Source organism: Streptomyces sp. NPDC033136 (assembly GCF_055578235.1).
This window is the reverse complement of sequence record NZ_JBVIPD010000007.1, coordinates 317,416-372,930: the sequence shown is the minus strand read 5'-3', so window position 1 is coordinate 372,930 and position 55,515 is coordinate 317,416. Positions and strand designations below refer to the sequence as shown.

The following is a 55,515-nucleotide window of genomic DNA, read 5'->3' as shown; positions in this document are numbered from 1 at the left end:
CATCCGACTGCCTCCTTGTGTCATGGTCACTGCGTGCCGCTCAGTCTTCACTACGCGGTCCGCTCGGCCTTGAGGTGGGAGTGGATCAGACGGCCAGGACGCCTGGACGGCGCGCGGCACGCCCACGTCGCGCAGGACGGCAGGAGACGGATGGGGACGTATGGCACAGGCCGCCGACGCGGCGCGGAGCGCCATCATGACCGTCGACGTCGATCCGGGGTCTCCGGGGCCGTGTCCCGGGACCTGAGGCGGCGCGGCTTTCCGACCCGGCGGCGGGCGGCGACGTGCGGCGCGGAGGTCCTCACCGCGTGCGAGGCGTCCCGCCGGGCGGGTGCCGGCGGACGGGGCCAAGGTGTTGCGGGCCTGCGAGCCCGGAGCTCAATGACGGTTCGGCGGCCGCGTGTTGTTGATGGGTGGAGCGCTCCCCCGCGGCGGAGCCGCGTAATGTCACAGCCCCACGTCCCTGAGAAAAGAAGGTTGGTCCTGTGCGGCAGGCTTCATCTGTCACGCCGGTAGTCGGCAGGGATGCCGAACTCACCCGGCTCTCCGGGGTGCTGGAACGTGCGCGCGGGGGTGAGGCCCGGGCCGTGCTCCTCGCGGGGGACGCCGGCGTCGGCAAGACGCGGTTGCTGGACGAGGCCGGGAAGCGGGCCGCCGACGCGGGCATGACCGTGGTCACCGGGCATTGTGTGGATCTCGGGGACGTCGGGCTGCCCTATCTGCCGTTCACCGGGATTCTGGGCGTGCTCGCCGCCGACGAGCGGTTCTCGGACGCCCTGGCGGCTCATCCCGTGGTCGAGCGGTTGCGGGGGGCCGGGACGGATTCCGTGCGGGACGTGGACGGGCGGCTGCGGCTGTTCGAGGGGATGGCGGGGCTGCTGGCCGACGTGGCCGATGCCGCCCCGCTGCTGCTCGTGCTCGAGGATCTGCACTGGGCCGACCAGTCGTCGCGGGATCTGCTGCGGTTCCTGCTCGGCCGGGGCGTGCTGAGGCGGCGGCTGGCGGTGTTCGCCTCGTACCGGGCGGACGACCTGCACCGCCGCCATCCCCTGCGGCCGCTGCTGGCGGAGCTGGTCCGGCTGCCCGCCGTCGAGCGGCTGGAGTTGCGGCCGCTGGCCGACCCCGACGTGGACCGGCTGGTGCGGGCCCTGGAGCGCCGGCCGCTGCCGGACGCCACCGTGCGGCGGATCGTGGAGCGGGCCGAGGGGAACGCCTTCTACGCGGAGGAGTTGCTGGCGGCCACCGACACCGAGTCCGGCGGGGTGCCCAGCGGACTCGCCGACGTGCTGCTGATCCGCTTCGAGCAGCTCTCCGACACCGGGCAGCAGGTGCTGCGGACCGCCGCCGTCGCCGGACGCCGCGTCGAGCACGATCTCCTGCGGGAGGCGGTCGGGCTGCCCGAGGCGGAACTGGAGTCGGCACTGCGGGAGGCGGTGGGGCGGCAACTGCTCGTCGCCGGGGACGACGACACGTACTCCTTCAGGCACGCCCTCGCCCGCGAGGCCGTCTACGCCGATCTGCTGCCCGGGGAACGGGCCCGGCTGCACGGCGCGTTCGCGCGGCTGCTCGCCGGGCGCGGGCACCTCGCCGAGAGCGCCGCCGAGCGCGCCCATCACTACCGCGAGAGCCACGACCTGGCCGAGGCGCTGGCCGCCTCGCTGGAGGCCGCCGACCACGCCCAGCGGGTCGGCGCGCCGGCCGAGGAGCAGCGGCACCTCGAAACGGTCCTCGATCTGTGGCCCGCGGTGGGGCCCGAGGCGCGGCCCTCGGGCGCGGGTGCCGACCGGGTGGCCCTCACCCTGCGGGCCTCGGCTGCGGCCGCGCACGCCGGGGAGCTGCACCGAGCGGTCTCGCTCACCCGGTCCGCGCTGACGGAACTCGGGCAGGACGCCGACTCCGAGCTCGCCGCCCGGGTCCGCTACACCCTCGCCGGGAACCTGCTGAGCGTGGACAGCCTGACGGCGGCGTTCGCCTACAGCAGCGAGGCCCTGGCGATGATCCCGGAGGATCCTCCGTCGCGGACGTGGGTGTGGGCGGCGGCCACGCATGCCATGGCCGCACGCTACGTCGGGGAGAACGACACCGCGCTGAAGGTCGCCCGCCGGGCACTGGACGTGGCCGAGCGGCTGCGGGTGACCGACGCGCAGGCGGACCTGCTGATCTCCCTGGCCGGCTTCGACGGCGGCGGGCGGCGCGGCCCGGAGGGCCGGGAGCGGCTGCTGAAGGCCAGGGAGCTGGCTACGCGTTCGGGCAACGCGGCCGTGGAACTGCGCGCGCTGTTCAACCTCGCGATGGGCTGCTACGAGAACGGGGAACCGGCGGAGTGCCTGCCCTGGCTGACGGAGGGCCTGGACCGGGCCCGGCGCGCCGGGCTGCTGTCCTCGCCGTATCCGCTGGAGATGCGGTATCTGCGGTTGCTGGTCCTGCACGCGCTGGGCCGCTGGGACGAGTGCGTCAGCGCGGCGGCGGCCGATGCCGAGGTGCTGCCGGCAGCCGGTGGGTACACGGTCGGTCCCGCCCTGTACGTGGCGCTGGCCCGCGGCGACCTCACGGCCGCCGACCGGGCGCGCGCCCTGCTGGAGGGACCCTTCGACTGGATGGCCACCATGGTCTCGGGCATCGTGCTCACCGACGCCGCGGCGCTGCGCGGTGACCCGGAGGACGCGGTGCGGTGGCTGCGGACGACGGTCACGGCCCTCACCGACGAGGCGGGCACCCCTCCGGACGTGACGGTGCGGCTCGCCGCGCTGGCGTTGTCGGCCGTCGCGGACGCGGCCGTCGGGCTGAGGCTGGCCGGCGACGAGGCGGGGGCCGGCCGCTGGACGGACACGGCGGCGGAACTGGTGGAACTGGCGCGGGCCATCGCCGGCCACAGCGAGGACGGGGTTCCGCAAGGCCCCGAGGGTCAGGCGTGGCTGGCCCGCGCCGAGGCCGAACGGGTCCGGGCCGGGTCGGACGCGGACGCGCCGGCGGCCTGGGCGGAGGCGGTGGCGGCGTTCGGCTACGGCGACGTCTACGAGCGGACACGGTGCCGGCTCCGGTACGCCGAGGCCCTGGTGGCCGCCGGGCGTCGCGAGGAGGCGGCGGCCGAGGCCCGCGCGGTCCGGGAGGCCGCCGGCCGGCTCGGCGCCGCGCCGCTGCGCGAGCAGGTGGACGCCCTGATCCGCCGCGGCCGGCTGTCGGACACCCCGGACGCCGGCGACCGCGTCGGCGGGCTCACCGCACGCGAGCAGGACGTGCTGCGGCTGCTCGCCCTCGGGCGCAGCAACCGGCAGATCGGCGAGGAACTGTTCATCAGCGGCAAGACGGCGAGCGTCCACGTCTCCAACATCCTCGCCAAGCTGGGCGCGTCGAGCCGCGGCGAGGCCGTGGCTGTGGCCTACCGGGAGGGCCTGATCACGCCGGAGCCGTCACGTCCGGCTGACGGGCTGACCGGCTGAGGTGCCACGGGGCCTACGGGCTCGGGGACTACCGCTCGTGGTCAATACACCCTAGCCCCTCCCGCAGTCGAGGCTCCCGATGTCGACGGCGTCGGCCATCGCCCGCATCCCCTCGTCGTTGGGGTGGAGATGGTCGCCGCCGTCGAAGGCGGGGAGGATCCGCTCGGGGTCGTGGGGGCTGCGCAGGATGCGGTCGAAGTCGGTGACCGCGTCGAACGCGCCGCTGCCGCGGATGAAGGCGTTGACCTTCCGGCGCACCGCTTCCCCGGCGGGGTCCCATTCCGGCCAGCCCTTGTAGGGGGCGATCGTGGCGCCGACGACGCATTTCCCCGCCTCGTGCGCCCGGTCGATCAGCGTGCGGTACCCGGCGATCAGCCCGGCGGCCGTGGCGCCGGGTTCGGCCTTGATGTCGTTGACGCCCTGGAAGAGGAACACCGTGCGCACGCCGGGCAGCGAGAGGGCGTCGCGGCTCAGGCGGTGCAGGGCGCTCTGCCCGGGGCCGTCGATGAGGACCTTGTTGCCGGCGATGCCCGCGTTGGCCACTCCTTCGACCCTGCTCGTGGGGGACTCGGCCAGCCGGCGGGCGAGGTGGTCGGGCCAGCGGCGGTTGAGGTCGGTCGTGGAATGCCAGCCGTCGGTGATGGAGTCGCCGAGGGCTGCCACCGCGCCCGTCCCCTTGCGGGGCCGTACGGTGACGGCGTCGAGGTAGAACCAGGAGCCGGTCCGCTGCTTCCAGTGGGTCGCGCTCTCCTCCGCGCTGTGGTCGCCGTTGGTGGTGTACGACGTCTGCATCGCCATCCAGTGGCCGGTGAGCGCGCCGCCCGCCCGGGCGACGTAGAGGCTGACGGCGAGGGTGCTCGCGGCTGGGACGTGGCCGGGCAGCGGGTCGCTGTAGACGATGCCGCCGGCGGGGACGGTGACGGTGCGCGCGCCGTCGAAGGTCAGCCGCCGGTTGCTGCCGGGGACCAGGGCGGCTCCGTCGCGGCGCAGGCCCGCGTGGACGTTGCCGAACGTCACCGGCTGGTCGCCGAAGGCGTTGGACAGCCGCACCCTGAGGCCGCTGCCGCCGACGCTGGTGTGCACCACCAGCCGGTAGCTGCGGCCGTCGACCGCCTCGCCGATCCGGTCGGCGGAGGAAGCCCAGGTGACCACGCCGTACCGGGACCCCGTCGGGGCACTGGACGGCGGGCTCGGCAGGTCCCCCTGCGGCACCGTGCCGGTCCCGCAGCCCAGCGCGACGCACGAGGTGAGGGCGGCCAGGGCGGCACGGCAACGGGGGCGGGCGGGGCGAGGCATCGTCGGCGCTCCTTCGGCCGGTCGGTCGCGTACGGGTGGTCTCACGGTGCGAGGTTCCGCAGGGTCACGGAGCCGCCGGGTGCGAGGCGGCTCCCGCGGTCGTCCCGGCGTAACGGTAGTGGTGTGGCCGCCGACCTGTGCGAGGCGGTCTCGCCTGGCCTGCCGTGCCGCCGGCGCACATCAAGGAAGCGGGATCACTGGCTGCGGTGGGCTCCTTGCCCTGACGCGCACCGGCACGGCTCCTTGGGGCGGGCCGACGGGGGAACCTCCGTGCCCGCAGGGCCGTTTCACGGAGGGGCGGCACGACGAGGGCGGGGCGGCGTGATGAGCGAGTTGGTCTCCGGGGGCAATCTGACGCTGCCGGGCGGCGCGGTGACCGTCCGGGTGCCCGGGCCGTTCGACGTGTCCGCGCTCGTCACGGACGACGACGGAAGGGTCCGGGGCGACGGCGACTTCGTCTTCTACAACCAGCCGGAGGCACCGGGAGCCCGGCTGCGGGGCGACACGCTCGTCGTGGACCCGGCGCGTCTGCGTACCGGCGCCACCCGGGTCACGGTCGCCGTCAGCCCCTCCGAGCCGGGGACCGCTCTCGGCCGACTCCCCTCCCCCACGCTCCACGTCATCGACGGCGGCGGCCGCCCGCTCGCCCGCTTCACGCCTGCGCACCCCTCGCAGGAGACGGTGCTGCTGCTCGCGGAGCTGTACCGGAAGGGCGACCGCTGGAAGCTGCGCGCCCTGGGCCAGGGGTACGCCGACGGACTGGCGGGGCTCGCACGGGACTTCGGCGTCGACGTCGTGGACGACCCGCCCGAGACCGCGCCCGAGCCGGACCGTGCCCGGGTGTCGGCGTCACGGAGCGGGCCGTCCGCCGCCCACTCCCCCGGGCCGCCGCCCTTCGCGCCCTCCGCGCCCGATCCCGAGGGCTTCCTCCCGCTGGTCAACTCCGCCCGGACCGCGGTCGGTTCATCACCGGTCTCCCTCGACGCCCGTCTCGTGTCGGCGGCTCGGGAGCACGCCGCCGCCATGGCCGCCTCCGGGCGCCTGGGCGTCGAGACCCGCGACGGCGTCTCCGTCTACCAGCGTGTCCTCGGCTCCGGGTACACGTATCTCACCATCGGCGAGCACCTGGTGTCCGGCCCGCGTACGGCGGGCGAGTTCGCCGCGTACTGCCTGCGCGCGGACGGGCCCCGCCGTACCGTGCGCGACCCGGCGGTCACCCACACCGGCCTGGCCCACGTCCACGACGCCCCCTCCGGGGAGACCTACTGGACGGCGCTGTGGGCCAGGCCCTTCACACCGGACGGGCTGGCCGGCACGGCGATGGCCGTCACCGACCTCACCAACCGGGAGCGGGCGCGGGCCGGGCTGCCTCCCCTGGCCGTCGACCGGCTGCTCACCGCCGCCGCGCAGGCGCACAGCGCGGACATGGTGGCCCGCGCCTTCTACGCGCACACCGCGCCCGACGGCAGCCGGCCCTGGGACCGGGCCGCCGCCGCGGGCTCGGCCCTGCGTTCCATCGGCGAGAACATAGCCTGCGGTCAGCGCTCACCGGCCGAGGTCGTGGAGGGGTGGATGAACAGCCCTGGCCACCGGGCCAACATCCTCAAACCCGGCTTCACCCACCTCGGCGTCGGGTTCGCCGGCGGCGGCCGGGCGGGCCTGTACTGGACGCAGCTCTTCGGCGGCTGACACCGCGTCACCCCGCTCCCTGCCCGGCGGCATCGGCGCTCGATCTTGGCGGAGGGAGGGACTCCGGGCGAGGATGCCGGTATGAAGGGTGACCTCTTTTCCAGTGAGCACATGGTCCAGCCGGCCGTCGCGCCCGGCATGACGGTCGAGAACGCCAAATGCATCCGGTACACGGTGAACGGCGAGATGCTCGCCCGGCAGGGCGCGATGATCTCCTACCGCGGCAACCTCCAGTTCGAGCGCAAGGGCCAGGGCGTGGGGGGCATGCTCAAGCGGGCGGTCACCGGCGAGGGACTGCCGCTGATGGCCGTGCGCGGGCAGGGCGAGGCGTGGTTCGCGCACGAGGCGCAGAACTGCTTCGTCGTCGATGTCGAACCCGGCGACGAGTTCACGGTCAACGGCCGTAACGTGCTGTGTTTTGACGCCACGCTGTCGTACCGCATCGCGACCGTGAGGGGCGCCGGCATCACCGGCGGCGGCCTGTTCAACAGCGTGTTCACCGGGCACGGCAGGCTGGGGTTGGTCTGCGAGGGCACTCCGCTGGTCATCCCGGTCTCCCCGCAGTACCCGGTGTACGTCGACACGGACGCGATCGTCGGCTGGACCGCGGGCCTGCAGACCTCCCTGCACCGCTCCCAGTCCATCGGTTCCATGCTGCGCGGCGGCTCCGGCGAGGCCGTGCAACTGCTGCTGCAGGGCGAGGGATACGTCGTCGTCCGGCCGAGCGAGGCGACACCGCACAAACCCGGGCAGCACTGAGCCCCCGTCAGGTGATCTGCGCCTCACAGGCAACCCGGTCCGTTCCGTCGGCGTCTTGACCGGCAGCAGGCGATGCCCTGGCCCTGGTGGCCAGGGCTGGCTTCCACCCCTCTATACACGCCATGTATACACAGAGTGTAGAGATGGCGGGCATACGGACCGAAAGGCATCGATGTACGGCAAGGCATTCGCCCCCGAGTACCAGGGCGCGCTCACCACCCTGTCCGTCAACTCCTCCCTGACCGACGTCCTGGCCGCCGGCACCGAGCGGTTGAGGGCGGCCGAGCGTGCCGGGGAGCTGGGGGAAGCGGCGCGTTCCGGGCTCGCGGTGGCCGAGGCGCACCGGCGCCTCGGCCGGGTCGAGGACGCGGACCGGGCCTGGAAGGCGAGTTACCGCGCGGCCCGCCGGGCCGGGGACGTGGCAGCGATGGCCTGGGCACTGTGGAGCGGCGGCACACTGGCCCGCCAGCGCGGCGCGTTCCCGCTGGCCCGCCGGCTCCTCCAGCTCGCGGCCGACCTCGGCGAACGCGGAGGGGACATCGTCGTACGCGGCTACTCCCTGGCGGGCCTGGCGGAGACGGGCCGGATCCAGGGCGACTACGCGGCGGTCGGCCGCCTGCACGAGCAGTTGCTCGCCGAGGCCCGGCGGCGCGGGGAGGCGCGCCACACGGTGTGGGCCTTGGAGGGCATCGCGCAGATGCACCGCAACACCGGGAGGTATGACGCGGCCTACGCCCTCTTCGAGGAGGCCGCCGAGATCGCCGCACGGGCCGAGGACCGGCGCGGCCACGCCTGGGCGCTGCGGGGTCTGGCCGATGTCGTGTCGGTGCGCGACGGGGACACCGAGCGGGCCCTTGAGCTGCTGAGCGAGGCGGAGGCGACGTGCCGCGCGATGCGGCTGTCCAGCGCGCTGGCGTACAACCACAAGATGCGCGGCAACGTCCTGTACCGGGCCGGGCGTTACGCCGAGGCGCGGGCGCTGTACGAGCAGGCGCTGGCGGAGTTCCGCGAGATGAGCGAGCCGCGCGGCCAGGCGCTGTCCCGTCTCGGCCTCGCCAAGTCCCTGGCCCGGCTGGGCCGCGACCCCGGCGAGACGGCGGCCGAACTGGCCGACCTCGCCGGCACACTGGAGCGCATCGGCCTCCAGCACGCCCGCAGGATGGTGGCCCGGGCCCACGAGGAACTCGGCATCCCGGCGGCCGCGCGGGTGACGGAGGCGGCACTGTGACGGCGTTGCCGACGGCCGCGGGAGCGGTGCGGCGGGACACGGCGGAGGCCGGCCCGGGTGTGCCCGCGGCAGGGCCGGTCACGGCGCCGCCCACCCCGGGGCCGGCAGGGGCGGCACAACAAGGTCCCGTGCCGCACGGCGAGCGGCACGCTCTCGCGGGCGGCGGCTCCGGCCGGCCCCGTGACGCTTCCCGGATCCTCGACCGCTGCCGTGCCCTGGTCCGGCCCGCCCTGGCCGAAGCCGTCGGTCAACTTCACCCCTGGGTCGCTGAGATGGCCGCCTACTCCTTCGGCTGGTGCGAGGCCGGTGGAGCCCCGGCCGCCGCCCCGGGCGGCAAGGGCGTACGGCAGGCGCTCGCGGTGCTGGGTGCCGAGGCGGCCGGGGCGCCCGGACGGGAGGGGGTGGCCGCGGGCGTCGCGGTGGAGCTGGTGCATACCTTCTCCCTGCTCCACGACGACATCATGGACGGCGACGCGGCCCGGCGCCGCCGCCCCACCGTGTGGAAGGCCTACGGCACGGGCCCCGCGGTCCTCGCCGGTGACGCCCTGTTCGCGCTGGCCGTCGGGACGCTCGCCGCGCGGCCGGGCGGTGCCGGGGCTGTGCGGACACTGTCCCTGGCACTGAACGACCTGGTCCGCGGCCAGGCGGACGACCTGCTGTTCGCCGAGCGCCCCTGGACGGGACCGCGACGGGTACGGCCGGACGAGTACCGGGCGATGGCCGAACACAAGACCGGTGCCCTGCTGGGCTGCGCGGCCGCGCTGGGTGCCGTGCTCGGCGGTGCCGCGCCGGGGACGGTCACCGCCCTCGACCGGGCCGGGCGGCACCTCGGGGTCGCCTTCCAGATCGTCGATGACGTGCTGGGCATCTGGGGCGACCCGGAGGTCACCGGCAAGCCGGTCCACGGCGATCTGCGGGAACGGAAGAAGACGTTCCCCGTACTGGTGGCGCTCCGCTCCCCGCAGGGCGAGCGGATCGCAGCGCTCCTGGAGACCGGCGGCGAGCCCGGCACGGCGGCCGCGCTGATCGAGGAGGCGGGCGGCCGCGCGGCGGCCATGGCGCAGGCGCGGCGGCACATCGCCGCCGTCGAGACGGCGCTCGGCGGCGTGCCGCTGGCGGCGGGGGCCGCCGGCGATCTGCGGTCACTGCTCGGCTACCTGGTGCGGCGCGACGCCTGAGGCGTCCTTTCCTTGTGCCCGCCCGGCCTCCGCCCGCCGCAGCGCGTTGACCCGGACCCCTTCCGCGGGTCAGGGTGCTCCACGGCGCGCTCCGCAACCCGCGCCAGGAGGATGGCTGCCGTGATCGGCATCTCGGACATCGAAGCCGCGGCGGAGCAGGTCGCCGGGCACGTCGCGCGCACCCCGACCGTGGACAGCCCGGGGCTGTCGGCGCTGCTCGGCGCCCCGGTCACCGCGAAGCTGGAACTGCTGCAGCGCACCGGCTCGTTCAAGGCGCGCGGTGCGACGGCGAAGCTGCTGTCGCTGAGCGAGGCCGAGCGGGCCGCCGGGGTCGTGGCGGTCAGCGGCGGCAACCACGGGATCGCCCTCGCGGTGATGGCCGCCGTCCTCGATGTGAAGGCCACCGTGGTGATGCCGCGCTCGGCGCCCGCCCGCGCCGCGGAGATCGCGGAGGCGTCCGGTGCGTCGGTGCGGCTGACCGACGACATGGACGGCGCCTTCGCACTGATGACGCGGCTCCAGCAGGAGGGGCTGACTCTGATCCACCCTTTCGACGACCCGGTGGTGATCGCCGGGCAGGGCACGGTCGGCCTGGAGTTCGCCGCCGACGCCGGTGAACTCACCGACGTACTGGTCAGCATCGGGGGCGGCGGGCTGATCGCCGGTGTTGCCGCGGCACTGCGGGCATGCCGTCCGGGGGTGCGGGTGTGGGGCGTGGAGACCGAGGGCGCGCAGGCCATGTCCGAGGCGCTGTCGGCGGGCGGCCCGCTGCCGGTCGCCCTGTCGTCGATCGTCTCCACGCTCAGCGCGCCGTCCGTGTCGCAACTGACGTACGACCACGTCTCCGCCCTGGTCACCGAGGTGCTCGTGGTGCCGGACCGGGAGGCCGTGCGGGGCTCGCTGGACCTCGCCGACCATGCCAAGGTGTGGGCCGAACCGGCCGCCGGCTGTCTGCTGCCGGCCGCGCGGCAGGTCCTGGAGCGGGTCGGTGACGGGGCCCGGCTCGGCCTGGTGGTGTGCGGGGGCAACGCGACCACGGGCGACATGATGGCGTGGTCGAAGCGCTTCCAGCTGCGCTGAGCGTCCGGCCGCCCTCGCGGAAACCGTCGCCGAATTCATCCAAGGGCCGTCGAGTTCAGCCGTCGGACACCTCTCTATTTACCTCCGGTTACCCGCAGGCCGACCGGGAATTCGCGAATCCGGACGCGACAGTGGCCGAATTCTCCGCACGCGCGGCACCCGGGAGGCGGCCGAGGTGAGCCGCCCGAGAGCACAAAAGACCGATTCCTCGCACGCTTGAGCCCATCGCTTGAACAAAAGACAAGAATGCGCGCGGAGTTGTGATCGGATTGAACGGAGGCCGCCTCACCCCCCGTACCTCTGGAAAAGATGAGAGCCAGGTTTCCAGCGAGGGATGGCCATGGGCAGGGCGTACGTCTCCACACACCAGTTGGTCGCCGGCCGGTACCGGCTGCTCGAGATCATCCAGCGCGAGACCAACCGGATCTGCTGGTATGCCGAGGACACCGGCGCCGGGGATGTGTCGCGGCCCTGTCTGGTCACCCAGGTCGGGCTTCCTGACGACCCGCACCAGACCGAGCGCCGGACCGCCGCCCGCCTGCTGCGCATGTCCGAGAGCATGGCGCTGATGTGCCCCGGCCGGATCGCCGCAGTCGTCGACGCCGTCGAGGAGGCCGGTGGCCTGTGGACGGTCAACGAGTGGATCGACGGCACCCCGCTCGGCGAACTCCTCTCCGAGCAGGGCACGTTCAACTACGTGCGGGCCGCACGCGTCGGCCTGGAGCTGCTCGACGTGCTGGACGCCGCGCACGCCGAGAGCATCACCCACGGCGAGCTCAGCCCCGGCCAGGTCTTCGTCCGCGAGGACCAGTCGATCGTCGTCACCGGCTACGGCCTGGCCGGTGCGACCCTCGCGCCGCGGCTCACGGCCCCCGCGTACGCCTCCCCCGAGCAGGCCCGCGACCAGCGCATCGGCCCGGCGGCCGACCTGTGGGCGCTGGGCGCGATCCTCTACACGATGGTCGAGGGACGCCCGCCCTTCCGGGACCGGGGGCGCCCGGAGACCACCCTGAAGGCCGTGGACCGGCTGCCGCTGCGCGCGCCGGTGCGCGCCGGGCCGCTCACCCAGGTCGTGCAGGGGCTGCTGCGCAAGGACTCCCGGGAGCGGCTGACCCGCCCGGCGGTCCGTGAGGCGCTGACCCGCGCGCTCAGCGCGGACCCGGAAGCGGACCTGGCCGCGGTGCCCGTCCCGCGGTTGCGCGGTGCGTACGCCGCCGTACGGCCGGGCGGCCGGGCCTGGAGCAGACGGACCGTGGTGGCGGGGACGGCCCTGGCCGTCGTCACCGTGGCGGTCGCGGTGCTCGCCGCGACCCAGGGGCTGCCCGGCACCGACTCGGGCAGCGACGCGGCGGACTCGCCCGCCCGGCCGCCTGCCTCCGCCGCCTCGCCGTCCGCGGGCACCGGCGGGCAGAGCGCCGAACCGTCCGGGAACCCCAGCGCGACCGAACCGTCCTCCCCCTCCCCCACCCCGACGTCCCCGCCCCCCACGGCCACACCCACACCGTCCGCCCCGGCCACGGCCCTGCCGCCCGGCTTCCGCCGCTACCGGGCGCCCGAGGGCTTCTCCGTCGCGCTCCCCGAGGGCTGGGGGCGGCTGGACACCGACCGCCAGGGCGATCTGGCGTACCGGGTCGTCTTCGGCGCCGACGGTGACCACCGCACGCTGGCCGTCACCTACAGCGCCCGCGTGGGCCCGGACCCGGTGGCCGTGTGGCGGGACGACGTCGAACCGAACCTCAAGCAGTCCGACGACTACCGGCGGATCGGCTCGATCCGCGCGACGACGTACCAGGGGCGCGAGGCCGCCGACATGGAGTGGACGGCGGACGTCGACGGGACCCGGGTGCACACCTTCGGCCGGGGCTTCCTGCTGGGCGGGGGCCGGAGCTTCTCGCTGCGCTGGACGACCCCGGACGCCGACTGGGAGGACGAGGCGAACCAGGAGGCGCTGCGCACCTTCCTGAAGACGTTCCGGCCCGCCTCAGACTGAGCCGCGCGGTGCCCGCTGGGTGGTGAGCCGGCCGCCGTGGAGCGGCTGCGTGCGCCAGCGCGCCGTGACCGTGCGTTCCGTGAGCGAGCAGGTCAGCGCCAGGCGGTGCGGTGTCTCCAGGAACACCGCTTCCAGCGCCAGCGTGCCAACGTCGGTCCAGCCGCCGCTCACCGCGGTCGGCAGCGGCTCCTCGGCGACCGCCCAGCCCTCCGCCGCGATCCGCAGGTCCAGCCGCTCCCCGTCCCCGGTCAGCTCCAGCGTCCAGCCGTCCTCGTCCCGAGCGAGCCGGGCCGCCCTGACCGGCCCGTCCTCCCCGGAGGACGTGAACGCGGCGGCGGCCCACTCCTCGGCCCGGGCCGGCGGTGCGGGACGCCCCGGGGCGGGCGGCAGCGCGAGCCGGGCGAGGCGCTCCCGCAACTCCGTGTCGGCGGCCCCCCGGCCGGTCAGCGGCTCGGGGCCGAAGGCGGGCAGCAGATGTTCCCAGACGAGGTTCAGGACCTCCTGCATCCGCTCGGTCGCCGCCGTCGTCACGATCACCGCGTCGTGCTCGGGCAGCACCAGGCAGAACTGGCCGTACGCGCCGTCGCCCCGGTAGCCGTGCCGGGACCTCCAGAACTGGAAGCCGTAGCCCTGGTGCCAGTCCTCCCGGTCGGTGTCTCCCATGGCTCCGGCGGTCGGTACGCGCGGGTGCGTGGACCGGTCCGGCCACCCTTCCGGCAGCAGCCGCCTGCCCTCCCAGATCCCGTCGCGCAAGTACAGCCGGCCGAGCCGGGCCACGGCGTCAGTGGTGGCGTGCAGGCCGCTGTAGCCGATCTCGCGGCCGGTGCGGTCCCGCAGCCAGGCCGCCTCGCCGATGCCGAGCGGATCCAGCAGCCGGGGCCGCAGGTATGCGGTGAGCGGCTGCCCTGTCACCCGCTGGACGATCGCGGCGAGCGTGTAGGTGGTGGGCTGGTTGTAGGCGAAGACGGTGCCGGGGTCGCGGTCCGGGGGCAGCAGCAGGAACCCCCGGACGGGCTCCACGGGGTCCGTCCCGTAGGCCTCCTCGACGGTCTCCCGCTCGTGGCCGCTCGACATGGACGCCACGTGCCGCACGAGCATGGCCCGGCTGCGCGGATCGGTGATGTCGGCCTCGAACTCCGGGAAATAGGAAATCACCGGCGCGTCGAAGTCGAGCAGCCCCTCGGCCTCGGCCAGGGCGGCGGCGGTGCCGGTGAAGCTCTTGCTGAGGGAGTACAGCAGGTGAGGGCGGTCGGGGGTGTACGGCGCCCACCAGCCGGAGGCGACCAGGTGTCCGTGCCGCAGGATCATCAGGCTGTGCGGCTCGATCCCGGGGTCGGCTTCGAGGGCGTCGAGGAAGGCGTGGACACCGGCTGCGTCGACGCCCTGGGCGGCCGGATCGGCGGGAAACAATGGGGGAGCGCTCATGGAGGCATCCTGCCCTCGCCGGTGGACCGTGATCGAGCCGTTTCCCCGTCCGCTGTCAGGGGACCCGACGGTTATGGTGCAAATCGGATACACGATGATGACCGAGCAGACTGGCCCCCGCGAGCTCGTCGACCATGTGGTGCGGGCCGAGGAGGCGGGCTTTGACTTCTCGGTGACCTCGGACCACTACTTCCCGTGGCTGCGCTCGCAGGGCCACTCGCCGTACGCGTGGGCCGTGCTCGGAGCGGCCGCCCAGGCCACGTCGCGTATTCCGCTGATGACGTACGTGACGTGTCCGACGTTCCGCTACCACCCGGCGGTGGTGGCGCAGAAGGCGGCGACGGTGCAGTTGCTGGCGGAGGGCCGGTTCCGGCTGGGGCTCGGCTCGGGCGAGAACCTCAACGAGCACGTGGTGGGCGGCGGCTGGCCGTCCGTCGATGTGCGGCACGAGATGTTCGAGGAGGCCGTGGAGATCATCCGGGCCCTCTTCGAGGGCGGCCACGTCAACCATCGCGGCACGCACTTCGACGTGGAGTCGGCCCGGTTGTGGGATCTGCCGGACGAGGCGCCGCCCATCGGCATCGCCGTCTCCGGGGAGCGGTCCTGCGAACTCGCGGGCCGGCTCGGCGACCTGGTGATCGCGACCGAGCCCAAGGCGGGTCTGCTGGAGGCGTTCGACCGGCACGGCGGCGAGGGCAAGCCCCGCGTGGGCCAGTTGCCGGTCTGCTACGACCCCGACCGGGACACGGCCATCAAGCGCGCGCACTCCCAGTTCCGCTGGTTCGGCAGCGGCTGGAAGGTCAACTCGGAGCTGCCGCACCCGGATTCCTTCGAGGCGGCGACCCAGTTCGTCACGCAGGACGATGTCGCCGAGTCCATCCCGTGCGGCGACGACCCGGACGCGTTCGTCGAGGCCGTGCGCCCGTACGCCGAGGCCGGGTTCACCGAGATCGCCCTGGTCCAGATCGGGGGCGAGTCGCAGCCGGCCTACCTGGACTGGTCGGAGAAGACCCTGCTGCCCGCTCTGCGCGACGCGTTCGGCTGAGGTCCTCCGCCAGCGCCTCGACGGCCTGCCCGACCAGTTGAGCCCTCCGATCCGGGGGGCTCTTCTTCATGAGCGCGCTCATCCGCTGCGCCTGATGGGTGGTGGGCAGGAATCCGGCCAGGAGGAGCGGCAGCAGCAGGCGCCTGACGAGCACTTCGCTCTCCGAGGTGACCTGCGGCCTGCGCACCACCGAGACGTTGACGCGGACCGCGTGCTCGTTGCCGGGCGGAACACCGGGCCGGTCCGTCTCGATCGCGGCGTAGCGGAAGCCGTTGCGCCAGGTCGCAGGCCGGGCAGCCGGCCGGTCCGCGGGCGAGCCGGCCGCCGCAGTCGGGGCACACCAGCCGGTCGAGAGCGGCGTCGACCACCCGCCAGTCGTACCGGTCGGGTTCGGCCGCCACCACCTCGGCCAGCACCCGCTCCTGGTCCGCGCCGACGGCGTCCCACTGCCGCAGGAAGGCGGCCCACTCCTCCTCGACGATGGCGTCCACCCGTTCACGGCAGACGGCGCAGGCGGGGCCACCGCCGTACTCGTACCCGCCGCACTCCGCACAGCGGCGCAGCTCGGCGCCGGCCTCGGGTCGCACCATGCCCCTCATCCTCGCGCACGCCCGCCCGCGGGGGAAACGGATTGGGCACCGGGACAGCGGGGGCCAGGACCACGGAGACAGCCCCACGGCAATGGGGCGTCACCGCCGGAAACGCGGAGCCGGAGTACGGCGCCAGGCACCGCGGGCCGGAAAGCGGAGACCGGCCACGCCCCGGCCGTCGCCCCGCCGGGCAGACCGTCGACGCGCCCGCCGACCTCCGCCGGGAGGCCGAGCGGCACCTGTCGCTCATCGACGAGCTGGACGAGGCCGAGGACGCCGGCGAGTGGGCCGCCGAGGCGTACGACACCATGAAGTCCCTGGTCGTGGAGGCCGTGGAGGCCGACCCGGGGCTGCGGGTGCAGGAGCGGCGCAGCAAGTTCTACAGCAGCCTGCAGAAGGCGACCAAGGGGTTCGAGGAGCTGACCTTCGACGACGCCGGGGAGTTCTACGAGGACGACATGGTGCAGCGTCTGGAGGAACTCCAGCGGGCCGTCGCGGTCTGCGTCGAGTCCCTGCGCGGCGCCCGCGGGAATCACCCATTGGGCTGAGCATTCCGTCTGGATCGGGGGTACTAGAGGGCTCTACGTCGGTTCTTCCCGGAGGCCCCCTCGTGAACTCGTTCGTCCACAAGACCCTGGTGGTGCAGCTGCAGGCGGGCGACACGGACCGTTTTTCCGTGCTCGCCCACCTGAGCTACGACGCCACGGACCCGTTCGCCGTCACGGTCGTCTTCAGCCATGACGGCCGGGTCCTCGCCCGGTGGCAGCTGGACCGCGAGATGCTCGGCGACGCGCTGCGGCGTCCGGTCGGCGTGGGCGATGTGCGGATGCGCCCCGAGTCGCGGGGCATGTGGCAGGAGCTGCGTATGGAGTTCCTCGGCGACGCCCGCCCCGACGGCGGCCGCCACCACGCGGTGGTGTTCGCGTGGGCCCCGGCGTTCGCCGCGTTCCTCCGGGAGACCCACGAACTGGTCCCGCCGGGCCGCGAGGAGGTCCGGGTCGACGACTTCCTGGCGGATGTCATCGCCGGGGGCTGACCCGCGGGCGAGTTCAGTAGGCGAACTCGCGCCAGGGGCCCGCCCCGGCCAGCCGCGGAGGAGCTGGCCATGTTCGCTGACAAACCTGCTGTGCTGCCTGCCGGTCGCCCACGAGGCGGACGCCTTCACGGCCACGCGGGGCGGCGTGGCCGTGCCGCCGTCACCTGGAGGTGTAGCGGTGCCTGGTCCACAGCGGCAGGACGAACCAGCACAGCAGATACCAGCCGACCACGCCGGCGACCACATAGGGCACGTAGTCGTCGTTCGTCGCCACGCGCAGGATCAGCAGCAGTGACGCGGTCATCGTGGCGAGCAGCAGCACGAGGCCGAGCAGCGTGAGCCGGGAGGCCAGCTGCACCGCCTGGGGTTTGACGCGCCGCCCGGAGACGAGGCGGTGCAGGGAGACCGGCCCGATGAGCGCCCCGGTCGCGCACGCGCCGAGGACGACCGTCACGAGGTAGATCGTCTGGTTGGTGCCGGAGAGATCGTCGTACTTCGCGGTGAACACCACGGTGAGCAGGAAACCGAACAGGATCTGCACACCCATCTGCGCCACGCGGACCTCCTGGATGAGTTCCTGCCACATCCGGTCCGCTCTCTCCTCCTCCGTCTCGTTGCGCCCCCGGCGCAGGACCCCGCCCTCTGACGCGTCCGCCACTGCTTCCTCCCGGTGTGAGACCTGACCTCCTCTTTCCCCGTGTGCCCCGTAAAAGGCCCTCGTCCCGCGGCGGCGGTTTGAGCGATCAGGGGGCGGTTACACGGACGGCGCGAATGACGCACAGCCCGAGGAGGTCGTGGACGCATGTCCGGAACGCAGCTCACCGTGACGCTCAGCGGCGGAGGCGCCGACGACGCGCGAACGGTCGTCCGGGCCCTGGAGGGCACCTTCGGGGCGCCCGACGAACGGCCCGCCGACGGGAACGCGACGGTGCACACGGCGAACTTCGGCGGCGAGGCGGACGCGGGTTCCTCCGGGAGCACCGGGGAGGGCGCCGGGCGCCTGTCCGCGCCGGTGACCGTCACCGTGCAGGGCAGCCCGGAGGCCGTGCGTCGGGCGAGCGACACGCTCACCCGCGCCTTCACCGCCCGCGACGACGGTGCCGCCTCCGGCGACCAGGAGCAGGAGAGGCAGTTGCTCCTGGAGCCGTGAGGGCGAGCCCTACCAGCGGGATTCGATCTGGTCCTTGATACGCCGGTCGTACAGGTCGCGGATCGCCGTCAGTGTCTGGCCGGGCAGCTCGGGCAGACGGGCGGCGGCCGCGTTGGCGCGGGCCTGCTCGGGCGAGCGGGCCCCGGGGATCACGGTCGTCACCCCGGGCTGCTCGATGATCCAGCGCAGGGCCAGCTGGGCCGGGGTGCAGCCCTCGGGGGCGAGCGCCGCGAACTCGGCGGCCGCCTCGACACCGGTGGTGTAGTCGACGCCGGAGAAGGTCTCCCCCACGTCGAAGGCCTCGCCGTGCCGGTTGTAGGTGCGGTGGTCGTTCCCGGGGAAGACGGTGTCCCGCGTGTACTTGCCCGACAGCAGTCCGGAGGCCAGCGGGACGCGGGCGATGATGCCCACGCCCGCCTCACGCGCGGCCGGGAGCACCTCGCGCAGGGGCTTCATGCGGAACGGGTTGAGGATGATCTGCACGCTCGCCACGTTCGGCCGGGCGATCGCGGTCAGCGCCTCCGCGCAGGTCTCGACGCTGACGCCGTACGCGGCGACGCGCTCCTCCTCGACCAGGGTGTCGAGGGCGTCGAACACCTCGTCGCTGGAGTACACGGGCGTCGGCGGGCAGTGCAGTTGCACCAGGTCGATGCGGTCGACGCCGAGGTTGCGCCGGGAGCGGTCGTTCCAGGCACGGAAGTTGTCGAGCACGTAGTTCCCGGGGATCTGGTCGACCCGGCGGCCCATCTTGGTGGCGACCATCACGTGCAGGTCCGGCCGGCCGCTGAGGAAGGCGGCGATGGTCTGCTCGCTGCGGCCGTCGCCGTACACGTCCGCGGTGTCGAAGAAGGTCACCCCTGCCTCGGCCGCCGCCTCCAGCACCGCGAGGGCTTCCTTGTCGTCGACGTCTCCCCAGTCGGCACCCAGCTGCCACGTGCCGAGACCGACGACGGAGGCGTGCTGACCCGACCTGTCGAATGTGCGCTCGTCCATGGGCGTCAGTCTGTCATCAGCCACGGCTCCGTGCGGAACGTGCCGGTCCGGCCCGCCAACCCCACCAGATTCACTCACACGAGTGAAGATAGGCGACAGGGACCTGTCACGTGTCAACCGGCCCCTAGCGTGACTCCACGTGACCACCGACTCAGTGAGCGACTTCCCGTCGGACGACCTCCGCTGGACCCGCCGGGGCTTCCTGCTCAGCGCCGCCGCCCTGGCCGCCGTGCCCGGCCTGCCGGCGGATCCGGCCGCCGCCGCAGCGGAGTTGCCGGACTTCCCGGCGGACGTCGCGCTGTACCGCTCGGCGTACCGCAACTGGGTCGGCGAGATCACCGCCGACGGCCTGTGGGCCTGCGCGCCGGACGGCCCGGACCAGGTGGTCGCCGTCGTCAACTGGGCGTGGCGGCACGGGTGGCGGGTGCGCGCCCGGGGCGCCGCCCACGGCTGGTCCCCGCTGACGGTGACGGAGGAGACGCCGTCCGGTGCGCCCGTCCTGCTCGTCGACACCGCCGCTCACCTCACCGGCCTCGCCCTGGACTCCCCGGCCGCCGTGCGCGCCGGGACCGGCGTGACGATGGAAGCGCTGCTCACCTTCCTGGAGGAGCACGGCCTGGGCGTCACGGCCACGCCCGCTCCCGGGGTTCTCACCCTGGGCGGGGTCCTGACCGTCGACGGGCACGGCACGGCCGTCCCCGCGCGGGGGGAGCGACGCCGGCCCGGGCACACCTACGGCTCGCTCAGCAACCTGATCCTGTCCCTCACGGCCGTGGTGTGGGATGCCCGGGCCGGTGCGTACGTGCTGCGCACGTTCCACCGCGACGGGGCGGACTGCGCCGCGCTGCTGACGCATCTCGGGCGGTCCCTGGTGACCGAGGTGGTGCTGCGGGTGGGCGCGAACACCGGCCTGCGGTGTGTGAGCCGTACGGACATCCCGGCCGGGGAGCTGTTCGCCGCGCCCGGCTCCGGCGACGGGCGTACCTTCGCGAGCTTCCTGGACGAGGCGGGGCGGGTCGAGGCCATCTGGTTCGCCTTCACCGAGCACCCGTGGCTGAAGGTGTGGAGCGTCTCCCCCACCCGGCCGCTGACCTCGCGGAAGGTGACGCGGCCGTACAACTACCCGTTCTCCGACAACATCCCGGCGCCGGTGGCGGAACTGGTCGGCCGGATGACCTCGGACGCGGCCTGGTACCTGGCGCCGGCACTCGGGACGGCGCAGTACGACGCGGCCGCGCTGGGGCTGGTGACAACACTGTCGGCGGACATCTGGGGGCCGTCCAAGAACACCCTTCTGTACCTGAAGCCGACCACGCTACGGGTGCACGCGAACGGCTACGCCGTACTCACGTCCAGGGCGCAGGTGCAACGGGTCGTCTCCGGATTCGCCTCGTTCTTCCGGGAGCGGCTGACGGCGTACGCGGCCCGGGGCAGCTTCCCGGTCAACGGTTCGGTGGAGATCCGGGTGACCGGCCTGGACGACCCGGGCGACACCGCGGTGGCCGGGGCTCGGCCGCCGCTGCTGTCCGCGCTCCGGCCGCGCGCGGACCGTCCCGAGTGGGACACGGCGGTGTGGCTGGACGTCCTGACGCTGCCGGGCACGCCGGACGCGGAGGCGTTCCTGCGCGAGACGGAGCGGTTCCTGCTGCGTACCTTCGACGGCGGTTTCGCCCTCACGCGGGTGGAGTGGTCCAAGGGGTGGGCGTACACGGACGACGGGGTGTGGAGCGACCAGGAGGTGCTGGGCTCGGCGGTCCCGGACGCGGTCGGGCGGGCCGAGTGGGCCGAGGCGGACGCGGCCTTGGACCGGCTCGACCCGCACGGCGTGTACGGCAACGCATTCCTGGACCGGCTGTTCGGCCCCGGGGCGGGGCCGGAGTGACTACTGGCGGGCGGCCGGCGCCAGCGTGTGCACGGTCCGCGCGACCTTCGGGCCCAGCCAGCGCCTGAACCGGCGCAGCGGCTCCAGTTGCCCGGCTGCCCGGTCGAGCCGGTAGTACAGCTGCGGCGGGACGTAGGGCAGCAGGGGCGAGTGGCGCTGCCCGAGCAGGGCGAACATGCGTTCCGGCGGCAGGTGCATGTAGCGCGGGAGGTTCTCGTACCACTGGGCGCTGTAGCGGGCCGCGCTCGTACTCCAGGCGCACGCCGAGGTCGCGGGCCCGGGCGGCGAGGATCTCCAGGAGGCGGTGGCGGCCGATGCCGTGGCCCTCGTCGCCGCTGTGCCGGGTCGTCAGGTCCCGGACGTGGGCGGCCCCGTCGCGCCAGCGGACCGACTCGGCGTCGAGGACGCGCGCCGACTCGGGGTACCGCTCGTGGAGTTGATCGAGCAGTCCGCGCCAGTACGTCACGCCCCAGCCGTAGGTCGAGCCTTCCGGGTCGCGTTCGTAGACGGTGATGTCGTGGGACGGGTCCTGCCGCTTGAGCAGGATCGAGAGATACAGACCGGCGGGCCCGCCACCGACACAGGCGACCTTCACGCACACCCCTGAGGATCACCGAGAGCTTTCGGTTGCCGACGCAGAGTAGCAGCGCGAAGGCACCATCGGCCGGACCGCCGGATCGCGTCAGTTTCGCGGCGTGACGCGCACCACGGACAGCGGAGGGCGCTGGGAGAAACATCAGCCACGGCGTCCCGTGCGGGTGGAATTTCCCCTTCCGGGCTCCTGCGCGGCTCCCGCGCAGCAAGATCATCTTCGTTCAACCTTGCACGACTTGAGAGGAATTGCCCGGATCGCAGCCAACCGGCTCGCGTGGATTTCTCCCCTGCCGGGCGGGCCGATAGGCATGCGGTGTCATCAGCCGAACCGACCCAGGAGGTCCGTATGCCGGAACTCAGCCGTCGCCACGCGCTCACCGCCGCGGCCGCCCTCGCCACCGCCGCCGGAACCCTGCCGGCCGTCACCCCGGCGGCGGCCGCCGGGCACGCGCACTCCCCCGGGACCTTCGACGAGGTCTACAAGGGCCGCCGGATACAGGGCCGTCCGGTCACCGGGGCCGGTCACCACCACCACGGCGCGGGTTACGCGGTGTTCGTCGACGGGGTGGAGCTGCACGTGATGAGCAACGCCGACGGCAGCTGGATCAGCGTCGTCAGCCACTACGACCCGGTACCCACCCCGCGCGCCGCCGCCCGCGCCGCGGTGGACGAGCTGCGGGGCGCGCCCCTGCTGCCCTTCCCCGCCAACTGACCCGTACCGCAAAGGCATCTGGAGCACCCGCACATGGCTGTCCGCAAGAACCAGTCCACCCTGACCGCCGACGAGAAGCGGCGTTTCGTCGCCGCGCTGATCGAGCTGAAGCGCAGCGGCCGCTACGACGCGTTCGTCACCACGCACAACGCGTTCATCATCTCCGACACCGACAACGGCGAGCGGACGGGGCACCGCTCACCGTCCTTCCTGCCCTGGCACCGGAGATTCCTCCTGGAGTTCGAGCGGGCGCTGCAGTCGGTGGACGCGTCGGTGACCCTGCCGTACTGGGACTGGACCGTCGACCGTACGCCGCGCGCCTCACTGTGGGCGCCCGACTTCCTCGGCGGCACGGGACGTGAGCGCGACGGCCGGGTTTCGGACGGCCCGTTCTCCGCGGCGAGCGGGAACTGGCCGGTCAACGTGCGGGTCGACGGCCGTACGTTCCTGCGCCGCTCCCTCGGTTCCCAGGGCCGCGAGCTGCCGACGCGGGCGGAGGTCGAGTCGGTGCTGTCGATGCCGACGTACGACATGGCGCCCTGGAACAGCGGCTCGGACGGCTTCCGCAACCATCTCGAAGGGTGGCGGGGCGTCAATCTGCACAACCGCGTCCACGTCTGGGTCGGCGGGCAGATGGCCACCGGCGTCTCCCCCAACGACCCGGTGTTCTGGCTGCACCACGCGTACATAGACAAGCTGTGGGCCGACTGGCAGCGCCGGCACCCCGGCTCCGGCTATCTGCCGGCCGCGAACACGCCGAACGTGATCGACCTGCACGAGACGATGCGGCCGTGGCACGACATGAGTCCCGCGGATCTGCTGGACCACACGCCGCACTACACGTTCGACGCCTGATCAGACGGCCGCGCCCGTGCGGCACTCCGGGTGGCCCCAGCCGCTGTCGTTCTTGGCGATGGGCTCGCCGGCCGCGTACGAGCGGCCGCACTGGCAGCGGCCGGGGAACTTCGCCTTGATCGTGCGCGGGGAGCCCTTCGCGCCGGAGCCCTTCGCGGCGGACGCCTTCCCGGTGCGGGTCGCGCCGCCGCGTGGGCGGGACCGCGGGGCCTTGGCCGGGGTGTCCGGGGAGGGCGGCGGCTCGGGGGAGCCGAGGCCGCTGCCCGCGGGCTCCTGGACGGTGGCGGCCTGGCTGGCGGCGCGGTCGGCGAAGTCGTTGAGCCGGTCGCCGTCGACCTGGTGGGCGGGGACGTAGCGGAACTCGACCGAGCGGCCGTCCAGGAGCTCGTCGATGCGGACGACGAGGTCCTGGTTGGCGACCGGCTTGCCGGCGGCGGTCTTCCAGCCGTTGCGCTTCCAGCCGGGCAGCCAGGTGGTGACAGCCTTCATGGCGTACTGCGAGTCCATCCGGATCTCGAGCGGCACATCCGGGTCGGTCGCCGTCAGCAGGCGCTCCAGCGCGGTGAGTTCGGCGACGTTGTTGGTTGCCCTGCCGAGCGGCCCCGCCTCCCACCGCTCCGGCGTCCCGGAAGCGTCGGCGACGACCCAGCCCCAGCCCGCGGGCCCGGGGTTTCCCTTCGAAGCCCCGTCGCACGCGGCCACCACACGTTCACCCATGCGCTCGATCATGCCATGGCCGCGGGAGCCGTCCGGCCGGGGAGGGCCGGGTGCTCAGGACACGTCGGTCAGCTTCGGCATCTCCCCCTCGGTCGTGGTGATGTCGATCACCGAGAAGTTCGCGCCCTGCGGGTCGCTGATCGCGGCGAACCGGCCGAACGGGGTGGTCATCGGCCCGAACCGCAGGACACCGCCGAGCTTGGTGGCCTTCGCCACGGCCTCGTCGCAGTCCTCCACGGTGAAGTACACGTTGATATACGGCCCGGTCTCGGGCGGGAACTCCTCCCCCTCACGCTAGTCACCCGGGGGCGGGCCCGCGCGCCGAACGGGCCCGGCCGCAGACGAGCACCCCGAGCGCTACGCCGCGGACACGGGCCGTGCCGACCGCCTGCGTCCACCGGTCCTGCGGTCCGGGCCGACCGCGTGTGAGCCACCGTGTCCGGTGTACGTCTTCCCCCCGGCGCCCGGCTGTGCTTGCCTGAGTGCCGTTTCGGTGGCGGGGGCGGGAGTTGCCGTATGCGCAAGGCGTGGGTCGTGGGGGTCCTGGTGGCCGGGGTGCTGCTCGGCGGGTGCGGGGACCCGGTCTCCGCACCGGAGGAGCCGGCGCCGGCCCCACCGCGCGCGTCGGCCTCCACCACACACCAGCGCGCCCCCGCCTCCCCGGGCGCGGCGCCGAAGAAGGCGCCCAAGGTGCTGTACCTCGGCGACTCGCTGGCGATGGAGGGCCAGAAGGTGCTGGGGCAGGAGTTACGCCGGGACCTGAAGGCCGAGTACACCAGCGCCCCGTACTCGGGCACGACGCTGTGCGACTACCTGGAGGGCACGGCCGAGCGGTCGCTGGTGCCGGCCGCCGACAAGGCCGCCGCGCTGGTGCGCAGGCTGCGGCCGGACTTCGTGGTGCTGCAGTTCTGGGGGAATTCCTGGGGCTACACGCAGTGCATGGACGGCATCACCCACGACGAGTCCAAGGCCCGGTACTTCGACCGGTACGCCGACGACGCGCGCCGGCTCACCGAGCAGATCGCCGCGGCCGGGGACGGCAAGCGCCCGAGGATCGTGTGGGTGTCACAGGGCCCGGACCCGATCAACCCCGACCGGGTCCGGCGCGTCAACGCGCTCTACGAGGAGCGGGCCGCCGCCTCGGGCGACCTCGTGGCCGACGCCGGGAAGGCGGTGAGCCCGGCAGGCGGCCGCTACACCTGGACGCAGCACCTGCCGTGCACGGCCTTCGAGCGCGCCCACCCGGACTACTGCACCCAGCCCGGCCGCGACCGGACGGCCCTGCACCGCGACGACGACTATCTCCACTTCTGCCTGGCTCCCACCACGTCCAGGCCGAAGCCCTGCCCGGTGCGCTCCCCCGGGATCCTGCGCATCGCCCGCGAGATCACCAAAACCATTCGACAGTCCGCGAGTTGAGACGGTCGAATACGCGCCATGTGCGCGGTGCGGATGCATGAGGACGAGCTGGACATCGACCTGCCGCTCGTCGGCCGGCTGATCGCGGGGCGGTTCCCGCGGTGGGCGGGGCTGCCCCTGCGGCGCCTTGCGTCCTCGGGGACGGAGAACGCCATGTTCCGCCTCGGTGCGGACAAGGTCGTACGGCTGCCCCGGCATCCCCGTGCCGTCGAGGCCATCACCCATGAACTGCGCTGGCTGCCCCGGCTGGGCCCCGGACTGCCCGCCGCCTCGCCCGAACCCCTCGGGCAGGGCGGGCCCGGCGAGGACTTCCCCTGGCCCTGGTCGGTCTACGGCTGGCTGGACGGCCGCAACCCGGTGCCCGGCCGCCTCCAGGAACCCGTCCTGCTCGCCGAGGACCTGGCGGCCTACGTCTCGGCCCTTCGCCGGATCGACGCGTCGGACGGCCCGCTCGGCTACCGGGGGGTCCCGCTGGCGACCCGGGACTCCTCCATGCGGGAGGCACTCGCGCAGCTCGCGGGCCGGGTCGACACCGCGGCGCTGACGGACCTGTGGGAGGAGGCCCTGCGGGCCCCGGAGCACACTGGGCCGCCGGTCTGGGCGCACGGCGATCTGATGGCCGGGAACCTCCTGGTCACGGGCGGGCGGCTGAGCGCCGTGATCGACTTCGGCACGGTCGGCGTGGGCGATCCCGCCGTCGACCTGATCAGCGCCTGGTGCCTGCTGCCCGCCGGGGCCCGGGGCGTCTTCCGCGAGAGGGTGGGCGCCGACGCGGCCGAGTGGGCACGCGGCCGGGGCTGGGCCCTGTCGATCGCGGTCATCGCGCTGCCGTACTACTGGGAGACGAACCCTCCGGTCGCGGAGAACTCCCGGCACGTGATCCAGGAGATCCTCGCCGAGACGGCGTAGGGGCAGGACGCCCTCCTCCGAAGGCGTCCTGCCCCCGGGGGAGCGTCACTCGCCCGCGTACGCCCTGTCCAGGGCGGCGATGTCGAACTTGCCCATCGCCATGAACGCCTCGGTCACCCGGGCCGCCTTCGCCGGATCCGGGTCGGTGATCATGTCGTCGAGCCGGTCGGGGACGACCTGCCACGACACGCCGTACCGGTCCTTGAGCCAGCCACAGGGGCCGGGCTCGCCGCCGTCCTCGATGAGCTTGGTCCAGTAGTAGTCGATCTCCTCCTGGTTCTCGCAGAAGATCATGAAGGAGACCGCCTCGTTGAACGTGAACTGAGGTCCCCCGTTGAGTCCGAGGAACTTTTGGCCGTTGGCCGTGAATTCGACGGTCATCACGCTGCCGGCGGGCTGACGCGCTCCCTCGGGATAGCGCGCGACCTTGCCGATGCTGGAGTTCTTGAAGGTCGAGACGTAGAAGTGGGCAGCCTCCTCGGCCTGGCCGTCGAACCAGAGACATGTGGTGAAGCCGTCGGATGCCATGAGTTCCTCCCAAAGCGCGGATCGCTGTCATCTGTGTCGACCGGTCCTCGCCGCGAAACTCATCGGCCGGGCCTCGGCTCATTCAGGCGGCTGATGCACCTGTGCGATCCAGCATCCGGGGGAGGACGTCGTCGCCCTCACCGACGTGATGCGGTACCGGCGCCGAGCTCCAGCTGCCGCTGCGGCACGAGGCGGAGCGCACGGAGACCCTGGTGCGGTGGACGGAGTTCGACCGCGGCGGGCACTTCGCGGCCATTCAGGAGCCGGACCTGCCGGCCGGCGACGTGCGGGCGTTCTTCCGCCAGTTGCACGAGAAGGGCTGAGCCGCATGCTCTGCCGGTAGCGGATCTGCCCAGGGCAGAGAAAACGGCTGAGGGCATCGTCCGAGGTCAAGAGTGGAGTCGACAGCATGTCCCCGACCCGTCGCGGCACCGGTGCCACGACAGAGGAGAACCGATGACTCCACTCACGACGCTCGCTCCTCGGGCGGAGGAAGGCGACACCCCTCCGACCCGCTTCGACGACCATCTGGCCGCCCAGTTGCTCTCCCAGCGGATCGTGCTGCTGGGCACCCAGATCGACGAGGTCTCCGCGAACCGGGTCTGCGCCCAGCTGCTCGTCCTGTCCGCGGAGGACCCGCGCACCGACATCAGCCTGTACATCAACAGCCCCGGCGGCGCGGTGCACGCGGGCCTCGCCATCTACGACACGATGCGGCTCATCCCCAACGACGTCTCCACTCTGGCCATGGGCTTCGCGGCCAGCATGGGCCAGTTCCTCCTCAGCGTCGGCACGCCGGGCAAGCGCTACGCCCTGCCGAACGCGCGGATCATGATGCACCAGCCGTCGGCGGGCATCGGCGGCACGACCGCCGACATCGAGATCCAGGCGGAGAACCTGGAGTTCACCAAGCGGACCATCGAGCGAATCACCGCCGAGCACACCGGCCAGAGCCCGGAGACCATCTCCCGGGACGGCGACCGGGACCGGTGGTTCACGGCCGAGGAGGCGCGGGACTACGGCATGGTGGACCGGGTCGTGGAGTCCCTCACGGACGTCCGCCCGGCGGCCACCCGGCGCAGGATGGGGCTGCAGTAATGGGTACGTACACGATTCCGAACGTCGTCGAGCGCACCCCGCAGGGCGAGCGGTCCTACGACGTGTTCAGCCGGCTGCTGTCCGAGCGGATCATCTTCCTCGGCACCGAGATCGACGACGGCGTCGCCAACGTCGTCATCGCGCAGCTCCTCCACCTGGAGTCGTCGGCGCCGGAGGGCGAGATCTCGATCTACATCAACTCCCCCGGTGGCTCGTTCACTTCGCTCATGGCCATCTACGACACCATGACGTTCGTGCAGGCGCCGATCTCCACGTGCTGTGTGGGCCAGGCGGCCTCCACGGCGGCCGTGCTGCTGGCCGGCGGGGATCCCGGACGGCGGTTCGTGCTGGAGCACGCGCGCGTGCTGCTCGGCCAGCCGGCGGCCGGCGGGCAGCGCGGCATGGTGTCCGACCTGGCGCTCCAGGCCAAGGAGATGGTGCGGATCCGTTCCCAGGTGGAGGAGGTGCTGGCGCGGCACACCCACCACGACGTGGCGGCGCTGCGGGCCGACATGGACCGCGACAAGGTGTTCACCGCGCGGGAGGCGGTGGGGTACGGGCTGGCCGACGAGGTGCTCAGCCGGCGCCCCGTGAGGGTCTGAGGCGCCGGCCGGCCGGGCTCAGGCGGCCAGGCACATCCCGTCGCGGGACGACGTGGACGCCCCGCGACGGCTGCCGCCCGCGTACCGGGAGGTGACGCGGGTCAGTTCGCCCTGCGCCCTCGACAGCAGGTCACCGAGGCTCAGTCCGAGGGCGTGGGAGGCGGCCGCGAGGACCTCCGAGGAGGCTTCCTTGCGGCCGCGTTCCACTTCCGAGAGGTACGGCATCGAGATCCGCGCCTCATCGGCGACGTCCTTCAACGTGCGCTCCTGCGCGAGCCGTTCGCGGCGCAGGACGTCACCCACCAGGTGGCGCCAGAGCGGCTCCTTCGCTGCGGGGGCCGGGGGCGCCTGGCGCGGCGGGGCGCCGGCGGGACGCGCGCCGTGCGGGCGCAGCGGGAGGACTCGGGCTTTGTTCGGCACGTGGTTGCTCACCGCTCCAGCCTAGGAATCCAGGCCGTCGGAGAAAGGGCGCGGCGTTCCGCCGTGGGAGGAATCACCGGAACCTCTCAGTCCGCGGCGTCCGGTCCCCGCGTGGTTCCCGGGCCCGGGCCGTGCGCACGATGCTTGCCCGGCGACGGTCCCGTGGGAGAGCCTCAAGGGAGCGGAGCGGCCTGCTCCGCCCGTTTTTCGCCCCTGGAGGAATCGGAGGGCATGCTGTGCGACTGCCCGGGTACCCGCAACTCGGGAGTACCTAGGCAGATGTCCGCCGTGACGTTCGTGGGAGAGGTAATGGAGACCGCCGTGATCCGGTCGAAGGCACAGCTCGTCGAAGAGAACGCCGAGGCCAGCGCGGGTGACGGAGCACTGCCGGGAGTCGTGGACCCGCGATCCGTGGCCCCGCGGGACGCCAGGGAGCTGTCCCGCCAGTTCTTCCAGCGCCTGACGGAACTCGAAGAAGGCACGCACGAGTACCAGTACGCGCGCAACACCCTGATCGAGATGAACATGTCGCTCGTTCGGTTCGCGGCCGGCCGGTTCCGGGGGCGCGGCGACGACATGGAGGACATCGTCCAGACCGGCATGATCGGCCTGATCAAGGCCATCGACCGGTTCGAGCTGTCGCGCGAGGTCGAGTTCACCTCCTTCGCGCTGCCGTACATCGTCGGCGAGATCAAGCGCTTCTTCCGGGACACGACGTGGGCGGTGCACGTGCCGCGGCGGCTGCAGGAGCTGCGCGTGGAGCTGGCCAAGGCCCGCGAGGAGCTCGCCAGCCGGCTGGACCGCGAGCCGACGGTCTCCGAGCTCGCCACGCTGATGAACATCTCCGAGCGTGAGGTCGTGGAGGGACAGATCGCGGCGAACGGATACAACTCGTCCTCCCTGGATGCCGCGCTCACCGGTGACGGCCCCGAGGGCGGCGAGGCGGTCCTGGCCGACTTCATCGGCGTCGAGGAGGACGGGCTGCGGCTCGTCGAGGACTTCCACGCGCTCGCACCGCTCATGGCGGAGCTCAGCGAGCGCGACCGGCAGATCATCCACATGCGGTTCGTGGAGGAGGCCACCCAGGCGGAGATCGGTGAGCGGCTCGGCTGCTCCCAGATGCACGTCTCCCGCCTCATCAAGCGGATCATCACCCGGCTGCGCGAGGGCATGCTGGGCGAGCTGGGCTGCGCCTGACGCGGCCGACGGACCAAGGCCTGCGGGTCTCGTCCCCCATGCGGGAGTGGGGCGGCACCCGCGACGCTGTCCGGCACCGGATGACCCGCTGCACACGGCTTCGGGCCGGGGAACGCCTCGTCTCACCCGGGGGTGACCGGACCCCTCCGGACGGTCGGCCTCGCCCGGACACCTCATCCGTCGCAGCCATCGGACAGGGTCAGCACGGCGCGCACCCGCTTGCCCACCGGCACCCGCTCCACGCTGACCCGCTCCGCGAGCGCGTGGACGATCTCCAGGCCGTGCCGGCCGACGCGCTCGGGGTCGCGGGGGAAGATGCGGGGCAGCGCGGAGCTGCTGTCGTACACCGACACCGTCACCGACGTGTCCGTTCCCATGAGCTCCAGGATGTACGGGCCGTTGCTGTGCCGGTCGGCGTTGGTGATGAGCTCGCTCACGACCAGCAGCACGGCGCCGTCGAGGCGCTCGTCGATGCTTGCGCACCACTCGGTCCTGAGCTGGTCGAGAAAGAGCGCGGCGAAGGACCTCGCCTCGGCGATACATCCCTGCTCGCCGGAGTAGTGTGCCGCCCGCCGCAGCGGTTCCACGGGCACGTCGAAACCAGTCGGTATCACTGCCCCGTCCAGGTGGTCGATCATTCTTTTCTCTCTGGGAAGCCGGACTGGCCGGACGCTCTGCACCAGTGCTCGTACCCCGAGCCGGGCCGCACAGTCCTGCCAGGTGCTCGCCCGTCCGGTACTCCGGGCATTGTCCCCCGTCCGCGGGGCACCCGGAAGGAATCAGGACCGGTCGAAGGCGACCGGTCCGGAGCGCCGGAGGTGCGCGGTGGCCTGGTGGACATGGCTGATCGTAGCGATCGCGGCGATCGCCGCCGTCGCAATGGTGACGCTCGCCGTACAGGCGGGCCGGCGGTCCGGGACGGTCATCGCGGTCCGGCGCCGGCCCGGCGGGAAGGGCCTCCGGTGAACGAGCTCCTGGCGGCACGCACCCTGACGACCCTGCCGGTGGTCACCCTGGGCGGCGACGCCGTCGCCCAGATCAAGGACACCGTCTTCGACGCAGCGGCAGGGCGCATCACCGGCTTCACGCTCAGCGGACGCGGACTGCTGTCGGGGCCGCTGAAGCAGAGCCTGCCCTGGCCGGCGGTGCACTCGCTCGGCTCGCACGCGGTCATGGTGTCCGACGCCCGCGCGCTGCGGGACACGTCCGCCGTGGTGGCGCGCCGCGAGGCCCAGCAGGGCCGGGTGCTGCACGCGAAGGTACTGACCGACGAGGGTGCCGAGGTCGGCACCGTGCTCGACGTGATCGTGGAGAGCGGCACCAGCGGCCGGGTGGTGGGCTTCCGGATCGCCGCCGGCACCTCGCTTGTGCAGGGCTCCCGGCGCCGCCGCCACCGGGTGTACGTGCCGCGCGGCGAGACACTCGCCGTCTCGGGCCGGGCCCTGGTCATCCCGGCGGACGCCACCCGTTACGTCGCCGACGACCTGCCGGCCTTCGTCGCCCGGGTCGACGCCTTCCAGGAGGGACGGGAGGGGACGCCGTCGTGATGCTGTTCTCGCAGGCACGGGGCCTGCCGGTGCTGACGCTGACCGATGCGGAGGAGATCGGCGTCCTGAGGTCGCTGACGGTCGACGCCGTCTCCGGTGTGGTCACCCATGTCCGGGTGCGGGGCAGGCACTCCCGCAAGGAGTCGGTGCTCGCCTGGGGCGCGCTGCACGCCGTCGGCCCGGACGCCGTACTCGTGCGCACCAGGGCCGCACCGGCCGAGGTACCGCCGCACCACGAGCTGCCGGGCCTGAGGATCCTCACCGAGACGGGCGACGCGCTCGGCACGGTCCAGGACGTCGCGTTCGAACCGGAGACGGGCCGGGTCGAGGCGGTCGTCACCGCCCACGGCGACCTGCCGGCCGACCGGCTGCTCGGGCTCGGCGACTACGCCCTGGTGGTCCGTGCCTGAGTCAGGAGGCGGGAGCCTGGTCCGTCGTGCCGCCCCCGGTCTCGGTCCCCGTGCCGTTCCCCGTGCCGTTCCCGGTGCCGTTCCCGGTGCCGTTCCCGGACGGCGGTTCGGACTCCGACGTCGGCGGATCATCTGTCGTCGGCGGGTCCGACGAGGTCTGGGTGTCCGAGTCCGAGGTCGGCGGTTCGGTCGTCGGCGGCCCCGACGAGGTCGAGTCGGTCGGCGACGTCGGCGTCGTGACGCTCACCGACGGGGACGGCTCGTCCGGCTTCTCGGTCTTGCGGTCCTTCGTGCCGGTGTCGCCCTTCTGGCGCTCGAACCACTCGCCGTCGGCCTCACGGATGACGAAGACGGCGACCGGCTCCGGCGCGGGCGTCACCACGACGTTGTTCGACGACTTGTATCCCGGCCACGCGTCACCGGTCATCTTGGGCGCGCTCTGCTGGGCGACCGGCGGGGTCAGCGGGTTGCCGCACGCGCAGCGCACCCGCGGCACGCCGCGGTCGTCGACGAGGACGGCCGTACCGGCCTGGAGAACGGCCTGGTAGCGGGTGGGCCCGCCGTCCTTGAAGCCATGGTTGGTGACACGGGTGTCCATGCGCAGCTGCACGGGGGTGAGAGCGCGCAGGTACGCGGGGACGTCGGGCACGTCGACACGGACGACCGAGGCGAAGGCCCGCTGCTTGTCCGGAGCGCCCTGGAAGTACGTGATCTGCTTCTCCACGTCACAGCTGGCGACGTTGCGGGTGCCGCCGTACAGGCCGGGCGCTCCGCCCTGCACGCTCTGGACGGCGTTCCGCGGGGCCAGTTCGGTGGGCGAGGGCGAGACGGGCGGGGCGGAGCTCTGCTTCGCCGTCGACTCGGTGAACGGGTCCGGGCCGGTGTCGGCCGCGGGCTGCAGGAAGACCTCGCCCTGAGACGTACTGGTGCCGCCGTCCGACGCGCCGGTGCCGCCGCCGTCGGGCCGGGACAGCACCACGGCCAGGATCACGGCGGCGACGACCACGGTGGCGACGATCGCGACACGGGGTACCGATCCCCACCATGGGCGGCGCGGCTCCGGCGAGGAGCCTCCCCCGGTCGGCGGCTCGGAGGGCGGGCCGCCGCCCGACGGCGGCTGGGAGGGGCCCGACAGCGGGCCCGACGGAGGTCCTGTGGGGCGGCCGGACGACGGCGGTTCGACGCTCACGAGCTCTTCTTCCCGCGTGGGTTCTCTGCGGCCTTCCCACACCCGGAGTGATTGATCCCGGTATGTGCCGCTTTTTCATGACACATTCATTGTGTGCTCCGGGCCCGTACGCCCCGCAAGCCGACGCGGACGGACCTCTCCGGCGGGCGCCCGGCCCGGGTGCTGCTTAGCGTGACAGCGTGAGTTCGCGCACCCCCTCCGGCCTGGCAGGCACCTCCGGCGAGCGGGCCGTCGCCCGCCACGGCTGGGCGCATGCCCTCGTCACGGTGCTCGGCGGGCTGCTCGCCATGGTGGTGGTCGCCACGCTGGGACTGTGGGCGGCCGGGGCCGCGGACCTTCCCGACGGCGGGTTCGCCCCGGTGGTCGCGGCGACCGTGGTCACCGCCGTGGGCGGCACGGTGAGGCTCTCCGGGAGCGTGGGCGACCTCGCCGACACCCGGGCGGGTCTGACCGTGATCCCGTTGTCCGTCACGCTCACCGGGGCGCTGGTGATCGCCTGGGGGTTCCTGCGGCCGCTGCGTCATCGCGCGGTCGCCGGTGCCGTGGAGCTGGCCGGCTGGGCCGGCCGGGTGGCGGTGCTGTGGCTGCTCGCGATGATCGGTCTGACGCTCGCCGCCCGCCACACGTTCGACGTCTCCCTCGGGGACGAGACGCTCGACGAACTCGGCGACCTGTTCGGCGCCTCACCGAAGGTCGGTTTCACCACCGACGTCCCGCTGTCCGTCTTCGTCGGCCTGGTGTGGCTGGCCGGTGTCCTGATCCTGGCCCTGCTGGTCTCGCGCGGGGCACCGCTGCCCGCCGGGCTGCTGCGCTTCCAGACGTCGGTGCGGCCTGCCGCCTACGCGATGGTCGCCATGCTGCTCGCCTACGTCGTCATCGGTGTGGTGATCGCGCTGATCGTCGCGGCGACGCGGGGGCACACGGCCGAGACGTTCGCCGTGATCCTGCTCGGCCTGCCCAACGTGGTGTGGCTGGGGCTGACGATCGGCCTCGGCGCCACCTGGGACGGCAAGGTGGAGGGGCCGTTCGGGCTGCCCATGCCGCAGGTGCTGGACAAGGTGCTGCGCACGCCGGACATCTCCGAACTGAACCTGCGGACGCTCTCGGAGCACGACGGCCGGGTGTGGTTGCTGCTGGTCGTCGACGTCGTACTGCTGCTGGCCGCCGCGTTCGTGATGGCGGCCCGGTCGCCGGCCCGGGTGCGCCCCTGGCAGCACGCCGTGCACATGGCGGTCGCGCTCGTACTCACGGTGTTGATGATCTGCCTCGTGGGGCGCCTCTCCGCGCACTACGGGCTGTCCGTGCTCGGCATCGGCGACCTGGGCGGCGGCCTCAGGGGCGAACTGTTCCTGAGACCCAGGCTGTGGGGTGCCGTGGGCTTGGCCGTCCCGTGGGGGCTGGTCACCGGGTTCGCCGGGGCTCTGCTGGCCCGGCGCGTGCGACGGCGGGGCGACGTGGGCTCCCGCGGCGCGCGCTGACGCCGGGCGGCTACGTCTCTCGCGTCTGTTCCACGAACACCGGTTCGGCCCAGCGCGGCGGCGGCTTCGGCCGCTCCTCTCCCACGCCCGGCAGGTGCCGGTCCCCACGCGTCGGTGTCCGTGCGGCCCCGGCTCCGCCGCCGGTGGTGGCGGCACGCAGCGCGGCGACGAAGGCGAGGCAGGAGGGGTACCGGTCGTCCGGGTTCTTGGCGAGGGCCTTGGCGACGACGGGGTCCGCCTGCGCGGCGATGCCGGGCCGGGCCTCGGTCAGCGGCGGCGGGTCGTCGTACTGGTGGGCCCACAGCAGGGCCATGTCGTCGTCGCGGACGAACGGCGGGTGCCCGGTGAGGACCTCGTAGACGACGCAGGCGAAGCCGTACACGTCGCAGCGGGCGTCGACGGGCTTGCCGGAGATCTGCTCGGGGGCGACGTAGTCGAGCGTGCCGACGAACTGGCCGACCGTGGTGAAGCCGGTCAGCGACAGTGACTTCTTCGTCAGGCCGAAATCGGTGAGGTAGACGTGCTCGGGGTGGTCGCTGTCGGTGCCGCGGGACACCAGGATGTTGCCGGGCTTGACGTCCCGGTGCACCAGGCCGTGTTCGTGTGCGGCGTCGAGCGCGGACGCGACCTGGACAGCGACGCGGAGGGCGGTGGCGGGCGGCAGCGGGCCCTCGCGGTCGAGGAGGTGCCGCAGGTCGCTGCCGGCGACGTACCGCATGGCGATGTACAGCACGCCGTCCGTCTCGCCGGCCTCGAAGACCGGGACGATGTGCGGGTGGTCGATCGCCGCGGCGGCCCGGGACTCGTGGGTGAAGCGGCGCCGGAAGGTGTCGTTGCGGGCCAGCTCCGGGGCGAGCAGTTTGAGCGCGACGGTGCGCTCCAGCCTCAAGTCCCGGGCCCGGTAGACCACGGCCATGCCACCGCGCCCGATCTCCTGCTCGATCCGGTACCCGGCGATCTGCTGCCCGATCAGCTCGGAGGGCCGCCCCGAGAACAGGCTCGTCTCGCGGTTCAACGGCCGTCACCCTCGGGTGACACGACCCGGGTGGCCTCCCGCCGCCCCACGCCCCGCGTGGGCGGCGCCTCACCCGGACGCTCCGCCTCCTCGGCGCCCTCGGGGGACACGATACGCGCGGGCTCGGGGGCATCGGGGGACACGACCCGGGTGGGCTCGGGTTCGCTGGCCTGCACGACCCGCGTCGGCTCGGCAGCCCCGGGCGGCACGACCCCCGTCGGCTCGGGGGCATCGGGGTTGACGGCCCCTGTCGGCTCAGACGCCTCGGGCGGCACGACCCCGGTCGACTCGGCAAGGCCCCGGGAGACCACCCGCGTCGGCTCGGCAGCCTCGGAGTGCGTGGCCCCCGCCGGTTCCGCGGCCTCGGGAGAGACCAGTCGCCTCGGCTCAGACGCCTCGGGGGACACGGGACGCGTGGGCTCGGGGGCTTCGGGGGACACGACCCGGGTCGGCTCGGGAGCGTCCGAGGAGACCAGCCGAGTCGGCTCGGGAGCCCCCGGCGACCCGGTCCGGGGAGGCGCGGAGGCGCCAGAGGACACCGCCCGAGTCGGCGCAGGCGCCTCCGGCGACCCGTCCCGAGGCGGCACCGAAGCCTCAGGCGCTCCGAGGGCCCCGCCCCCCGCCGGTTCCGCGGCCCCGGGAGAAACCGCCCGATTCGGCGCATGCGCCTCGGGCGGCAGCGCCCCCGCCGGGTACGCGGCCTCGGGCGGGACCCCGCGCGTCGGGCCGGCGGGTGCGCCCCGCGCCGGTGGTGCGTCGGACGGGCCGGCCGCCGCAGAGCGGGGCGGCTCGCCGGGACCCTCGGGGGGCACCACCCGCGTGGGGGGATGCACGGGTGCCTCGGCCGGGCGGGACGGGTCCGGGTGGGCCCGGGGTGTCTCGTCCGTCGCGTACGTGGTCAGGCGGGTGCCGTCCGCGTACACCCAACGCCCGTGCGCGGCGTCGTAGAGCCACACGGACTCGCCGTCGACGACGACGCCGATCCGGGTGCCGCGGGTGCGGGTGCGGAAGGACTCCCGGTCGAGGCCGCCCGCGAGGTCCTCGACCGCCGACCGGTAGCGCGCCAGGGCTTCCTGCGCCCGGCTCAGCAGCGGACGCGGGTCCGCGGTGCGGGTGAGCGGCCCGTCGGCGGCGGGCGGATCCTGCGGTACGGCGACCAGGCGGCGGCCGTCGACCCAGGCCGACCAGCCGTTGAAGCACAGCACGTGCCCCCAGTCGCCCTGCCGTTCCAGCAGTTGCACCGGAAGCAGCGGATCGAGGTCCACCGTGGGCCAGGACGGGTCGGGCGCCTCCCAGGCGGGCATCCCGTGCTGGGGGACGACGTGCGTAGGCCGGAAGCCGGGAGTCGTCATAGCGCTCCCTACTTCCGCATCACGGCCGGTTCGTGCCGGCGCAACAGCCGGGACACGAGGAAGCCGAACAGCACCGACAGCGCGATCAGCGCGCCGACGTCGAGGAGCCAGACGCCCACCGAGTGCTCGAAGAGGGGGTCCTCGGTCAGCTCGCCGGGCACGATCCGGGACAGCCCGACGGTCCCGGCCATCGCGGCCAGCGCCCAGCGCGCCGGCACCAGCCAGCCCAGCTGCTCGAGCCCGGGCACGCCGTCCAGCTTCAGCAGGGCCCCGCAGAAGACGACCTGGACGATGGCCATGAGCACGAGCAGCGGCATCGTCACCTCTTCCTTGCGCACCAGCGCGGAGACGAGCAGGCCGAGCATCATCGCCGTGAACGCCAACAGGGCGACCGCGACCGTGATTTCCGCCAGGGGCGGCATCAGCACGCCTTCGCCGCCGGGTGCGTTCAGGTCCACGCCGAGCAGGGCGACCAGGGTCAGCACCACCGCCTGCAGCACGGTGATGACGCCCAGGACGACCACCTTGGACATCAGGTACGCCGACCTGGACAGGCCCACCGCCCGTTCACGCTGGTAGATCACCCGTTCCTTGACGAGTTCGCGCACGGCGTTGGCGGCCCCGGTGAGCACCGCGCCGACGCACAGGATGAGCAGCGCGTTCATCGCCGTGTCCAGCGTCAGCTTGCCGCCTGCCAGGGCCCGCGCCATCGCGCCCATCACGAACGGCAGGGCGATCATGATGATGAGGAAGGTACGGTCGGCGCTCAGCGCGGCCGCGTACCGGCGCACCAGTGTGCCGAGCTGGGCGGCCCGGCTGCGCGGCCGGGGCGGCGCGGCGATGACGACGGGCTCGGACCGGGGCTGCCGGGGCTGGGCCGTGGCGTCGGCGACGTAACGGCCGTGGAAGGGTGAGACTCGGTACTCCCCCGCCCAGTCCCGCTCGGTGTCCCGGTCGAAGGCCTCGAAGGCCTCCGGCCACTGCTCGAACCCGAAGTACGCCAGGGCGTCCTCGGGCGGGCCGTAGTAGGCGATCTTCCCGCCGGGAGCGAGCACCAGGAGCCGGTCGCACACGTCCAGGCTGAGCACGCTGTGGGTGACGACGATGACGGTACGGCCGTCGTCGGCGAGGCCGCGCAGCATATGCATCACGGAGCGGTCCATGCCGGGGTCGAGGCCGGAGGTCGGTTCGTCGAGGAAGAGCAGGGACGGTTTCGTCAGCAGTTCCAGGGCCACGCTGACGCGCTTGCGCTGGCCGCCGGACAGGCTGTGCACGTGCTGGTCGGCGCGCTGTTCCAGGCCCAGTTCGCGGATGACCTCGTCGACCCGGGCGCGCCGCTCGGCCTTGGCGGTGTCCTGCGGGAAGCGCAGTTCGGCGGCGTAGGAGAGGGCTTTGCGGACGGTCAGCTGCGCGTGCAGGATGTCGTCCTGCGGGACCAGGCCGATGCGCTGGCGCAGCTCGGCGTAGTCGCGGTAGAGGTCGCGGCCGTCGTAGAGGACGGTGCCGTGGCCGGCGGGCCGCTGGCCGGTGAGGGCGTTGAGGAGTGTGGACTTGCCCGCGCCGCTCGGGCCGACGACGGCCAGCAGGCACTTCTCCCCCACCGGGAACGACACGTGGTCCAGCAGCGTCTTGCGGCCGCGGTCCACGGCGACCGCGAGGTCCTGCACGTCGAGGGAGACCTCGCCGGTGTCGACGTACTCCTGGAGTTCGTCGCCGACGAGGCAGAACGCCGAGTGGCCGATGCCGACGATGTCGCCCTGGCCGACCGGAGTGGCGGTGGTGACCGGGCTGCCGTTGAGGTACGTGCCGTTGTGGCTGCCGAGGTCGGTGATCTCGTACGTGCCATCGGGCAGGGCGCGCAGTTCGGCGTGCCGGCGGGAGACCACGAGGTCGTCGATGACGAGGTCGTTGTCGCTCGCGCGGCCGATGCGGATGGCGCGGGAGGGCAGCGGCCGCACGGTCGTGGGTTGCCGGTAGGTGCCGGTCAGGGCGGGCATGGAGACCGCCGAGGGGCGTTCCGGGGCCCGGGCGGGGGCGGGGCGTCCCGTGAGGAGGACGCGCGGGCCGTCGGCGGGGTTGCCGAAGCGGATGACGCTGCCGGGTCCGACGTCCCACTCGTGGATGCGGCGCCCGTCGGTGTACGTGCCGTTGGTGCTGTTCTCGTCCTCGATGGTCCAGTGACCGTCCTCGGGACGCAGCACCGCGTGGTGCCACGAGACCCGGTCGTCGTCGATGACGATGTCGCTCAAGGGGTCGCGCCCCACGTGGTAGTCGCGACCCGGGATCATCACGGTGGATCCGGACTCCGTCTCCAGGACGAGCTCTGGTGCTACCGACGGCTGCGCCATGGTCAGGATTCTACCGATGTGCCCTGGTCTGCGCCTGGGCGAGCGGGCGGGAGCAGGTCAGGCCACGGGGATGCCCAGGACAGGAGCCGCGCGCTGCATCCGCAGGGCGTCCACGGACTCGGCGAGCAGTTCGTACTCCGTGGTGTCGTCGCTGGTCGCGATGCGCACCAGCCGTCCGGCCGCCAACTCCTCGGCCACCCGCCCCTGCTGGTCCGGATCGGCGCACCAGGCGCGCAGCAGCGCGGGCACGTCGGGCACGGTGTCGGCGACCGGCACGAGCGCACCCGGCGGTAAGTGCTCGGCGTCGGGCCGGGGGTCGAGGCGCTGGGCGATCCAGGAGGCACGGTCGCGCAGCCACCACAGGGCGAGGGCGAGGGTGGGCGCGCGGTAGGTGCCCAAGGGCACTCCGATGCGGCGGCCGTCGCAGACTCCGTACGCCGTGACATGACACAGAAACTCGTCGTGCACGTGACCCTCCCCCCGTTGCCCAGCCCGCCTGGCGGCCAGGCCGCGCGTGCAGTACGGCTCGCGTGCTGTGCGTGAGGGCACCGTAGCTGGAAGTGAAAGCGCTCTCGCGTGTCAGTATGTTCACCGCTGAAACACTGTCACCATGACTTTCCGGCCAGTCTCCTGGCATATTCACCCTCCGGCTTGGCCGAAACCCGGCGCGAGGCCCCCGGGACGCATGACCTCAAGGCTCGTCGACGGCCCGGGCGGGGGCGGGCAGCGGGTGCGTGCCGGATTCACCACGAGCGAGGATCCGGCCTCTGACCAGCAGGCCTGGCCTTCCCACGGTGCCCACCGGGCGTGAGAGCGGCGCCGGCGATGAGTTTTCCGGTGTCCGGCGGTCTGTGTGGGTGAGAGGCCGCCGAGCAGAGGACCGGCTACTGCTTGACGGCCCACTGCTTGACGACGGCGTCGATCCGGGCCAGCTCGTCCGCGTCGAAGTCCAGGTTGCCGATGGCCCCGACGCTGTCCTCCAGCTGCTGCGGGGTGCTCGCGCCGACCAGCGCGGAGGTGACCCGGCCCCCGCGCAGCACCCAGGCCAGGGCCATCTGCGCCAGGGTCTGGCCACGCGTCTTGGCGATGTCGTTCAGGTCGCGCAGCCGGCCCACCAGCTCCCCGGTGACCGCGTCGGAGTTCAGGAACGGGCTGTCGCTCGCGGCGCGGGACCCCTCGGGAATGCCGTCGAGATAGCGGGCGGAGAGCAGGCCCTGCTCCAGCGGGGAGAAGACGATGGAGCCGACCCTGAGCTCGTCCAGGGCGTCGAGCAGGCCCTCGTCCTCGGGGCGGCGGTCCAGCATGGAGTAGCGCGGCTGGTGGATGAGGAGCGGGGTGCCCAGCTCGCCCAGGATGCGCGCGGCCTCGCGGGTCTGCTCCGCGGAGTAGTTGGAGACGCCGACGTAGAGCGCCTTGCCCTGCTGCACCGCCGAGTGCAGGGCGCCCATCGTCTCCTCGAGCGGGGTGTCCGGGTCGGGTCGGTGCGAGTAGAAGATGTCGACGTGGTCCAGGCCCATCCGCTGCAGGCTCTGGTCCAGGGAGGACAGCACGTACTTGCGCGAGCCCCACTCGCCGTACGGACCCGGCCACATCAGGTAGCCGGCCTTGGTGGAGATCACCAGCTCGTCGCGGTACGGCGCGAAGTCGGTCTTCAGGAACTCGCCCAGCGCGGCCTCGGCGGCGCCGGGCGGCGGACCGTAGTTGTTGGCGAGGTCGAAGTGGGTGACGCCGAGGTCGAAAGCGCGGCGCAGGATGGCGCGCTGCGTCTCCACGGGCCGGTCCGGGCCGAAGTTGTGCCACAGTCCCAGCGAGAGCGCGGGGAGCTTCAGGCCGCTGCGTCCGGTGCGCCGGTAGGGCATGTCCGCGTAGCGGTCGGGGTGTGCGGTGTACAACGCGACTCCAGAGGGGTTGGCTCGGTCAGCAGGAAACCGGTGTCCACTCTGGCGTGACCTGCGCCCATGCGTCCAACAGAAGAATCCGATGAAATTCAGCGGCTACGCTTCTCAGTCATGGAACTGCGCCACCTGCAGCACTTCGTCGCGGTCGCCGAGGACCAGCACTTCACCCGGGCGGCGGAGCGCCTGCTGGTGTCCCAGTCGGGCCTGTCGGCCTCCATCCGGGCGCTGGAGCGGGAGCTGCAGACGCCGCTGTTCGTGCGCACGACCCGCCGGGTGACGCTGACCCCGGCCGGGCGGGCACTCCTCGGCGAGGCGGAGCGGATCCTGGCGCAGGTGCGCTCGGCCCACGAGGCGGTGGCGGCCGTGCAGGGGGTGCTGCGCGGGATGCTCGCGCTCGGGTCCGAGCAGTGCATCGCCGGGGTGAACGTGGCGGGTCTGCTGGCGGCGTTCCGCCGGCGCCACCCGGATGTGGAGATCTGCCTGCGGCAGGCGGGTTCCGGCGCGCTCGCGGAGGAGGTCGCGGCCGGGCGGCTGGATCTGGCGTTCGCCGTGCGCACGGCTCAGGAGGAGACCGATCAGCTGCGGACCGTGCCGCTGTCGAGCGAGCCGATGACCGTGCTGTGCCATCCGAGCCACCGGCTGGCGGCGGCCGGGGCCGCGGTGACGCCCGAGGATCTCGGCGGTGAGGTCTTCGTCGACTTCCACCCGGACTGGGGGCCCCGGCGCACCACCGACGCCGCCTTCGCCGCCGCGGGCGTCCGCCGGAGTGTCGCCCTGGAGGTCAACGACGTGCACAGCCTCCTCGACCTCGTGGACGAGGATCTCGGCATCGCCGTCGTCCCGCGGCACTTCCGGCACAAACGCGCCTCGCTGACCGCGCTGCCGGTGAAGGGCACCGGAGACGCCGTGTACGAGACGGTCGCCCTGCTGCCGACCGCGCAGGCGACCAGTCCGGCGGCCCGGGCCCTGATGGCCCTGCTGAGAACAGGGAGCCCGGCAACACCCCAGGACGGGGCCCAGCCCTCCTGACCTCCGCGGTCCCACGCAACGGACTCCTGACCGGTCCCGAAGACAACCACGGTCAGGAGCAGGCGAGATGACGGACCCCAACGACGGAACGTGCTGCGCGGCGCGGCGGCGATCACGACGGCGGTGCGCTTTCGGGCACCGGAACGGCAGCGGACCCCGCCGCTGCCGCGCCGCCGGCGCCACGCCGGTTCCCCTTCTGCTGCCCACGGCTTCCGGGGCGCCCTGGAGGGCCCGCTCACCGCGCACACCAAGTTCGGCGTGGACTCCGGGGAACCGCACGCGATCGCCTACGCGCAGAACCCGTCCGCGGAGCCTCGGACCTGGTGATCCTCACGGCCCAGGACTTCACCGGTGAGCGCGTGGCCCGGATCCATCTGCCGGGGGGGTGCCGCTGGGTCCACGGGAGCTGGATTCCCGACGCGTGATCCGGAGCATTGCGCGATGGTGGACGTATGCACGCGAAGGACATCCTCATCGACGGCTACCACCGCATCCGGGAAGAAGTCCACGCCACGGTCGAGGGACTCGGGCCGGACCAGCTGGCGGCCCGCCCCTCCCCCGACAGCAACTCCATCGCCTGGCTGGTCTGGCACCTCACCCGCGTCCAGGACGACCACCTCGCCGACGCCTTCGGCCTCGAGCAGGCGTGGCTGTCCCAGGAGTGGGAGAAGCGCTTCGGGCTGGGCCTGCCCCGCCGCGACACGGGCTACGGGCACAGTCCCGCCCAGGTCGCCAAGGTCCGGGTCGACTCGGGCGAGCTGCTGACCGGCTACCACGACGCCGTGCACGACCAGAGCACGGCCGCCCTGCGCGGCCTGGCCGCCAAGGACCTGGAGCGCGTCGTCGACGAGCGCTGGGACCCGCCGGTCACCCTGGGCGTCCGGCTGGTCAGCGTCCTGTCCGACGATCTCCAGCACGTCGGACAGGCCGCCTACCTCAGGGGACTGCTTCAGAGCTCGGCCTCGTAGCCGGGCAGGACCACGTCCCGGATCAGCGCGTTCCGCTCGTCGAACGGGAGGAACGCGCTCTTCACGGCGTTGACCGTGACCGTGCGCAGATCCTCGGCGGTCCAGCCCGCCTGCTCCACCAGCAGGGACATCTCACGGGTCATGGTCGTGCCGGAGACCAGCCGGTTGTCGGTGTTGAGGGTGACGCGGAAGCCGAGGTCCTTCAGCGCGGTGATCGGGTGCTCGGCGATCGAGGTGGCGGCGCCGGTCTGCAGGTTGGACGTCGGGCACATCTCCAGGGCGATCCGCCGGTCGCGTACCCACCCCGCGAGGCGGCCGAGCTTGCCGGCCGTGAGGTCGGGGATGTCGTCGGTGATCCGCACGCCGTGCCCGATGCGCTGGGCGCCGCACACCTGGAGGGCCTGGTGGATGCTGGGCAGGCCGTGTGCCTCCCCGGCGTGGATGGTGAACGGCACGTTCTCACGCCGCAGGTGCTCGAAGGCCGCGAGGTGGTCGGCGGGCGGGAAGCCGTCCTCGGCACCGGCGATGTCGAAGCCGACGACGCCGGCGTCGCGGAAGGCCACGGCCAGGTCGGCGGCCTCGCGCACCCGGTCGAACATCCGCATCCCGCACAGCAGGGTGCCGACCCGTACCGGCGTGCCCGCGGCAGCCGCCTTCGCCATGCCCGCCGCCAGGCCCTCCTGGACGGTCTCCACGACCTCGGGGAGGCTCAGGCCGCCGTTCAGCATCAGCTCGGGGGCGTAGCGCACCTCGCCGTAGACGACGCCGTCCGCGGCGAGGTCCAGGACGTACTCCTCGGCGGTGCGCAGCAGGCCCTCGCGGGTCTGCATGACGGCGAGGGTGTGCTCGAAGGTGGCTATGTAGCGCACCAGGTCGCCGGAGTTGGCCGCCTCGTAGTACCAGGCGGCGAGCTCGTCCGGGTCGGTGGTGGGCAGGGTGTGGCCGACCGCGTCCGCGAGCTCCACCACGGTGGCGGGCCGCAGGCCGCCGTCGAGGTGGTCGTGCAGGACGGCCTTGGGGAGGCGGCGGATCACTTCGGCGTCTACGCGCGTAGTAGTCATGGCGGGGTCTTTCCGTGAAGCGGGGCTGTTCGGAGCGGCGGTGGAGGGAAATCAGTCGGCGGGCTGGAGAAGGTCCCAGCGGTTGCCGTACAGGTCCTGGAAGACGGCGACGGTGCCGTACGGCTCGTGCCGCGGCTCCTCCAGGAAGGTCACGCCCGCGGCCGCCATCCGGGCGTGGTCGCGGACGAAGTCGTCGGTGTACAAGAAGAACCCGACCCGCCCGCCGGTCTGGTCCCCGACCCGGGCGGCCTGGGCCTCTCCCTTGGCTCGGGCCAGGAGCACACCGGTACCGGCTCCCGGGATGTCCGGCTCGACGACGACCCAGCGGGATCCGTCGGACCGGGGCGCGTCCTCGACGAGCCGGAATCCGAGGGCCTCGGTGTAGAAGCGGATCGCCTCGTCGTAGTCGTCGACGACGAGGGCGACCAGGGCGATACGTCTCATCTCGACCTCTCGGAGCGGGTGGTTGACCGGAGAGGTTATACGTAAAACTCGAATGACGCTAACTGCCTCGCACCCTTCTGTATCCACCAGTACGTACATCCCGTGTCGACGATATTCCGGAGACTCCAGATACTGTGCCCGGCGGCACAGTATCTGGAGAGCCCTAGGCCTCGGGCCTAGGGCTCCAGCCGGAGGCACGGCGCACGTCCGCGCGCTAGCGTCCCCTCCATGAAGATCACCGAGCCCCCACGCACCCCCGAGCAGCGCAAGGCGGACCTGCTGGACCGTCTGGAGCGGGAGATGGACGTATGGGTCGCCACGGCGGACACCGAAGGGCTGCCGTGTCTGGTTCCGCTGTGGTTCGTGTGGCACGACGAGGCGGTGTGGCTGTGCACCCGGCAGACCAATCCCACCGGCCGCAATCTGCGCGACGGCGGACGGGCGCGGCTGGCCTTCGGCGACACCCGGGACGTCGCGCTGGTCGACGGTGCCGTGGAGACCTTCACGCGGCATGAGGTGCCGTCGGCGGCGGCCGAGGCGTTCCGCGCGAAGACCGGCTGGGATCCACGTCAGGCCCACGCGTCGTACGTGTTCTTCCGGGTGCGGCCACGCGCGGTCCAGGCGTGGTGCGAGGAGCACGAGCTGCCTCACAGGCATCTGATGCGGGACGGTGTCTGGGCGGTCCGGGGCGATGCCGCCCCACCGGGAACCGGTGGCCGAATCGAGTGATCGGCTCCCTCCCTCTCTGGCGAGCGGCCTCCCCAAGCCCCGCCCGAGCTCATCCGGCCTTCTGCCGCCCCCCGTCGAGCTGCCGCCCCCCCGTCGAGCCGCTCCAGTTCCTCGTCCGTGAGACGGATCGCGCCCTCCGCCACGTTCTCCGTGAGATGGGCGGGGTTGCCCGCGCCGGGGGTGGCGAGGGCGTGGGAGCCCCGGTGCAGGGGCCAGACGATGCGGATCTGGGCGGGGCTCGCGCCGTGGGCCCGGGCGATGGCCTGGAGCTCCGCGTCATGGGCGGTGGTGGCGCCGCGCTCACCGGCCTCCCCGGCGACGGCGTAGAACGGTACGAAGGCGATGCCCTGTTCGCCGCAGATGCGCAGCAGTTCGTCGGTGGCGGAGTCGGGGCGGTCGAGGGCGTACCGGTTCTGCACGCAGACCACGGGGGCGATGGCGTGGGCCTCGGCCACATGGCGGGGTTCGACGCCGCAGATGCCCAGGTGGCGGATCAGGCCCGCCTCGCACAGCTCCGCGAGGACGCCGAAGTGCTCGGCGATCGAGTCGTTCTTGGCCATCCGGCGCAGGTTGACCACGTCCAGGTGGTCCCGGCCGAGCCGGCGGAGGTTCTCCTCGACGTGGCCGCGCAGTTCGTCGGGGCGAGCCGAGGTGCCCCACTCCCCCGAGTACGCCCGTTACGGGCCCACCTTGGTGACGATCACCAGGTCGTCGGGACAGGGAGCCAGCGCGCTGTTGATGAGTTCATTGGCGGAGCGCGGCGACGGGAAGTAGAAGACGGCCGTGTCGATGTGGTTCACACCGAGGTCGATCGCCTTGCGCAGGACGGCGATCGACCGCTCGCGGTCGCTCGTTGTGCCGTGGTGGAAGGCGGCACTGCCCGTCAGCCGCATCGCGCCGAAGCCGAGGCGGTGGACGGGCAGGTCGCCGACTTTCCAGGTGCCCGCGGCGTCCGCGGTGATCTTGTGTGCGCTCATCGGCGGGGTCTCGCACCCACCACGCTGGCCGGTGGAGCCGTTTTACGGATACGTGTACGAGTTGAGGGCGGTGACGGCGGAGGCCGGATTGCCGCGGTCGTAGTGGTCCACGGCAAGGAAGTTGGGCTTCTTACGGGCGGCCGGCTGGCAGAACCTCTGGGCGCGGTCGGTGAGTTTGGTGTTGTCCGTGCCGGACGTGCCGGTGATCGGGACGTCACGGAAGTGGTTCATGACGAACAGCGGCCGGAATCCGGGTTCGGTGCGGGTCAGCGGAAGGTTCGTGTCGGCGCCGTACCAGCGGCTGTAGCAGGACCAGTCGGAGGAGCCGACGCCCGGGCCCATGGACCAGTGGTTCTCGACGGTCCATTCACGCTGGTACATGACGCCGAAGCTGTCCCGGGTCAGGCCCGCGGCCTGGTCGGCGGAGCGGCTGCGGTCCGTGAAGATCAGCAGCCGGTCATCGGCGGCGATCAGGTCCGCCATCGTCGGCCAGCCGCTGTGCCGCACGCCCGTCCGGTCGGGCCGGTACAGCACGTCCGACAGGCCCTTGACGCGGGCGAGTTCGGCGCGCAGGACGCCCGGTTCGACGTAGTCCTCAAGGAAGACGGTGACGAACTGGTCGGGATGCGCCTTCAGGAAGTCCACCATGCGCTGGAGGTCGACCCACAGGGCGACGGGCCTGCTGACGAGGGTGCAGCTGTTGTGGCAGAGGATGGCACCGTCGGGGGTCTGGTGGATGTCCAGCATGAAACCGCGGACACCGTCGGCGAGTTGGCGCTCGAGGCCACGGGTCTGGTTGGGGACGAGGTTGACGAAGGGCGGGGCGAAGCCGCCGTCGACGCCGTTGGCGTACGCGTTGTGCGTGGTGAGGAACGTGACCTGGTCCAGGGTGCGCCGGTCCGGCGGCGGCATGGGGCCGGTGACGGGGGCGACCGGGGTGAGGTACCAGGCGGCGAGATCGCCCGGCCCTGCGAGGGCGAGGCGGGCGGGGTAGTTGGCGCCGGACGGCTTGGGGGCCACCGTGAGGTGGCGCGCGGTGCCCGGGGCCTTGAGCGTGTAGCGGTCGGCACCGGCCAGGGTGATCTCCCAGGGTGCGTCGGCGCCGGTACAGGCGACGGTCGCGGCCTGGTCACCGCTGCGGCCGAGGCAGTTTCCCGGGGCGTCGGTGTTCTCCAGGAGGTACGACGACCCGCTGGGCTTCAGCTGCCACTGCTGCCGGTCCTCGTTGCCGCGGGGTCTGTGCTGCTCGACCGCGCCGCCGCGGTCGGCCGCGTTGAGCCCGGTCGTGGCGCTCTGGACGTAATACGTGCCCGGGGCCGGCACGGCGGCGGGCACGGCGGCGGCGGGTTGCGGGGCCACGACCGCGGCGGCCAGCGCGGCGGTCGTGGCGAGCAGGGCGTGGGGGGTGCGCAGGCGCATGAGGGATGCCCTTCGTTGGATCAGGTTCATGACATCCGGCATGACACCACGCCCGGTGGTCCGGCGTCAGCAGGAGAGGTTGCCGCCGGGCGACGTTGGTGAGGACTCCGGCGCGGTCTGCGCGCCCGGCCCGGACTCACACGGGCGCCGAGTTCTCCAGGGTCGCCGCCAACCGGTCCAGCAGAGACCGCAGCAGTTCGTCGTCACCGTCGCCGAGGGGGTGGCCATGGCAGAAGACGCAGTGGAGGTTCGTCCGGTCGAGCCGGAATCATGACGCTGTTCCGGCACGCCCTCCCCGGCCCCGAGTGGTTCACGGCCGACGGCTCCGTGCTCGGCGTGGCCCTCGTCTTCCCGCGGATCTATCCGGCGCGCGCCGACGGGCTCGACTTCGACGTGCGCACGGAAGTCGATCTGCGAGGCTCCTCGCCGTGACGCGGGCGCATCAACGCCTCCAGGACGTCCGGTGGCCGATGGCCTGAGATCGATGGCCTGAGATCGATGGCCGGTGGCCGGGGGACCTTTGCACCTGCTGCACGAGCGACACGCCCCCGGATCGGCACCCGGCGCCGCACGACCGCGAGAATTTCCCCCATGACCACCACACCCCATCCCCTCGTGACCGCCGCACAGCGCCTGGCGCGCGATCTCCTCGTCCCGCAGGCCGAGCGCGTCGACCGGGAGGGTGTGCCGGCGAGCCACGTCGGGGCGGTGAAGCGTGCGGGGCTGCTCGGGGTGGGAGCGCCCCAGGAGTACGGCGGGGCGGACGCGCCCGTCGCCGTGGCGCGGGAGACCGCGGAGATCCTGGCGGGGGCGTGCTGCTCCACATGGTTCGTGCAGACACAGCACCACACCCCGGTGAAGCTACTGGCGGCCCATGACTCGCCCGTCCGGGAGAAGCTGCTGCGTCCGCTGGCGACGGGCGAGCTCATGGCCGGCATCGCGCACGCCCATGTCCGTGCCTTCCCCCGCGTGCCCGTGCGGGCCGTGCCCGAGCGGGGCGGCTGGCGCTTCGAGGGGCGGGTGCCCTGGTACACGGGCTGGGGTCTGAACGATGTGATGCTGCTGGCCGGCGTGTCGGACACGGCCGAGGTGGTGTTCGTCGTCGCCGAGGCCCGGGAGCAGCGCGGGCTGTCCCCATCGGCGCCGATGCGGCTCGCGGCCCTCACCGCCGCCCGTACGGTCTCCCTGGAGCTGGACGGCCTGTGGGTGCCGGAGGAGTCCGTGGTGCTGCGCATGCCGCAGCAGGAGTTCGCCCGGGTCGACCTGCCCAGGGCCGCCAACGCCAGTCCGGCCGTGTTCGGGGTGGCGTACGCGGCGCTGGACCTGGTGGCCGGGGCCCCGGAGGGCGAGGAGACGGCCGGGACACTGCGGGCCCGGCTCGACGAGGTCCGGCAGGAGGCCTACACGCTGGCCGATCACCCGGTTCCGCACGAGTGCGTCGCGGAGCGGCTGACCGTGAAGACACGGGCGTACGACCTGATGCGTGCGGCCACGACGGCGGCGATCGTGGCCGGAGGGGGCCGCGCCATGAACCTGAGCAGCGGGGCGCAGCGGCTGGCGCGCGAGGGGATGTTCCTGCTGGTGCAGGGCCAGACGACCGAGGCGCGGCGGACGCACCTCGGCTCGCTGGCGTCCGGCTAGAAGACTCATGAACGGCCTTCCGCGGCGGCGAGCGACCGGACCCGGGCGGTCTTCTCGGCGACCTGCGCGGGCGGCTCGCCCCTGGTGAGGCGGAGGAATTCAGCCCTCGTCCGACGGGACGACCACGAGGAAGGCGTCCGACTCCAGGTCCATCACGACGGTGGCGGGCTCGCCCTCGGCACGGCGGCGTGCCGCGTACTCCTCCGCGGGCCACGATCCGCGCGGCGATCCCGCCGGGAACCGCTCCAACACCTTCGCACTGATGGCCGCAGTCACGTCCGCTGCCCTCCCCTGTCCCGCGCCGCCCGCCGGGCGGCGACGATCGGTCGCTGTCGTACACACCCTTTTGCCCCTGATCCGCCCGGACATGTTCCGCCGGGTACACCGCGCCCCCCTCGACGCCAACTACACATAAAGGAAAAATAAGCGCAGAATGATAGTTACGCGGCGTTTACCGCATATCCTCCCAGACGCGGACGCCCTGCACGATGAAGGAGACGAGTCATGGCCAACGTCTCGCCCACCAGGGGTGACATATCCGGCCACCCCGATGCCTCCGAGATGCGGGACCGCTACGCCCGCGTGCTCGGCGGTCGCGATGTGGCGCTCGTGGACGGACCGGTGTTCCTGCTCGGTCTGTACTGTGCCGCCTCCCCGTGGATAGTCCACTACACGACCAGCCAGCCGCCGCTCGTGACCCACAACCTGATCATGGGCATCGCGATCGGTCTGCTGGCGCTCGGGTTCACTCGCGCCCCGGAGCGCATGTACGGCCTGAGCTGGGCCATGTGCGCCCTCGGAGTGTGGTTGATCATCTCGCCGTGGATCGTCGGCGAAAGCCCGGACGCCGGTGTCGTGTGGAACAACATCATCATCGGTGCACTGGCCGTGATCCTGGGGCTGGTGTGCGCCGGCACGGCGGCGAAGGCCTCCCGGAATCCGTAGATCCGCCGGAAGACAGCCGAGGCCGGTCCGCGTCCCGGACCGGCCTTTGCTCTCCGTCTCCGGACTCCCCGCGGCGATGCGGCCGGGCCCGGAGTGTCCCGGCCGTCAAGGGGCACAAGCACTGCAGCGGGGATCCGGACGAAAAGGGGCGGAGATGGAGATCGACGGGATCATCAGTGCCATCGTGATCGGCATCGTCATCGGCATCCTGGGCCGACTCGTGGTCCCGGGCCGTCAGCGGATCGGCGTCCTGTGGACGATCGCCGTGGGCATCATCGCCGCGCTGATCGGCTCGGCCCTGGCCGCCGCGTTCGGCGTGGCCGACACCAAGGGCGTCGACTGGGTCGAGTGGCTCATCCAGATCGGCCTCGCCGCGCTCGGCGTCGCCGCGCTGGACCGCGCGAAGGCACGCCGCTGACGGCGTACCGGCGACAGCACGGCACCATCCGGCCCGCGCGGCCCACAGGCCGCGCGGGCTTTTCCGCGCCGACTCGCCGACCGCGTCGCGAGAGCCCGTCACCCCTTCGACGCGTACCGCGCGGCCCCCAGAACCTCGGACTCGAGGTGAGCCGTTCTTGGTCCGGTCCATGAGGTCGGCACGGACGCCGTTGCTCTGGCTCCGGCCGAGTCCGGTGACCCTGTGGCCCGCCCCACTGAGGGACGGCCTCCCGGCGGCAAGCCCGGTCGGCATCGCTACGTCGTGTACACGTACGGCGTCGTGGTGCTCAGCGGTGCGAAGCCCAGGCGTTCCAGAATGGGGCGGCTCTGGCTGGAGGCGTCGACCTGGAGGTAGCGGTAGCCGCGGGCCGCGGCGGCGTGGGCACGGTGGGCCACCAGCGTGCGGTAGATGCCGCGGCCCCGCCAGTCCGGAACGGTGCCGCCGCCCCACAGGCCGGCGAACCGCGTGCCGGGCACGAGTTCCATGCGGGCCACGCTCACCGGTTCGTCGCCGGCCATGGCCACGACCGCGACCACGGTGTCCGGGTCGGCCGTGAGCCGGGCGAGCAACTGACGGCGCAGCCAGGAACTGTCCGCGCCGAACGCCCTCTCGTGGACGTCGGCCACCAGATCCACCCCCGCCGGGCCGGTCACCGGCACGACGCGGACACCTCGCGGCGGTTCGGCGTCGAGGGCCAGTTCACCGACCTCTCCGATCATCAGCTGCTCTTCCGGCCCGGGTGTGAACCCGGCCGCGCGCAGCCGCTGCCCGAGGTCCGCCGGCCGGTCGTGTCCGTACAGCTTCCACTCGAAGTCCAGGCCGAGCCCGGTGTAGTGGCCGATCTGCCCGGCGATCGCCGCGTCCGCTCCGGCATCGTCGAGGGCGGACCACACGACACCGTTCCAGCCCTGCGCGCCGGCGACCTGGCGGACGACGCCGCCGGTCCGCTCGATACGGGCGTGTCGGCCGTCCGGGCGTGCTCCCGCACGCAGGTCGCGGTCGAACAGGGCGAGCAGAGCGGCATGATCCATGGGCTCACCCCAGCATCCGCCCGGCGCCCAGGCAAACGGTTTCTCCCACATGTGCCCCACCCCATAGGGTCCTGTCGATCACACCGTCATGGGAAAGGCCTGTCACCCATGGTCGTGAAGGACACCGAGTTGCCGTACCTGCGCCGCTGCGTGGAGCTCGCGGCCGAGGCGCCGGAGTCCGGGGACGAACCGTTCGGTTCGGTCCTGGTGGGCGGGGACGGCGCGGTCCTCGGCGAGGACCGCAACCGGGTGGCCTCCGGTGACCGCACCCGCCACCCCGAGTTCGCGCTGGCGCGCTGGTCGGCGGAACATCTCACACTCGGGGAGCGGGAGGCCGCCACGGTCTACACCTCCGGCGAGCACTGCCCCATGTGTGCGGCGGCGCACGCCTGGGTCGGCCTCGGCGGCATCGTCTACGTCGCCTCGTCCGAGCAACTCGCATCGTGGCTGAGCGAGTTGGGTGTCCCCGCCCCGCCGGTCCGGACACTCCCCGTCCACGAGATCGCACCGGGTGCCGTCGTGGACGGCCCCGTCTGCGCGCTGACGGAGGACGTCCGGGAGTTGCACATCCGGTTCCATCGCGGACGCGACTGAGGCGCCCGGGCGGCCGGGCCCTGCCCGGCGGTCTGGTCCGCGCGGGGCGCGGCTGCCCGAGATGCAGGGCCGCTCGAGATGCAGGGCCGCTCGGGCGAACCTACGATCGAATTCAACCAGACCAGGTGTACGGCCCGGTCTCCCCGACGGGGGGAGGCTCATGTCCTCGCTGCGGCCACGTCGGCTGATGGCTGTCTATGTCGGCCTGGTCACGGCCGTCACGATCGTCTACCTGACCGTCCCCGTGACGGCTCCCGCGCTGTGGGCCGTCATCGGGCTGGCCGGCGTCGCCGCCGTGCTGACCGGCACGCGCCTGAACCAGCCCGCCCATCCGTGGCCTTGGTGGTTCCTGGCCGGGGGGCTGCTGACGTTCATCACGGGCGATACGTACTACAACGTGATGGAGGAGTACTTCGACGCCTCCAACCCGTTCCCGTCCCCCGCCGACGCCTGCTACCTCGCCACCTACCCGCTCTTCGCGATCGGGCTGTCCGGGCTGGTGCGCCACCGGTGGGCCGACCGCGACCTGCCGAGTCTCCTCGACGCGCTGATCATCACCGCGGGACTCGCGCTGCCGGTGTGGGTGTACCTGGTGCAGCCGCTGGCCGTGGCGGACGGGATGACCTGGCAGCAGCGCGCCATCAGCATCGCCTACCCCCTCGGTGACCTCCTGGTGCTGGCTCTGCTGGCCAGGCTGCTGACCCCGAGTCCGGTCACGGCTCCCAACCGGGCCGTGCGGCTGCTGGTCGTCGGCACCGTGACGCTGCTGGGCTTCGACATCGCGTACGGGATCCTGCAACTGCAGGACGTGTGGCAGACCGGCACCCTGCTGGACCTCGGCTGGATCGCCTTCTACACCGCCTGGGGCCTTGCCGCGCTGCACCCCTCGATGGTCGAACTGACCGCTTCCATGCCGCAGCGGGAGTCCCTGCTGCCGCCGAAGCGCCGGCTGGTCGTGCTCGCCGTGGCCACACTCATCGCACCGGGGCTCCTGCTGTACGAGGGCCTGAGCAACCAGACGCGGGACGCCGCCGTGATCGCGGCCTTCTCCGGGGTGCTGTTCCTGCTGGTGATCCTCCGGCTGGCCGGGATGGTCGTGGCCCATCGCCACGCGGTGAGCCGGGAACTCGCGCTGCGCGGGGCCGCCGCCTCGCTGGTCTCGGCGTTCCGGGAGGAGGAGGTCGACCGGTCCTGCCGTACGGCCGTCGACCGGCTGATGGGGCCCGAGGTGCCCCACCGGACCCTGCTGCTGCCGGCCGAGCGGGCGGCGGAACTGGGAGCGCGCGGCACCCATCTGGTGAGCCCGGCCGCCCTCGATCCCGCCACCGCCGCCGCACTGGACGGTCTGCCCTCCGTCCTGGCGTGCCCCATGACCCAGCCGGAACGGCCGGTGGGCACGGTCCCGGGCGTCCTGCTGGTCGCCGCTCCCGAGCGGCAGCTGAACGAGACCTGGGGCTCCCTGGAGATCCTGGCGTCGCACGCGGGCCTGGCCATGGAGCGCGTCACCCTGCGCAAGGAGGTGTTCCGGCGGGAGAGCGAGGCGTACTTCCGCACGCTCGTCCGCAACGCCTCCGACGTCATCGTGATCCTCGAGGACGACGACACCATCCGGTACGCCAGCCCGTCCGCCCGGTCCGTGTTCGGCACCGACGACCTCATCGGGGTGGCACTGCCGGAGCTGGTGGACCCCGGCGACCGGGAGCGGGCGGCGCGGGAACTGACCGCCGTACGGGAGCGGGGTTCGCGGGCGGGGCACGACCACTGGTGGGTGCGTCGCCGGGAGGAGCGCGTCGAGGTGGAGGTCCGCTTCAGCGACTTCCGGGACGAGCAGACCGTGTCCGGACTGGTGGTGACCCTGCGGGACGTGACCGAGCAGCGGCGGCTGGAGCAGGAGCTGACGCAGCGGGCGTTCCACGACGCTCTGACCGGTCTGCCCAACCGGACGCTGCTGCAGGAGCGGATCGAGCGCGCCCTGCTGCGCGGCCACCGCGAGTCGTCCCTGACCTGTCTGCTCTTCATCGACCTGGACGACTTCAAGCTGGTCAACGACACGATGGGGCACCGCGCGGGCGACCACCTGCTGGTCGCGGTCGGCAACCGGCTGTTCCGGGCGCTGCGCCGCACCGACACCGCGGCCCGGCTCGGCGGTGACGAGTTCGCCGTGCTGATGGAGGACGCCAGGCAGCCTCTCGACGCCGAACTGCTCGCGGCCCAGGTGATCCAGACGCTCGGCCGGCCGTTCGACCTGGCCGACGAGTCGGTGACGGTGTCCGCCAGCGTGGGCGTGGCCACCGCGCACGACAGCACCGACGCCGAGGAACTGCTCGGCCACGCCGACCTCGCGCTGTACGCGGCGAAGGCCGCGGGCAAGCGGCAGTGGCGCCGCTTCAAGCCACTGCTGCGCAGCCGTATGGTCGAGCGGCACGACCTGCAGTCCCGGCTGGCCCAGGCGGTCGCCGACAAGTCGTTCGCGCTGCGCTACCAGCCGGTCGTCGACATCACGGCGGGCGAGATCGTCGGGTTCGAGGCCCTGGTCCGCTGGCCGTACGAGCACCGGCCGCCCATCTCGCCGGACCAGTTCATCAGCCTGGCCGAGGAGACCGGGCACATCTCGCCCCTGGGGTCGTGGGTGCTGGAGAACGCGGTCAACGACATCGCGGAGCTGCAACGGCTGCCGGGCCCGGCCCGTCCGCCGTACGTGAGTGTGAACGTCTCCGCCCGCCAGTTCCGTGACGCCGGCTTCGTCGAGCAGGTCGGGCAGGCGCTGAGCACACCGGGTCTGGAGCCCGGGTCGCTGCAGCTGGAGCTGACGGAGACGGTGCTGCTGCAGCACGACGACCGCCTCCAGACGGTGCTGCACACGCTGAAGGAACTCGGCGTGCACATCGCGGTCGACGACTTCGGCACCGGTTTCTCCTCACTGCGCTATCTGCGGGACTTCCCCCTCGACGTGCTGAAGATCGACAAGTCGTTCATCGACGACATCGCGCGTGACGCCCAGCAGGTGGCCCTGGTCGAGGGGATCGTCCGGATCGCCGACACCCTGGGCCTGCAGGTCATCGCCGAGGGCATCGAGGACTCCGCGCAGCGGGATCTGCTGGCCGGGATGGGGTGCCGGTTCGGGCAGGGGTTCCTGTTCGCCCGGCCGATGACGGTGGAACAGAGCGCA

At 72.8% G+C, this 55,515-nt stretch carries 51 protein-coding genes and 6 pseudogenes (2 of these 57 cut by a window edge); 33 read left to right on the top strand and 24 right to left on the bottom strand.

The features are described 5' to 3' along the window. Positions 1–3 carry the 5' end (the start) of a universal stress protein gene (locus tag ACZ5TL_RS16720; protein ID WP_468590461.1) on the bottom strand. Its footprint begins 879 nt before the window's first position, so only the first 3 of its 882 coding nucleotides appear in the window; the start codon lies at positions 1–3; the stop codon falls past the left edge of the window. 482 nt (positions 4–485) lie between these two features. Between ACZ5TL_RS16720 and ACZ5TL_RS16715 the strand changes: the two genes are divergently transcribed. Then, the gene (locus tag ACZ5TL_RS16715; RefSeq protein ID WP_468590460.1) at positions 486–3,440 is read left to right on the top strand and encodes a helix-turn-helix transcriptional regulator; all 2,955 of its coding nucleotides are present in this window, start codon (positions 486–488) and stop codon (positions 3,438–3,440) included. A gap of 51 nt (positions 3,441–3,491) precedes the next feature. Here ACZ5TL_RS16715 and ACZ5TL_RS16710 read toward each other — a convergent pair whose 3' ends face one another. Continuing rightward, positions 3,492–4,736: an SGNH/GDSL hydrolase family protein gene (locus tag ACZ5TL_RS16710; protein ID WP_468590459.1), complete on the bottom strand. Its 1,245-nt coding sequence runs from the start codon at positions 4,734–4,736 to the stop codon at positions 3,492–3,494. A gap of 324 nt (positions 4,737–5,060) precedes the next feature. Here ACZ5TL_RS16710 and ACZ5TL_RS16705 point away from each other — a divergent pair, with 324 nt between their 5' ends. The 6 genes from ACZ5TL_RS16705 to ACZ5TL_RS16680 all read left to right on the top strand — a co-directional run bounded on the left by ACZ5TL_RS16705 (position 5,061) and on the right by ACZ5TL_RS16680 (position 12,660). Further along, entirely contained in the window at positions 5,061–6,425 is a 1,365-nt protein-coding gene (locus ACZ5TL_RS16705; RefSeq protein WP_468590458.1) for a CAP domain-containing protein, read from the top strand. An 81-nt stretch (positions 6,426–6,506) separates the two neighbouring features. Further along, entirely contained in the window at positions 6,507–7,184 is a 678-nt protein-coding gene (locus ACZ5TL_RS16700; protein ID WP_468590456.1) for an AIM24 family protein, read from the top strand. 172 nt (positions 7,185–7,356) lie between these two features. Further along, positions 7,357–8,412, top strand: coding sequence for a tetratricopeptide repeat protein (locus ACZ5TL_RS16695; RefSeq protein WP_468590455.1), 1,056 nt, complete (start codon positions 7,357–7,359; stop codon positions 8,410–8,412). Positions 8,413–8,540: 128 nt separating this feature from the next. Beyond that, entirely contained in the window at positions 8,541–9,590 is a 1,050-nt protein-coding gene (locus ACZ5TL_RS16690) for a polyprenyl synthetase family protein (RefSeq protein WP_468590454.1), read from the top strand. A gap of 120 nt (positions 9,591–9,710) precedes the next feature. Further along, complete coding sequence (locus tag ACZ5TL_RS16685) at positions 9,711–10,670, top strand: threonine/serine dehydratase (protein WP_468590452.1); 960 nt, start codon at positions 9,711–9,713, stop codon at positions 10,668–10,670. A 340-nt stretch (positions 10,671–11,010) separates the two neighbouring features. Then, a complete protein-coding gene (locus tag ACZ5TL_RS16680; protein WP_468590451.1) occupies positions 11,011–12,660 on the top strand; it encodes a serine/threonine-protein kinase in 1,650 nt (549 codons plus the stop codon). On the opposite strand, the gene ACZ5TL_RS16675 is transcribed toward ACZ5TL_RS16680, so the two are convergent. After that, the gene (locus ACZ5TL_RS16675; protein WP_468590450.1) at positions 12,652–14,085 is read right to left on the bottom strand and encodes a serine hydrolase domain-containing protein; all 1,434 of its coding nucleotides are present in this window, start codon (positions 14,083–14,085) and stop codon (positions 12,652–12,654) included. The two genes, ACZ5TL_RS16680 and ACZ5TL_RS16675, sit on opposite strands and share 9 nt — an antisense overlap. A gap of 73 nt (positions 14,086–14,158) precedes the next feature. On the opposite strand from ACZ5TL_RS16675, the gene ACZ5TL_RS16670 reads away from it, so the two are divergent. From ACZ5TL_RS16670 to ACZ5TL_RS16660, 3 genes and pseudogenes are all read left to right on the top strand, one after another. After that, the gene (locus ACZ5TL_RS16670; protein WP_468590449.1) at positions 14,159–15,130 is read left to right on the top strand and encodes an LLM class F420-dependent oxidoreductase; all 972 of its coding nucleotides are present in this window, start codon (positions 14,159–14,161) and stop codon (positions 15,128–15,130) included. Between the two features lie 766 nt (positions 15,131–15,896). After that, a pseudogene (locus ACZ5TL_RS16665) lies at positions 15,897–16,268 on the top strand (hypothetical protein); the annotation flags it as partial. 62 nt (positions 16,269–16,330) lie between these two features. Further along, entirely contained in the window at positions 16,331–16,756 is a 426-nt protein-coding gene (locus ACZ5TL_RS16660; RefSeq protein WP_468590447.1) for an SsgA family sporulation/cell division regulator, read from the top strand. A gap of 160 nt (positions 16,757–16,916) precedes the next feature. On the opposite strand, the gene ACZ5TL_RS16655 is transcribed toward ACZ5TL_RS16660, so the two are convergent. Further along, a complete protein-coding gene (locus tag ACZ5TL_RS16655; protein WP_468590445.1) occupies positions 16,917–17,414 on the bottom strand; it encodes a DUF6328 family protein in 498 nt (165 codons plus the stop codon). A 144-nt stretch (positions 17,415–17,558) separates the two neighbouring features. Here ACZ5TL_RS16655 and ACZ5TL_RS16650 point away from each other — a divergent pair, with 144 nt between their 5' ends. Further along, positions 17,559–17,906 (top strand): hypothetical protein, encoded by a 348-nt coding sequence (locus tag ACZ5TL_RS16650; protein ID WP_468590444.1) that lies wholly within the window; start codon positions 17,559–17,561, stop codon positions 17,904–17,906. Between the two features lie 9 nt (positions 17,907–17,915). Here ACZ5TL_RS16650 and ACZ5TL_RS16645 read toward each other — a convergent pair whose 3' ends face one another. After that, the gene (locus ACZ5TL_RS16645) at positions 17,916–18,899 is read right to left on the bottom strand and encodes an aldo/keto reductase (RefSeq protein WP_468590443.1); all 984 of its coding nucleotides are present in this window, start codon (positions 18,897–18,899) and stop codon (positions 17,916–17,918) included. A gap of 139 nt (positions 18,900–19,038) precedes the next feature. On the opposite strand from ACZ5TL_RS16645, the gene ACZ5TL_RS16640 reads away from it, so the two are divergent. Then, positions 19,039–20,781: a cholesterol oxidase substrate-binding domain-containing protein gene (locus ACZ5TL_RS16640; protein ID WP_468590442.1), complete on the top strand. Its 1,743-nt coding sequence runs from the start codon at positions 19,039–19,041 to the stop codon at positions 20,779–20,781. On the opposite strand, the pseudogene ACZ5TL_RS16635 reads toward ACZ5TL_RS16640, so the two are convergent. Then, positions 20,782–21,376, bottom strand: a pseudogene (locus ACZ5TL_RS16635) (NAD(P)-binding protein). A gap of 345 nt (positions 21,377–21,721) precedes the next feature. On the opposite strand from ACZ5TL_RS16635, the gene melC1 reads away from it, so the two are divergent. After that, positions 21,722–22,087, top strand: coding sequence for an apotyrosinase chaperone MelC1 (melC1, locus tag ACZ5TL_RS16630; RefSeq protein WP_468590441.1), 366 nt, complete (start codon positions 21,722–21,724; stop codon positions 22,085–22,087). 33 nt (positions 22,088–22,120) lie between these two features. After that, positions 22,121–22,942 carry a tyrosinase MelC2 gene (gene melC2, locus ACZ5TL_RS16625; RefSeq protein WP_468590440.1) on the top strand — a complete coding sequence of 274 codons (822 nt, stop codon included), beginning with the start codon at positions 22,121–22,123 and terminating at the stop codon, positions 22,940–22,942. Here melC2 and ACZ5TL_RS16620 read toward each other — a convergent pair whose 3' ends face one another. Next, complete coding sequence (locus ACZ5TL_RS16620) at positions 22,943–23,671, bottom strand: ribonuclease H family protein (protein ID WP_468590439.1); 729 nt, start codon at positions 23,669–23,671, stop codon at positions 22,943–22,945. Between the two features lie 42 nt (positions 23,672–23,713). After that, positions 23,714–23,944: pseudogene (locus ACZ5TL_RS16615) on the bottom strand (VOC family protein); the annotation flags it as partial. 231 nt (positions 23,945–24,175) lie between these two features. Here ACZ5TL_RS16615 and ACZ5TL_RS16610 point away from each other — a divergent pair. Further along, the gene (locus ACZ5TL_RS16610) at positions 24,176–25,078 is read left to right on the top strand and encodes an SGNH/GDSL hydrolase family protein (RefSeq protein WP_468590438.1); all 903 of its coding nucleotides are present in this window, start codon (positions 24,176–24,178) and stop codon (positions 25,076–25,078) included. 18 nt (positions 25,079–25,096) lie between these two features. Then, positions 25,097–25,987 (top strand): aminoglycoside phosphotransferase family protein, encoded by an 891-nt coding sequence (locus tag ACZ5TL_RS16605; RefSeq protein WP_468590437.1) that lies wholly within the window; start codon positions 25,097–25,099, stop codon positions 25,985–25,987. 45 nt (positions 25,988–26,032) lie between these two features. Here the strand turns inward: ACZ5TL_RS16605 and ACZ5TL_RS16600 are convergent, their stop codons facing one another. Beyond that, entirely contained in the window at positions 26,033–26,515 is a 483-nt protein-coding gene (locus ACZ5TL_RS16600) for a VOC family protein (RefSeq protein WP_468590435.1), read from the bottom strand. A gap of 161 nt (positions 26,516–26,676) precedes the next feature. On the opposite strand from ACZ5TL_RS16600, the pseudogene ACZ5TL_RS16595 reads away from it, so the two are divergent. From ACZ5TL_RS16595 to ACZ5TL_RS16585, 3 genes and pseudogenes are all read left to right on the top strand, one after another. Further along, positions 26,677–26,838, top strand: a pseudogene (locus tag ACZ5TL_RS16595) (epoxide hydrolase); the annotation flags it as partial. 133 nt (positions 26,839–26,971) lie between these two features. Next, on the top strand, positions 26,972–27,613 hold the full coding sequence (locus tag ACZ5TL_RS16590; protein WP_468590434.1) for an ATP-dependent Clp protease proteolytic subunit: 642 nt from the start codon (positions 26,972–26,974) through the stop codon (positions 27,611–27,613). Next, positions 27,613–28,215, top strand: coding sequence for a ClpP family protease (locus ACZ5TL_RS16585; protein WP_468590433.1), 603 nt, complete (start codon positions 27,613–27,615; stop codon positions 28,213–28,215). The genes ACZ5TL_RS16590 and ACZ5TL_RS16585 overlap by 1 nt, the downstream gene beginning before the upstream one ends. Before the next feature lie 18 nt (positions 28,216–28,233). Here ACZ5TL_RS16585 and ACZ5TL_RS16580 read toward each other — a convergent pair whose 3' ends face one another. After that, the gene (locus ACZ5TL_RS16580) at positions 28,234–28,647 is read right to left on the bottom strand and encodes a helix-turn-helix domain-containing protein (RefSeq protein WP_468590432.1); all 414 of its coding nucleotides are present in this window, start codon (positions 28,645–28,647) and stop codon (positions 28,234–28,236) included. Positions 28,648–28,944: 297 nt separating this feature from the next. Between ACZ5TL_RS16580 and ACZ5TL_RS16575 the strand changes: the two genes are divergently transcribed. Beyond that, positions 28,945–29,832: an RNA polymerase sigma factor SigF gene (locus ACZ5TL_RS16575; RefSeq protein ID WP_468590431.1), complete on the top strand. Its 888-nt coding sequence runs from the start codon at positions 28,945–28,947 to the stop codon at positions 29,830–29,832. A gap of 173 nt (positions 29,833–30,005) precedes the next feature. On the opposite strand, the gene ACZ5TL_RS16570 is transcribed toward ACZ5TL_RS16575, so the two are convergent. Both ACZ5TL_RS16570 and ACZ5TL_RS16565 read right to left on the bottom strand, forming a co-directional pair. Continuing rightward, entirely contained in the window at positions 30,006–30,470 is a 465-nt protein-coding gene (locus ACZ5TL_RS16570) for an ATP-binding protein (protein ID WP_468590430.1), read from the bottom strand. Positions 30,471–30,611: 141 nt separating this feature from the next. Beyond that, a complete protein-coding gene (locus tag ACZ5TL_RS16565; RefSeq protein WP_468590429.1) occupies positions 30,612–30,758 on the bottom strand; it encodes a hypothetical protein in 147 nt (48 codons plus the stop codon). 36 nt (positions 30,759–30,794) lie between these two features. On the opposite strand from ACZ5TL_RS16565, the gene ACZ5TL_RS16560 reads away from it, so the two are divergent. Continuing rightward, positions 30,795–31,379: a PRC-barrel domain-containing protein gene (locus ACZ5TL_RS16560; protein ID WP_468590428.1), complete on the top strand. Its 585-nt coding sequence runs from the start codon at positions 30,795–30,797 to the stop codon at positions 31,377–31,379. Continuing rightward, positions 31,376–31,789 (top strand): PRC-barrel domain-containing protein, encoded by a 414-nt coding sequence (locus ACZ5TL_RS16555; RefSeq protein WP_468590427.1) that lies wholly within the window; start codon positions 31,376–31,378, stop codon positions 31,787–31,789. Before ACZ5TL_RS16560 ends, ACZ5TL_RS16555 begins: the two co-directional genes overlap by 4 nt. A gap of 1 nt (position 31,790) precedes the next feature. Here the strand turns inward: ACZ5TL_RS16555 and ACZ5TL_RS16550 are convergent, their stop codons facing one another. Beyond that, entirely contained in the window at positions 31,791–32,978 is a 1,188-nt protein-coding gene (locus ACZ5TL_RS16550; RefSeq protein WP_468590425.1) for a DUF6777 domain-containing protein, read from the bottom strand. A 179-nt stretch (positions 32,979–33,157) separates the two neighbouring features. Here ACZ5TL_RS16550 and ACZ5TL_RS16545 point away from each other — a divergent pair, with 179 nt between their 5' ends. Then, positions 33,158–34,456, top strand: coding sequence for a streptophobe family protein (locus tag ACZ5TL_RS16545; RefSeq protein WP_468590424.1), 1,299 nt, complete (start codon positions 33,158–33,160; stop codon positions 34,454–34,456). A gap of 10 nt (positions 34,457–34,466) precedes the next feature. Here ACZ5TL_RS16545 and ACZ5TL_RS16540 read toward each other — a convergent pair whose 3' ends face one another. The 5 genes and pseudogenes from ACZ5TL_RS16540 to mgrA all read right to left on the bottom strand — a co-directional run bounded on the left by ACZ5TL_RS16540 (position 34,467) and on the right by mgrA (position 41,063). Then, positions 34,467–35,471, bottom strand: a complete 1,005-nt coding sequence (locus ACZ5TL_RS16540; protein ID WP_468590423.1) for a serine/threonine-protein kinase — start codon at positions 35,469–35,471, stop codon at positions 34,467–34,469. Between the two features lie 794 nt (positions 35,472–36,265). After that, positions 36,266–36,823, bottom strand: a pseudogene (locus ACZ5TL_RS16535) (hypothetical protein); the annotation flags it as partial. 8 nt (positions 36,824–36,831) lie between these two features. Next, entirely contained in the window at positions 36,832–39,171 is a 2,340-nt protein-coding gene (locus tag ACZ5TL_RS16530; protein WP_468590421.1) for an FHA domain-containing protein, read from the bottom strand. Positions 39,172–39,228: 57 nt separating this feature from the next. Beyond that, positions 39,229–39,639 carry a hypothetical protein gene (locus tag ACZ5TL_RS16525; RefSeq protein WP_468590420.1) on the bottom strand — a complete coding sequence of 137 codons (411 nt, stop codon included), beginning with the start codon at positions 39,637–39,639 and terminating at the stop codon, positions 39,229–39,231. 416 nt (positions 39,640–40,055) lie between these two features. After that, a complete protein-coding gene (gene mgrA, locus ACZ5TL_RS16520; protein WP_468590418.1) occupies positions 40,056–41,063 on the bottom strand; it encodes an L-glyceraldehyde 3-phosphate reductase in 1,008 nt (335 codons plus the stop codon). A gap of 117 nt (positions 41,064–41,180) precedes the next feature. Here mgrA and ACZ5TL_RS16515 point away from each other — a divergent pair, with 117 nt between their 5' ends. From ACZ5TL_RS16515 to ACZ5TL_RS16505, 3 genes are all read left to right on the top strand, one after another. Further along, a complete protein-coding gene (locus ACZ5TL_RS16515; protein ID WP_468590416.1) occupies positions 41,181–42,098 on the top strand; it encodes a LysR family transcriptional regulator in 918 nt (305 codons plus the stop codon). A 90-nt stretch (positions 42,099–42,188) separates the two neighbouring features. Continuing rightward, positions 42,189–42,425 carry a hypothetical protein gene (locus ACZ5TL_RS16510; protein ID WP_468590415.1) on the top strand — a complete coding sequence of 79 codons (237 nt, stop codon included), beginning with the start codon at positions 42,189–42,191 and terminating at the stop codon, positions 42,423–42,425. A 125-nt stretch (positions 42,426–42,550) separates the two neighbouring features. After that, the gene (locus ACZ5TL_RS16505) at positions 42,551–43,066 is read left to right on the top strand and encodes a mycothiol transferase (protein WP_468590413.1); all 516 of its coding nucleotides are present in this window, start codon (positions 42,551–42,553) and stop codon (positions 43,064–43,066) included. Here the strand turns inward: ACZ5TL_RS16505 and ACZ5TL_RS16500 are convergent. Both ACZ5TL_RS16500 and ACZ5TL_RS16495 read right to left on the bottom strand, forming a co-directional pair. Continuing rightward, positions 43,048–44,127: an adenosine deaminase gene (locus ACZ5TL_RS16500; protein WP_468590412.1), complete on the bottom strand. Its 1,080-nt coding sequence runs from the start codon at positions 44,125–44,127 to the stop codon at positions 43,048–43,050. The genes ACZ5TL_RS16505 and ACZ5TL_RS16500 overlap by 19 nt on opposite strands. Positions 44,128–44,178: 51 nt before the next feature. Then, positions 44,179–44,571, bottom strand: coding sequence for a VOC family protein (locus ACZ5TL_RS16495; RefSeq protein WP_468590410.1), 393 nt, complete (start codon positions 44,569–44,571; stop codon positions 44,179–44,181). A gap of 228 nt (positions 44,572–44,799) precedes the next feature. Here ACZ5TL_RS16495 and ACZ5TL_RS16490 point away from each other — a divergent pair, with 228 nt between their 5' ends. Then, positions 44,800–45,300 (top strand): pyridoxamine 5'-phosphate oxidase family protein, encoded by a 501-nt coding sequence (locus ACZ5TL_RS16490; RefSeq protein WP_468590409.1) that lies wholly within the window; start codon positions 44,800–44,802, stop codon positions 45,298–45,300. A gap of 89 nt (positions 45,301–45,389) precedes the next feature. On the opposite strand, the pseudogene ACZ5TL_RS16485 reads toward ACZ5TL_RS16490, so the two are convergent. Together ACZ5TL_RS16485 and ACZ5TL_RS16480 are read right to left on the bottom strand one after the other, a co-directional pair. Next, positions 45,390–46,277: pseudogene (locus ACZ5TL_RS16485) on the bottom strand (aldo/keto reductase); the annotation flags it as partial. Positions 46,278–46,319: 42 nt separating this feature from the next. Continuing rightward, positions 46,320–47,690, bottom strand: a complete 1,371-nt coding sequence (locus tag ACZ5TL_RS16480) for a phospholipase (RefSeq protein ID WP_468590533.1) — start codon at positions 47,688–47,690, stop codon at positions 46,320–46,322. 276 nt (positions 47,691–47,966) lie between these two features. On the opposite strand from ACZ5TL_RS16480, the gene ACZ5TL_RS16475 reads away from it, so the two are divergent. Both ACZ5TL_RS16475 and ACZ5TL_RS16470 read left to right on the top strand, forming a co-directional pair. Further along, a complete protein-coding gene (locus tag ACZ5TL_RS16475) occupies positions 47,967–48,128 on the top strand; it encodes a hypothetical protein (protein ID WP_468590407.1) in 162 nt (53 codons plus the stop codon). A gap of 159 nt (positions 48,129–48,287) precedes the next feature. After that, positions 48,288–49,337 carry an acyl-CoA dehydrogenase family protein gene (locus tag ACZ5TL_RS16470; protein WP_468590405.1) on the top strand — a complete coding sequence of 350 codons (1,050 nt, stop codon included), beginning with the start codon at positions 48,288–48,290 and terminating at the stop codon, positions 49,335–49,337. 99 nt (positions 49,338–49,436) lie between these two features. Here ACZ5TL_RS16470 and ACZ5TL_RS16465 read toward each other — a convergent pair whose 3' ends face one another. Beyond that, positions 49,437–49,613 (bottom strand): hypothetical protein, encoded by a 177-nt coding sequence (locus ACZ5TL_RS16465; RefSeq protein ID WP_468590404.1) that lies wholly within the window; start codon positions 49,611–49,613, stop codon positions 49,437–49,439. A gap of 228 nt (positions 49,614–49,841) precedes the next feature. On the opposite strand from ACZ5TL_RS16465, the gene ACZ5TL_RS16460 reads away from it, so the two are divergent. Then, positions 49,842–50,282: an SPW repeat protein gene (locus tag ACZ5TL_RS16460; protein WP_468590402.1), complete on the top strand. Its 441-nt coding sequence runs from the start codon at positions 49,842–49,844 to the stop codon at positions 50,280–50,282. Between the two features lie 154 nt (positions 50,283–50,436). Further along, the gene (locus ACZ5TL_RS16455; protein WP_468590400.1) at positions 50,437–50,700 is read left to right on the top strand and encodes a GlsB/YeaQ/YmgE family stress response membrane protein; all 264 of its coding nucleotides are present in this window, start codon (positions 50,437–50,439) and stop codon (positions 50,698–50,700) included. A 275-nt stretch (positions 50,701–50,975) separates the two neighbouring features. Here the strand turns inward: ACZ5TL_RS16455 and ACZ5TL_RS16450 are convergent, their stop codons facing one another. Further along, entirely contained in the window at positions 50,976–51,752 is a 777-nt protein-coding gene (locus ACZ5TL_RS16450; protein ID WP_468590399.1) for a GNAT family N-acetyltransferase, read from the bottom strand. A gap of 108 nt (positions 51,753–51,860) precedes the next feature. On the opposite strand from ACZ5TL_RS16450, the gene ACZ5TL_RS16445 reads away from it, so the two are divergent. Together ACZ5TL_RS16445 and ACZ5TL_RS16440 are read left to right on the top strand one after the other, a co-directional pair. Continuing rightward, a complete protein-coding gene (locus ACZ5TL_RS16445; protein ID WP_468590398.1) occupies positions 51,861–52,346 on the top strand; it encodes a nucleoside deaminase in 486 nt (161 codons plus the stop codon). Between the two features lie 187 nt (positions 52,347–52,533). Continuing rightward, positions 52,534–55,515, top strand: the 5' portion of a protein-coding gene (locus ACZ5TL_RS16440; RefSeq protein ID WP_468590397.1) for an aminotransferase class I/II-fold pyridoxal phosphate-dependent enzyme. Its footprint extends 1,299 nt past the window's final position; only the first 2,982 of its 4,281 coding nucleotides appear in the window; its start codon is at positions 52,534–52,536; the stop codon falls past the right edge of the window.

What these genes read in the sequence shown, in the direction of transcription:
- ACZ5TL_RS16610 (WP_468590438.1), top strand. Translation starts at nt 24,176, where the DNA reads ATGCGCAAGGCGTGGGTCGTGGGGGTCCTGGTGGCCGGGGTGCTGCTC.
- ACZ5TL_RS16515 (WP_468590416.1), top strand. Translation starts at nt 41,181, where the DNA reads ATGGAACTGCGCCACCTGCAGCACTTCGTCGCGGTCGCCGAGGACCAG.
- ACZ5TL_RS16600 (WP_468590435.1), bottom strand. Translation starts at nt 26,515, where the DNA reads ATGGCATCCGACGGCTTCACCACATGTCTCTGGTTCGACGGCCAGGCC.
- ACZ5TL_RS16710 (WP_468590459.1), bottom strand. Translation starts at nt 4,736, where the DNA reads ATGCCTCGCCCCGCCCGCCCCCGTTGCCGTGCCGCCCTGGCCGCCCTC.
- ACZ5TL_RS16570 (WP_468590430.1), bottom strand. Translation starts at nt 30,470, where the DNA reads ATGATCGACCACCTGGACGGGGCAGTGATACCGACTGGTTTCGACGTG.
- ACZ5TL_RS16605 (WP_468590437.1), top strand. Translation starts at nt 25,097, where the DNA reads ATGTGCGCGGTGCGGATGCATGAGGACGAGCTGGACATCGACCTGCCG.
- ACZ5TL_RS16490 (WP_468590409.1), top strand. Translation starts at nt 44,800, where the DNA reads ATGAAGATCACCGAGCCCCCACGCACCCCCGAGCAGCGCAAGGCGGAC.
- ACZ5TL_RS16475 (WP_468590407.1), top strand. Translation starts at nt 47,967, where the DNA reads ATGACGCTGTTCCGGCACGCCCTCCCCGGCCCCGAGTGGTTCACGGCC.
- ACZ5TL_RS16455 (WP_468590400.1), top strand. Translation starts at nt 50,437, where the DNA reads ATGGAGATCGACGGGATCATCAGTGCCATCGTGATCGGCATCGTCATC.
- melC2 (WP_468590440.1), top strand. Translation starts at nt 22,121, where the DNA reads ATGGCTGTCCGCAAGAACCAGTCCACCCTGACCGCCGACGAGAAGCGG.
- ACZ5TL_RS16500 (WP_468590412.1), bottom strand. Translation starts at nt 44,127, where the DNA reads ATGACTACTACGCGCGTAGACGCCGAAGTGATCCGCCGCCTCCCCAAG.
- ACZ5TL_RS16620 (WP_468590439.1), bottom strand. Translation starts at nt 23,671, where the DNA reads ATGATCGAGCGCATGGGTGAACGTGTGGTGGCCGCGTGCGACGGGGCT.
- ACZ5TL_RS16650 (WP_468590444.1), top strand. Translation starts at nt 17,559, where the DNA reads ATGTCCGGAACGCAGCTCACCGTGACGCTCAGCGGCGGAGGCGCCGAC.
- ACZ5TL_RS16460 (WP_468590402.1), top strand. Translation starts at nt 49,842, where the DNA reads ATGGCCAACGTCTCGCCCACCAGGGGTGACATATCCGGCCACCCCGAT.
- ACZ5TL_RS16700 (WP_468590456.1), top strand. Translation starts at nt 6,507, where the DNA reads ATGAAGGGTGACCTCTTTTCCAGTGAGCACATGGTCCAGCCGGCCGTC.
- ACZ5TL_RS16505 (WP_468590413.1), top strand. Translation starts at nt 42,551, where the DNA reads ATGCACGCGAAGGACATCCTCATCGACGGCTACCACCGCATCCGGGAA.
- ACZ5TL_RS16590 (WP_468590434.1), top strand. Translation starts at nt 26,972, where the DNA reads ATGACTCCACTCACGACGCTCGCTCCTCGGGCGGAGGAAGGCGACACC.
- ACZ5TL_RS16575 (WP_468590431.1), top strand. Translation starts at nt 28,945, where the DNA reads ATGGAGACCGCCGTGATCCGGTCGAAGGCACAGCTCGTCGAAGAGAAC.
- ACZ5TL_RS16705 (WP_468590458.1), top strand. Translation starts at nt 5,061, where the DNA reads ATGAGCGAGTTGGTCTCCGGGGGCAATCTGACGCTGCCGGGCGGCGCG.
- ACZ5TL_RS16445 (WP_468590398.1), top strand. Translation starts at nt 51,861, where the DNA reads ATGGTCGTGAAGGACACCGAGTTGCCGTACCTGCGCCGCTGCGTGGAG.
- ACZ5TL_RS16680 (WP_468590451.1), top strand. Translation starts at nt 11,011, where the DNA reads ATGGGCAGGGCGTACGTCTCCACACACCAGTTGGTCGCCGGCCGGTAC.
- ACZ5TL_RS16530 (WP_468590421.1), bottom strand. Translation starts at nt 39,171, where the DNA reads ATGGCGCAGCCGTCGGTAGCACCAGAGCTCGTCCTGGAGACGGAGTCC.
- ACZ5TL_RS16670 (WP_468590449.1), top strand. Translation starts at nt 14,159, where the DNA reads ATGGTGCAAATCGGATACACGATGATGACCGAGCAGACTGGCCCCCGC.
- ACZ5TL_RS16675 (WP_468590450.1), bottom strand. Translation starts at nt 14,085, where the DNA reads ATGAGCGCTCCCCCATTGTTTCCCGCCGATCCGGCCGCCCAGGGCGTC.
- ACZ5TL_RS16695 (WP_468590455.1), top strand. Translation starts at nt 7,357, where the DNA reads ATGTACGGCAAGGCATTCGCCCCCGAGTACCAGGGCGCGCTCACCACC.
- ACZ5TL_RS16450 (WP_468590399.1), bottom strand. Translation starts at nt 51,752, where the DNA reads ATGGATCATGCCGCTCTGCTCGCCCTGTTCGACCGCGACCTGCGTGCG.
- melC1 (WP_468590441.1), top strand. Translation starts at nt 21,722, where the DNA reads ATGCCGGAACTCAGCCGTCGCCACGCGCTCACCGCCGCGGCCGCCCTC.
- ACZ5TL_RS16565 (WP_468590429.1), bottom strand. Translation starts at nt 30,758, where the DNA reads ATGACCGTCCCGGACCGCCGGCCCGCCTGTACGGCGAGCGTCACCATT.
- ACZ5TL_RS16645 (WP_468590443.1), bottom strand. Translation starts at nt 18,899, where the DNA reads ATGGACGAGCGCACATTCGACAGGTCGGGTCAGCACGCCTCCGTCGTC.
- ACZ5TL_RS16495 (WP_468590410.1), bottom strand. Translation starts at nt 44,571, where the DNA reads ATGAGACGTATCGCCCTGGTCGCCCTCGTCGTCGACGACTACGACGAG.
- ACZ5TL_RS16585 (WP_468590433.1), top strand. Translation starts at nt 27,613, where the DNA reads ATGGGTACGTACACGATTCCGAACGTCGTCGAGCGCACCCCGCAGGGC.
- ACZ5TL_RS16470 (WP_468590405.1), top strand. Translation starts at nt 48,288, where the DNA reads ATGACCACCACACCCCATCCCCTCGTGACCGCCGCACAGCGCCTGGCG.